Consider the following 43,160-nt stretch of genomic DNA (forward strand, 5'->3'; position numbering starts at 1 on the left):
ACTAGGGTGGTTAGCATCAGTTCTAACTGTGCAATAAAGCTTGGTAAGCGTTGTTTTAGCGCGTCATCATCTAAAGTTTGTAGTGTTTCAAATTCCGTTGTGAGCTCTTCTACATAGGGCAAAAAGCGCTTTGAATTGGCTTTGAAGCCGGAGTCAGCATTAAAAATAGCGTTAAAGTTGCCTTTGTTCTGTTGTTGTAATGCAGTTAAATTTGCATCAGCGTCGATAGCCTTTCTATATATATCTTTCAGAGTAGCCTGAATGTGTTGATGCACTTGTTGCATAAAAAACCTTAAAGTTATTAGAGTTGCTGCCGATAATACTTGTTGCGGGCGATTTTGCCTGTTTTTAACCTAAGCTACAAGTAAATGAGGATTGGATATGGCTATCGAATCAGTAGGCGGTGCAACCGCTTCTCTTGAAATTGCCTCTCTTCGTTTGGCTAAAGGCCAACAAGAACAAGATGGGCAAGCGGCGATTGAGTTATTAGAGTCAGCATCTGACTCAGCAGCTCCCTCATCGGACCCTAGCCGAGGTAACAATATAAACACCTTTGCTTAGTTTGGTGTTTATGGGTGCATAAGTAAGTCAACGGGTGTCTTCCCAGCTTGGCCTCCAATTTCTCTTACGAGTTTTGGGACTAAAAAGCCGGGTTGACGTTCGATGACTTGTTTTATTATGTTCCGCGCTTTCGCGTCGCTCACGAGAAAATGATGGGCACCTTGGACCTTGTCTAGCATATATAAATAATAGGGTTGAATACCTGCTTCAAATACGGCTTCGTTTAATGCAATTTGTGCGTCAGCCGTATCGTTGATACCCGCGAGTAATACCGCCTGATTAAATAACACTACGCCACTGTCTTTCAAGCGTTGACATTTTTGTTTAAGGGCCTCGTCCATTTCATTTGCGTGATTGATGTGCAATATCATTACTTTTTGAATAGGTAATGCACCAAACCAAGCTAAAAATTCACTATCAATACGGTTAGGCAAAACTACGGGTAACCGAGTGTGAATACGCAATCGTTTTATTTGTGGCCGCTGGCAAATAGCGTCAGCTAACCAAGCTAAAAAATCATCTTTAGCCATTAGCGGGTCGCCACCAGAAAAAATTACTTCTTCTACTTCTGGGTGGGTATCTATGTAATTCAGTGTTTCTTGCCATTCTCGTTTGCTTACGGCGTTATCTTGATAAGGAAAGTGGCGGCGAAAACAATAACGGCAATTGACCGCACAACCGCCGCGAACAATCAGTAACACCCGCGATTTGTATTTGTGCAGCAAGCCTTTTCCCGCGGTATCGTGTTCTTCTAAAGGGTCGGTTGAAAAGCCCGATTCAGCAATAAATTCTTGGCGGTTAGGAAGTACTTGCTGTAATAAGGGATCGTCGATATTTCCCATTTCCATTTTTGCAACAAATGCGCGGGGAACACGCATAGGAAAAAGGCGGCGCGCTTGAGCATCTTTTTCTAAATTTGAGCTATCGATTTGCAGGTGTTCAAGTAAAGCAATGGGATCATTGAAGCCCGTGGCTAATTCTTTTTGCCAATGAGGCTCTACTTGTAGCAATTTTTTCGGTATTATTTGTACCAATTTATTCATAACCTTTGTTTGAGATACTATGGCTAACTTTAGCACCAACGAATTTAAAGCCGGTTTAAAAATTATGCTAGACGGCGAACCCTGTAATATTCTAGAAAATGAATATGTTAAACCTGGTAAAGGCCAAGCGTTTAACCGAGTTAAAATTCGCAAACTTATTTCCGGTAAAGTGTTAGAGAAAACGTTTCGTTCTGGCGACTCAGTAGAAGGCGCTGACGTTATGGACACCGAATTAGCGTATCTCTATACAGACGGTGAATTCTATCACTTTATGAATAACGAAACATTCGAACAAATTGCCGCTGATGAAAAAGCAGTAGGTGAGAGCATTAAGTGGTTAGCTGAAAACGACGTGTGCACGCTAACGCTATGGAATGGTTCTCCTATTGTTGTGACGCCTCCTAATTTTGTTGAATTGGAAATCACTGAAACTGACCCTGGCCTAAAAGGCGATACCGCCGGTACTGGTGGTAAACCTGCTACCTTGTCTACAGGCGCTGTAGTGCGTGTGCCTTTGTTTGTACAAACAGGGGAAGTCATTAAAGTTGATACACGTAGCGGCGAATACGCGTCACGTGCACAAAAATAATTGGCGTCCTTCGGCGTCAATTGAACAGTTAAAAAAAAGGGCGCAATTGTTATCTCAATTGCGCCGTTTTTTTGAGTCAAGAGACGTACTAGAAATTAGCGCACCTGTTCTAGCAAGTGCGGGGGTTACCGATCCCTTTATCGATAATTTCTCTACTCAGTTTAGTTTTAGCGCTCAATCCAGTGAGCAAACTCTGTATTTACAATCATCACCTGAATACGCCATGAAGCGCTTGTTGGCGGCTGGGTGTGAGCATATTTACTCTATTGGTCCTGCGTTTCGCCATGAAGGTGCAGGCAGCAATCACAATCCTGAATTTACCATGTTAGAGTGGTATCGCAGCGGCTTCGATATGCAAATGCTGATTGATGAAGTCTCAGATTTACTAAAGACGACGTTAAATATTGAGAACATCAGTCAATACAGTTATCAAGATGTTTTTCTGAAACATATGAATATCGACCCGTTAACCGCGACAACAGACGAGCTAATTGAAGCGGTAAAACTAAAAGGGATTGATTTATATAATGGGTTTGAAACTCTAGATAACGATGACTTACTGCAAATGTTGTTTTCTCATTGCATTGAACCAAGTTTTGCAAACCACTGCCCTGTGATTGTGACTCATTTTCCCGCATCTCAGGCGTCTCTTGCTCGTATTAATAGCCTTGATAACCGTGTAGCTAACCGTTTTGAAGTGTACTTTAAAGGAATTGAGCTTGCTAATGGATTTCACGAATTGTCCGATGCAAATGAACAGGCTGCTCGATTTGAAAGTGACAATAAAAAGCGCAGCGCTTTAAACTTTCCCACAAAACCAATTGATCAGTATTTATTAACGGCATTAGATGCAGGGTTACCGGATTGTTCTGGAGTGGCTTTAGGGGTAGATCGTTTGTTGATGCTTATTGTAGGCGCATCACATATTCGAGACGTGTTGACTTTTGATATAGCGAGAGCGTAATAAAGCCGTCGTTATATTTCATTGTTTTACACTGACAAAACGTAAACATCCTTAGGTGATATATTATAACATGTAGCTATTGTTTTATTTGTAAATAAAACGTTATTGTCATAGGGTTTTTATGGCTTATTACATCCACAACCATACAGGAGCAATGTTTGCCTTATGTTTACTAAAGAAATGGTGCATACGGCACTACAAACGTGGTGCGACAACGTAATTCAGGTTGGAAAAGTTCACGCCGAAGGAGGAGATACACAGGCGTTTTCTCTTCAGGTTTTATCGGAAAATTACGATTACGACAATGGTCATGTATTGTTTAAGCCTACTTTAGCGTTCGGGCCACAAACCTTCCGTCCAACAAAAGAGGGGGCATTGTCATATTTCGTTGGTGGCAATACTGACTTCCCTGACGACAAAGGGTTCAAGTTAAAACCTTGGGTGAAAGTGTGGTTTAGCAAAGAAGATTTCATATTGCATGGCGATTTGGCAATTGTGCAATGTAATGTGCACTTTATTGGCGACGATGACAGCCATATATTTGTTAACAAAAGTTTTGTATTTAAAGCCTGTGAAGATGAGAAAGTACGAATCATCTTGCATCAATCATCTCTTCCTTATCAGCCGTAGTGAAAGGAAAACGCTAGGGTTCAGCCAGAGTCGAAAGTGAATATTGGCTCTGGCTTTTAATCATTCTCGCTTAATTGATACAGTCTCAACTGCTCTTAAACACAGATAGATTAAGATCTACTTGCTTTCCCATCCAAATGGCATGGTTGGTGTGATCTTTATCGTAATAAATATGGGCGTGAAAACCTAAAAAATGCGTCACAATTTTTCGCGAAGGAAATGAAGTAAAGTACTCATTTATCTCGAGTTTAGACGATATGATCTGCTTTAATCCAACAGGACACTTTAATAATGGAATATAATCCAAGTATTGAGGTGTTAAATGACAAAACGAACAAACAGAAGTTACATAGCAGAATTTAAACAAGAAGCTGTGGCATTGGTAACCGAGCAAGGTTACAGCGTACCTAAGGCGGCAGCATCTTTAGGTATTACAGGTAAATTACTTTATAACTGGAAAGCTAAGGTTGAAGCTGAGCAATCAGGCACTAGTTTAAATGCAGATGAACGAGCTGAGTTCCTAAAGCTGCGCAAGGAAAATAAAGAGCTAAGGATGGAGAAAGAGATATTAAAAAAAGCTAATGCCCTCCTGTTAAAGGAAACCAAGTAACGTTTCAAACGATTAAGCAATTATCTTCAGCTTTTCCTATTGTGAAGCTTTGTAAAATGATGAAAATAAGCCGTAGTGCTTATTATGCTTGGCTTAATCGCCCTGCGAAACTCATTAAGGCAGAGCAACTTAATCTCTATCGAAGAGCCAAAGTTATCTTCGGACAAAGCAGAAATAGCTTAGGTTATCGAGAGTTACGTAAACGGTTATGCAAGGAGGGCTTTCAAGTGAGTGATTACGGCGTTCAGAAGCTAATGGCAACACTTGGCCTAGTTGTGACGCAGCGTGTTGCCTACAATGTGATGACTAAGCGCAAACACAGTGATGCTGTTGCGGATAATCTGTTGAATCAATACTTTAACCCTGTTGCGCCAAATCAAGTGTGGGCTGGCGATGTGACTTATTTAAGGACTGGTGAAGGTTGGATGTATCTAGCCATAGTCATGGACTTATATTCACGTCGTATTGTTGGTTGGCATATTGATAAACGTATGACGACTGACTTAGTGAGCAAAGCCATGATGAAAGCCTATAACTTACGTCAGCCATCAAAAGACTTGGTGTTTCACTCTGACAGAGGTTCACAGTATACCAGTAGGCGTTTACTAACAAGTTATGGTATGAGAGCCAGCATGGGCGACGTAGGCGCATGTTGGGACATAGAGGATATAATTTATACTACTGGAGGTAATGACCTGACACGTGCTGGGATTGATGGAGCGTTTATCTTTGTGTTGACCTGTCGGTGATTACTGTCCAGTAATTTAATTATATTCAGCGTCAGTGACCTAATAGGAGCATTGTATTGCATCGTCTGTGTCCAGTCCTGAGCTGACTGCTTAAGGATACTGATATGAATGTTAGAAACAATGCGAAAGAACTTACATTAGGCGTTGATACACACTTAGAAAAGCATGTGGCTGTACTAATTGACAACATCGGTAAGGTGGTTGATACAAAAGAAGTTGCAGTAACGAGTCTTGGCTACCGAACGATGTTTAAGTGGTGTAAGTCATTTGGGAATGTCAAATAAGCTGGCATTGAAGGTACTGGCACATACGGTGCAGGCTTATGCAAATATCTACAAGAACAAGGAGTAGATGTTTATGAAGTCAATAGACCGAATCGTGCACGCCGAAGGCTTCAAGGTAAATCAGACCCGACTGATGCAGAAAATGCAGCGCGTTCGGTATTAGCGAAAGAATCTACAGTCATTCCTAAATCACATGATGGCACTGTGGAAGCATTAAGGTTCTTAGTGGTTGCAAGAAAAAGCTCTGCGAAGTCAAAAACTAAAGCTATTAATCAAATCAGAGCATTACTCGTTACAGCACCAGAAAAATGTTATGTGCCAAGCTCATATCAATGCATAAAAGCGTGTGAGGAATTACAAGCTGATCCTGATAATTTAGTAGAATCATCATTGGTTTCAGTAGTGCAGTTACTTGCAAAAAGATGGCAATTGTTGGCTACCGAGTTAAGAGATATTGATAAGCAATTAAGAATTTTAACGAAAGAAAAAGCACCAACACTCATTGAGCAATATGGTGTCGGGAAATACCTGGCTGCCACTCTGCTAGTGACAGCAGGTGATAATCCAAGCCGATTGAAAAATGAATCCTCATTTGCCGTACTGTGCGGTGTCAGCCCTTTAGAAGCTTCATCAGGTAAAACTCAGAGGCATAGGTTGAACCGAGGTGGGGCTAGAGACGCTAATAATGCACTTTGGACAGTGACATTGATTCGTATGCGAAACGACGCAAGAACTAAAAAATATGTTGATAAACGTGTCACCGAAGGTAAGTCGACAAAAGAAATTCAACGGTGCTTAAAACGATATATTGCTAGAGAATTAGTCCCAATAATGGTGTCAGATCTATCATGTTTAACTTGATGTTGATATAGGAGCGTCAATACTGTAATAGCGTATATGCGTTATTACAACTTAGAAAGGCTTCATACAGCTAATGAGGATCTGTCGCCAGTACAGTATGAACAAAGTTCCTTACGAAAAGTGTCCGGTTGGACTTGACCACAACAACCATTCGAAACATTACTTGATGGAAAAACGGTTTGGGCAGAAAAGAATTTAGCTCAAATCTAAACTGACAGCACCATTTGAAAAATGTGTAACTGTCAGATCAGATACCGACTTCTACAATGTTTACTAAATTGGGAGAAAATCACCCATCTGCCAATTTGCAGATGGGATAATTGGTATTTCAAAAAGTTAGACTGTTAATAGAAATTCAATTACTGTTTTCTTTTTATACTATAAATTTAACAAGCTCTAGCCTATCAAGCTTTCGACTTCCAAAAGGGAAGGGTACTTATCTACATCGGACAATTCTGGAGAAAAACCTGACATGCCATGGGCAAGAAATGCTGAGCAAATTTTTGTCATTGGAAATTCATTTTCGTCTAATTTCTCTAGCCATAGAAAATTACCGGTAACATTAACCTCTAAAAAATAGTAAATACCATTTTTTACAATAAAGTCAAAACACCCATGACTAATTTTCAATATTGACATTAAATTACAACATTTGCTAAATATATCATCAGGGAGTTTGATCCTTTCCGCATCCAAATTAAGCTGCCCCATTCTCCAATCAAGTTTAGTTGATTTTTTTTCCTGAGAATGAAGTTTAGCAGCAATGTAGTATCTATCAAAAAAAGTGACTCTTACCTCGTAGTCTTTCTCTAAATACCTTTGATATATTCCAGGAGACGTTCCTAGTATAACTTGATTTTCCTTGAGTTTAGGTTTTTCTATTTTGGAAGTTAGTGTTGCTTTCTGAGAGCCGTTCCAAAATTCAACCCGATAGGGTTTATATATATACTCTTGCTCACTCGAGTTGAGAAATTCAAGTATTTTTTTGGGCGAATTACTAATTATAGTTTCTGGAATTTTTAGACCAACACTTTTTGCTATTTGTAACTGAACAGCTTTATCTGATGCATGATATAGGTCAGAAAAGCGCACATTCCACTTGCCTGAATTTTGTAGCATTCTAAGGGTTGAGAAATAGTAATTTCTAAATTCAGATGTTACAAACTTATTTTCCTGATCAGAATAGCAATCTACTGACGGTGGATCTAACCTCCGAAGCCATGTTGAAAAAAAAACACTTCGAGTTGTATCTTTTTCGTTCAAACACACTTTAGACGAATTAAAATTTATAGACAAATTATTAGTCTGTAAAAAGTCGTTAGCCGTAATGATATTGACTTCTATACCATCTGTCACCTCAATTGATTTAGCAATAACGTTGGCGTGTATATCCGTGGAGTTACTTATAATTAAAATTGACATACTAGCTATTCCCTATTAACCATAAAATTAAATCATTTATTTTCTCCGGAGTTGCTCCTTTGAAAGGTAAAATCTTGTATTTTCCCGATACTATAAAAGTAGGAACAGCCTTCACGTCTTTTAAGTATTGTTTCATTAGGCGATCATTTTGGTTGAATTTACGATTAGTTGTAAAACTACTCCAAGCCTTATTCACCAAGTCCTTGTCATTTACTATTACATTCAATAGTTCCAATGCATCTTTTTCTGATAAATTTCTTTTGCGTTGAACATGAAATCGCTCAAAAAGACTATTGATGGCATCCTCTTCTATACTCAAAACCTCGGCAGTTGCCATTGTTTGGGTAGCATATTCTTGCTGATTCTTGGGAGAAAACCCCATGAAATTCACATGAACTTTAGTGATTTTATATTCAGTCTTTTTGAGTCGTTCATCCAAGTTTTTTAAAAAAGGTTCGAAATTATAACAGTGGGGGCACCAGAATGAAAAAAACTCATATACCTCATTTGTCTCTTCCAAATTTTCACTTAAAACTTTGTAGTGAACCCCCTCCTTCCACTCTTGAGATACACAAACACTTGAACAAACTAATAGAAGAAATGAAAAGCTTCCTGTAACCAACTTATTGAACATCTAGTTTCGTTCCTTATTCCCTTAAAAAGAAAAGGACACTTTAAATGCCCTTTTTATTAATAATAAATATTATGGACTAGTCTAACTAGAAGGCCTGGAGTGACGGATCTTCGGGGCATGTTTCATGGATAGTACCAACACTACCTTCTGCTCCAGCAACTTGACTCATTTCCTCTTGACTTAATTCTCTAGCAAAAAATGTCCCTAGCCCAACAGTTGCATCAGCTTTCTCATCGTGACCTACGATAGAATCTTTAACTTCTTTTTTCATAATTAATCCTTTTAAAAATTTTGAGAAAAATTTCGAACGTATTCCGTTCATTTAAAAGATTCACAAATGGAAAAATAAAAGTCAAGACATTTTCATATAAAAAGATAACTCATTTGTCATACGCCTATAACAAACACTTTCTTTCATCGCGCAATGCCAAAGTATTAAATTCAATCATTTCAAGCTGTCCAGTTAATATCGTCGATATACGTATTTTGCTTAGGATTCCCCAGTTGAGTAAACATAAACAATAGCCTTACTCTTTTTTCGTTTCATTCAATCTGCTTATTTATATTTCAGGCACTGAGATCTATATTACCGGTATTGATTTCATTGATCTTCCCCCAATTTACTCCACATTAATGTTTCGATTTTGACAAGTATTTAATTGTTAGTATCTCTACATAAGATTGTGTATGCTCTTCAGTTCTAAATTCGAAAATTATTAGCCAGAATAAAGAATGCATGAGTGCTTTGAAGATATTTTCTTTACATCACTTGCCTATAAACCATAAAGTTAGTGTGTGAAGTAGATTGAAAGTGGCCAATTGAGGTCAGCAATCTGCGGTTGTTCTGTCAAACTTGTGTATTCACATAAAAATCTAATTAAGCAGATGAAAAATATGAATTATTTTGTTGCTTATTGAGGTTTGACATTACCATAAAATATAAACATGATGGTACAGTTTATAAAAACACTTTGCTGCACCATGAATAGTAGTAAATGATTATGGATCGATTTAATTTCACTATTAAGGAATAAAACGTGACGATTAATGAATTTTTTAAATACTGTTTCAGCGTAATATGTAATGAGCACCTAAAAAATCTGGATACACTACGTCATGTAGAGCCGCCTTTTTCCCCTTCTATTAAAAATCAATACAAGTCGATACGTAAGCAACTTCAGGCGAATACCGAACTTGTAGCTCAGCAAGATAGTTTTCTTGTTGTTAGAAACAGTATTTTGTTTCGAAGTGTGAAAGGCCGACAAGCAAAAAAATCGCACAGAAAATTTACATATTTTGTCGAAAAAAAAACAGAAGAGGGATTCAAGGTTTATTCGGCTATCGGCCTCTATGATTTTAAGATGTTAAACTTCCATGTCTAATTTATTTAGGAAAGAAGCTCTTGAACATCAAAGCCATAAACTTAATGGTGAAGTGATTATTGCAGCACATATGTCGTTCAATATTATTGTAATTATTATTTTAGCGATTGCCATTACTGGATTTACTTATTTGTTTTTGAGTGAGTATCAACGAAAAGAAGTTGTTTCAGGTTACCTCAGGCCAACAACTGGACTAAATAAAGTTTATTCTATTACACCCGGTTTAATTGATGAAGTTTATGTTGAAGAGGGAGATGCTGTTTCGAAGGGGCAGCCCCTTGCTCGTATTCGATTAGATAGGCAGTTAAGTGCTGGCGTAAGCGCAAATGACATCATCATTCAAGAACTCATTGTTCAAAAAAATTTACTTTCGACTAACATTCTGAATCAAAAACAATTATTCACTGTTAATACTGAGCAGCTTGCTTTGCAAATAAGAAATTCCGAAGCTCAAATGCAACAGGCTAGTAATCAAAACGCTATACTAAAGGAAAGGTTAGTGTTAAATGAAAAGAAACTTCAGCACATAGAGTCACTAACAAACAAAGGGTTTGCCTCTTTACGAGAATATGCTGACCAGCAAGATAATTTGCTGTCTCTCAAACATCAACTTGAAGATACTCAAACCAATATACTTTCAACACAGAACCAATTAAGTCAACTGCGGTATCAATACAAGCAACTTCCCATTCAAAATGAAGAACAAATCGCTGAGTTGGAATCGCAATTAGCAGGAATAAATCAACAAATTACTCAGGCTGATTCACAACGCAGTTTTGATGTATTTAGTAGTAGAAATGGTGTGGTAACGAGCCTTTTGGTAAGAAACGGTATGGTGGCTAATACTAATCAACCATTGATGACTATTTTGCCCGTCGAGGCATCATTAGAAGCGGTGTTATTCGTCCCAACTCGCGCTTATGGATTTATAAAAGAAAATCAACAAACACGCATTCGCTATCAAGCATTTCCTTATCAGCGATTTGGTATTTACACCGGAGAAATTGTCGAAGTGGCGAAGTCAGTAATTTTGCCCAATGAGACCCTATTGCCTATTTCTTTTCAAGAACCTGTCTATCGCGTTGTCGTTAAACTCGATGAACAAGGTGTTATAGCTTATGGCGTATCTGTGCCATTACAAGCAGGAATGCTCCTAGAAGCAGACATAGTAATTGATAGTCGTTCATTATTCGAGTGGTTATTTGAATCAATCTATAGCATTAGGGGGACTGTTTAGTGGAAAATCCAAGGCATTTATTAAAATTTAGTAACGCAAAATATTTGCCCATGATTATGCAATCCGAAGCTATTGAATGTGGTCTAGCGTGTTTGGCTATGGTAGCGGGATATTATGGGTATAAGACGGACTTAACTCATTTGCGTCAAACGTATTCTATTTCTCTTAAGGGTGCCAATCTTGAAGAGCTGATGGAAATTTCCGACAAAATGCACATGAGTACTCGTGCTCTCAGATTAGAATTAGAGCAACTTTCTCAGTTGAAAACACCATGTATTCTACATTGGAATATGAACCATTTCGTGGTTCTAAAGAAAGTTAGTAAAACGATTGTCGATATCCATGATCCTGGTTTAGGGGAACGTCGCTATACATTAGAAGAACTCTCAAAACACTTTACTGGTATTGCACTTGAGTTAACACCAACAAAAGAGTTTAAATCGGAAGATACTCGAGTAAATTTGAAACTTTCTGATTTTTGGGGGGCGATTTTAGGATTAAAGTCAACCTTGTCAAAAGTTTTCATATTGTCTTTACTACTGCAGGTCTTTACTTTGACTAGCCCTTACTATATGCAACTTGTTATTGACGAAGTTGTCTTGAGTTATGATGAAAATTTACTGGTCGTACTCGCTATCGGGTTCGGATTACTAATGTTTATTGAAATGGCGACAGGCGCTGTTAGAAGCACATTATTATTGCATTTCGGTAATCTGATGAGTATTCAATTGGGAGCAAATCTGTTTCATCATCTAATTCGCTTACCCTTGCAGTATTTTGAAAAGCGACACATAGGCGATGTAGTGTCTCGTTTTGGTTCATTACTACAAGTAAAAGATCTATTAACTAAAGGGTTAATTGAGGCCGTTATCGATGGGATAATGGCTATCGCTACTCTTATAATGATCTTTTTGTATAGCCCGAAACTTAGTTTCATCATACTCATTGCGCTCACTATTTATGTTATTTTTCGTGTCATTATGTATCGTCCTTTGAGACAAATGTCTGAAGAAGAAGTAATTACTCAGGCAAAGGAACAAACAAATTTTATGGAGACAGTCAGAGGGATTCAAACGATAAAGCTATTTGGCAGAGAGGTACAAAGACAAGGTATTTGGCATAACAAATTTGCTGATAGCTTAAACGCAGGAATAAAAATAGGGCATTTAAACATTGGCTATGAAGCTTTAAATAAGTTTATTTTCGGTGTTGAAAATGTGTTGGTTGTGTATTTTGCTGCGTTACTTGTTATGGAAGGTGATTTAACCGTAGGTATGTTATTCGCTTATATGTCTTATAAGCTTCAATTTACAGAAAAAACGACAAATCTAATTGAAAAATTCATTGAATTTAAAATGCTCAACCTGCACTTCAATCGATTAGCTGATATTACTTTAACAAATAAAGAATCCGATTTACAAGGGATTGGCTCTTCTAATGAGGTGACCGGCAGTATCGAAGTCAAAAATGTTAAGTATCGATACAGTGAGAAAGAGGAGCCAGTGTTCTCTGAATTAAACCTAAAAATTGAAACAGGTGAGTCTGTCGCTTTAATCGGCCCATCAGGCTGCGGCAAAACAACGCTTATTAAAATCATGTTGGGGTTATTTGAGCCTGAGGTCGGCCAAGTAGAAATTGATGGTACAGATATCAAAAAATTCGGCTTAGGGAGCTATAGAAAACTGGTTGCCGCTGTTATGCAAGATGATCAGCTCCTTTCTGGCTCAGTCGCTGATAATATTGCATTTTTCGATCCTAACCAAAATCTACAAAGAGTTGAATGGGCAGCCAAAGTCGCAGCTATACACACCGATATTGTGAAAATGGCTATGGGGTACAATACGTTAGTGGGAGACATGGGAACAGCTTTTTCTGGAGGGCAAATTCAGCGATTATTACTTGCTAGAGCTCTTTATCGAAAACCTAAGATTCTATTTATGGATGAAGCGACTAGTAATCTGGATACCCGATTAGAAGCATCTGTAAATAATGCTGTTAGAGGCTTAGACATTACTCGAATTATAATTGCTCATAGGCCTGAAACGATAGCTAGTGCTGATAGAGTGCTTGAGCTAAGGTATGGCAAAGTGATTGAAGTTGAAAAACCTGATATTGGTGAGGCTAGAAGAAAATCCATTTCGATAAGCTTAGATGTATCTAACTAAATATCGACAGGCATGGGTGTAGTAGCTCAGACCTGATCTGACAGTTACCCATTTTTCAAATGGTGCTGTCAGTTTAGATTTGAGCTAAATTCTTTTCCGTCCAAACCGTTTTTTCATTAAGTAATGTTTCAAACGGTGTTCGTCCGCAACACACTTTACCCTGATGAGTTCGATGATTGTTATAGGAATCCATCCAATCGTCCAGATCTTTTTGCAATTCCTCCATCGTCGAATACAGCTTTTTCCTAAACATGATTTGGTAGAACTCGTTCAGGATCGTCTTGTGAAACCGCTCACAAATGCTATTTGTCTGGGGTGACATGGCTTTCGTTTTAGTGTGGTCAATATCGTTGATAGCGAGATATAACTGATAATCGTGGTGGTCTACTCGGCCACAATATTCTGTGCCTCTATCAGTCAATATACGCAGTATAGGCAAGTCATGCTGCTCGAAGTAAGGCAACACCTTGTCATTCAACATGTCAGCAGCGGTAATCGGTGTTTTGGTCGTGTAAAGCTTCGCTAAAGCTATTTTGCTATAGGTATCAACGAAGGTTTGTTGGTAGATACGCCCTACGCCTTTGAGGTTGCCAACATAGAATGTGTCCTGAGAGCCTAGATAACCTGGATGCTCGGTGCTTATTTCACCGCAAGCCTCATCATCATTTTTCTTCTTTTCTAACGCCGCTACCTGAGCATCACTGAGGATAATGCCATCATTAGCGACCTTATCGTTTAGTGCTTTGAGCCTTTTCTTAAAGTTTTCTAGATTGTGACGTAACCACACTGAACGTACACCACTGCCTGAAACAAACACGCCTTTCTTGCGTAATTCATTACTAGTGCGGTATTGCCCATAAGCAGGAAACTCAATGGCCGATTCAATAACAGATTGTTCTGTCGCTTCATCTACTCGGTTCTTCAAATTAGGCGCTCGACGACTTTGGCTGATTAACGCATCAATGCCGCCGTCTTCTACAAGCTCCTGATAACGATAAAATGTATCTCGCGATACACCCATTACTTTGCAGGCTTTAGATACGTTTCCCAGTTCAGCTGCCAAATTGATTAAGCCAGCTTTGTGTTTAATAATTGGATTGTTAGTATGCAACATGAGAGTTACCTTGTTGTTTTAATTTAAAGATTCGACACCTTTATCAAAACGGGTAACTCTCTCTTTTTCAAGAGGATTGTCAGATTAAGTCGGGACTAATACACTTTACGCAAAGAATATTTTTCATTTTTATTTTAATTGCAACTGAATTTAATTGCTATCCTAATTGTGTTCATGAAAATAAACATGCATATGTATTCTATATATTAGGCGAATGACTTATTACCCAACCAATAGGTTTTTGTGCAAACAGATCAATAACAACGACTAAGTAAGCCCATCTATTGCCCGTCGAAACAAACGTTACATCACCGCTCCACACTTGATTTGTTTCGGTTACTGCAAACTGTCGTTTTAGTGAATTAGAGATGACAATATGCTCCCTGTTTGCTTTTTTGTAAGCATGCTTAGGTAGCTTATAGTTCACCAATTCAAGTTTTTTCATCAGCCGCACTGTATGGTAACGAGACAAACTAATATCATTAGTGTCGTCGTTTGTAACAATATCAGCGACCGTTCTTGCGCCTGCTGAGCCGTTACTTATACGATGCGCTTCCCTCACCAAACTTTGGAGTTTAGCCGCTTCAGGCGATAAACGCCTATCTCGCTTAACTCAGTATTTATAAGTGCTTCGGTTGACTTCAAGAACCTCACACACAGTTTTCACACAATGAGAGTTTTTACCGCTCTGACTAAGTCTCTTGATTAAAGCGAGTTCTTCATGGAGAACGACATCAGCAGAGCGGAAGCTTTTTTTACTCCCTGATTTCTATTTGTTCAGGTGTCATCGGCATCTGTTTAACTTGCTTGCCACTTCGCTCCAGTTTTAACTGCGTCACCCATCTCCCAATCGTTGAAAATCCAACTCTCATTGCCTTAGCGGCTTCGTCATGTGTATAACCTTGATCGATAACGAGTTTTGCTGTTTCCTAGCGAAATTCAGGACTGAAGGTTCTTCTTGTCTTTTTTCTCATTTTTGTCACCTAATCCTGATGTGCTTTAAAGCATACCATCTTGTTAGGTGGCCAAATTAACTATGCCACTACATGAAGTTCCCGTTGGTTGTATATTGGCTATCCTGCAATGTCTTACTGTGAATTTGAGAGTGGCTTATATTATTGGAGAGGTGCTTGAATTTACCCATAAAGAAGCGGCTTATATATTAAATTTATCGCCGGTAACTTACCGGAAGCAAATTTCAAGAGCAAAGCAACTGGTTACCCATTTCATGACATCAAATTGCGGTCTAATTGCCGCTTCGAATGACTGCCGGTGCCATAAGCGGGTATCACAGGCGAGCAAACTGGGGAGAGTAAATAAAGAGCGTTTACTCTTTACAACATCGCATACAGAAGCGAATGAGTTTCCAGAAGTCTTAGAGCAAATTCGAAAATTAGAGTACGCACAACGAACAGCGGCGCTTTTTCGTGCTCAAAATCTCGTCGTACAGAATGGTGATTTTAGCGGGTGGTTACAAAAATTACTCAGTCAACATTATAAAACTGATATAGCTGAATAGCTTGCTGTTTGTTATTAAATTACCAGTGAACAATACTGCTCACTGGTAATTTTTTTCATCACAGTTTATAAGCTGATACTTTAGCGCCCATTAAGTAAGGAACGATCAGCAAGTTCTGCTCTTTTATGTAAAAAAAGTCTGCTGAAGATGGAGACGCAAGTTTATGGGTTTCTTTGACTTTTCCTTTTGTATTAATAACTAATAGTTCGCCTTTTATAAAGTCAGTTACAAAGAAGTCCTTTTTATTAACCTTATGAATACCGTCTAGATTCATCCAAGGAGTACCGCTGTTGAGTACTTCGATTTTTTTACTCTTTAACGATACTTTTAAAAATGTACCTGAGGTATCTGTAGTAAAGTCGGCTTTTGGGTTGGTTCCCCATGTACTGACATACAAATAACCATTGGATACAAATAATCCGTTGGGGAAATTAAGCTCTTTATCATCTAGCCAAAGTTCTAATTTGTGATCTTTCAGTTTATAAATTTTACTTCCCAACCAATCAGACACGAAAACCGTGCCGTCGTCGGTGACATCTAAACCATTTAAAACCTTAGATGATGGCGCTGGATATCGAGCCGTTATTTCTCCGCTATCAACATCAATAACCACCAGATCGCCCACATCTGCAACGTAGAGTTTATTGCCATGTAAATCCATTCCTTTTGGTGAACTCAAGCCCTTAACCCACTCAATTTTGGGGTTAGAGCCGTCAGCATTCATTACGCCTACTGACCCATTGTTATCTCGTTCAATAGGCCCGCCATTGATATTCGACACATAAATTTTTTGCCGTCTTTCGTCGTATACAACGGACTCTGGCATTTTAAACCCTTCGGTTTCCCAAATAGGAGTTAGTGTCTTTGCATAAATACTGGTGCCAGTAGCAAGTAGTGATAGAAACGTTAATGATTTTAAAAGTGAACCCATGATTATTCCTCGATATGTAGATGAGTAGTAAAAAACAGAGGGGTAGGTTATATTTAGTCCCTAAGTTATCAATTGAATATTCAAAGGGGACTTTAGTTGTCACCTTTTTCTTGGTTTTGGTGACATAGGCTGACGTTTTGAGTCGTGGTTTTATTCAATCGCGTGTTTTCAGGTAAAAATTTTGAAGGTGAACTATGCAAACTATCGGTGTAGAAATTGTTGATGCGTTAAAAATAGCAATGAAATCGAGAGGCGTAACATATAAGCACGTGGCAGAAAAATTAGGGGTATCTGAAAAAACAATAAAACGCTTGTTTAAAGATAAAGACTGCCACCTTTCACGATTAAATGAGATATGCGAAATCATAGGCTTATCTATTTATGATTTATTAGATTTTGCCAGACGCCATACTGAGCCTAGGGTTAAATTAGAAGAATACCAAGAGCTATTTTTGAAGAATAACCGGCTGCATTTTTATTTTCTGTTCTTTTTATCGGTGGGTTATACGCCAGCTCAAATTCAAAAAGAGTATAAGTTGTCAGATTTGAGTCTATTCAAATACTTAAGAGATCTAGACCGTCAGCAGTTTATTGAGTTGGGGGAGTACAATCGTTATCGCTTGTTGATTGAAGGTAAATTACTTATGCGGCTTCACGGCCCATTACACGACACATTAAAAGACGTTAACGAAATGTTCTTACGGCATGTTTTAGATCATAATAAAAGTTCACGGTCGGCTTTCGACAGCAGCTTTCGGTATATGACGGTAGAAAACATGCAAGAAATGATGCGTGATTATGACTCGATTACGCAGAAATACCGCAAAATCGCCCATCAAGACGAAGCTGTGATGCCCAGAGAGCAATTGATACCGGTTAAATGGAGTACTCTAATTGCGCATTTCGATATTTGTGGTGTGTGGCCTTTGAAAGAACACCCTGAAGAGCAATTATCGAATAACGTTGTTGATCATTTAGGAAGGTTAAAAGGAAGTCGAATGTGAACTTCACCTCAACCAATAGCTAATATTGATTGAGGTTCTTTAGTCTTTTCGATTTCCAGCTATTATTCTGTTGAATAATTAACTAATGAAATGAGTATAAGTATCTTAAAACTGAGTGATTTAAAAAGCGATAGGGCCGCCAGTGACTTGTAGGGGCTCTAGTTCGCCTTTGCGCGTAACCCAAGCCGCAATGGCTAAGTTTTCATCTGTAGAAGGCGGCTGTATTTCAGTTTCCCAATTTCCATCTGTGGAGTCGATGGAATGATGTGCAAGTACAATGAAGTTTTCATCCAGCGTTCTATTTCTATTTTCGCCTGAGTGTACGTGTGTGGACAAATCCATGCCCAAATACGCAATATTGAGCGACAAGGTTTCGTAATTTTTAGCCAGTTCATCACCAAAGAATGCACTTACTTTATTTTCTTCAATTGTGACTTTTAGTTGGGGAGCAGTATCTTGAATCAGTGGTATTTGTCTGCGTTTAAAAAAGCCCGTCCACTCTTGTCCTTGAACGAAAAAACCTGGGGTATACACTGACGATGCTAAACCTTGGCGTTTGAATTGGCGCTGCCTTGAAGAATATTCAGCTGAGGAATAGGGGTCTTTCCAACCTAGGTAATCCCAATAATCTACATGAAAAACAACAGGAACCACTTTGTCCCAAAGTAAAGGCGAATCACTGAGCTTGTTTAAATAACGCTGTGCAGGTGGACAACTGCTGCAGCCTTGAGATGAATACAGCTCAACTAATTGTACTTTTTCAGTACCACTGGTGAAGGTGTGAGTGTTGTTTTCCTCCAACGCAGACGCCATATTCACTGTTACTGCACATAGAAGTAGCGTTATTTTGGACAATGCTTTCATAGACATCACACCTAAATTAATTTGCTTAGTTTAGATATCTTGATGCAGGAGGCCGAAAAAAGCCTCGCAAATTTGTCACAGTTTTGTTCTAAACTGTAATCGTCTTACTAGCACCGCCCCAAATAACAATAATATCCCGTAGCTAATCGTACCGCCTCCGCCTGATGAGTCACCTGTGTTTGGAGTAGGAGCAGGCGCTGCTGGTGTTTGATCAGGATCTGCATTCACTACAAGAGTTAAACTTGACTGCAAAGGGTCTACTGGGGTTGATGTAATTTGAATCGGCACACTCACATCGTTAGGCAAATTGATGTCGTTGATAATAAAGGAAACGTTGCGTGTTACGCGGTCGCCATCATCAAATGAAAACGTCAGCCCTTGGGCGGGAATAAGAACTTGGTTATTTACAACGACTTCATTTACAAAAAGGTTTACTTCAAGCTCGTTGTCACCGTCTGGATTTCTTTCAACACTGATAAAGAAGTTCCCTACGTCATCTGAAATCGTTGGACTATCTGTCGTCAAAAAGGGTTCGCCAGGTACGTCGGTTAGTAAGGTAAAAGAGAGTGTTGGAGCCTCTACATCTAGCCCTTCTGATGATAATGTTAGGGTTATGTCGGTATCTTGCTCAATAACTGTTTCAGTTAGTGGAATTTCTACAATGGCGATGGACTGATCGACATCAAAAGCGATGATGAAATTTTCATCTTGCACTGCAACGCCATCCCCATCAACGTTTACCACGGCTATTGCTTCAGTATCTAGATTTGTGTCGCGAATTAAGGTGACATTGACGAAGTTTCGATTGTTTTTAAACTCTGTTTCATCAAGTGGAACAAAGCTCAATTGGCCTGATGTGGTTAACGAGTCGTTGTCGACGACTAACACACCTTCCTCATCGACTGAATTAAACCCTTCATACAATACCGCTTGCATCATTTCTGTGGATTCTTCCAATTCATCATCTACCGGAGTAATGAAAAATGTTTTTTCAGTTTCCCCATCAGCAAATAAGACAAACTGAAGTGTTCTGTTCATTTCTTCAGGCAACATGGGACGGATAAAGTCACCGTTCGAATCAAGATCGTTAGGCACGAACTCTAGCTTATACAAGAGTTCGCCGTCTGTACCAGAAGTGCGTTCTAACACCACAGGCACACCTTGGGCTTCAGTGGTTATGGCATTATCTACTCGCAGACTTACGCTACCCGCTTGGCCATCAATGCCGTTTAAAATGGCTACGTTTGCACTACTTTGGATAACATTCCCTGCAACGGGAAAACGCAAATCTACTCGAGCTGTTTCTGTGCTTTCTGGAATAGCATCTCTGACAATAGGAAAACCCACCGACGCTAAGCTTTCATTTGGGGCAAACGTCAGGGTTTGATAGTTATCAAAAAAATCCATATCGGCTTGTGCAGTGATGCCTGTTAGCAATACTTGTACACTCGTGCTTGAGGCTAAATTTCCCGAGCGGGAAAGGGTAACAACCAGTTCTCCGTCGTTTTCGTTGACAGTGTATTGTGTCTCTGTAAGGCTAACACTGGACGCGCTTTCTGGCGCCACTCCGAAATTTTCTACATTCGAAGAAAATGCATTAATATTTCTGGTGTTATCGGCAACACCTAACTCTCCGCAAAATTCATTGCCTTGTTGAATTTCAGGGTTAGAGTAGGTTTCAGTATTCGCTAAGCTTACTGTGGAATACAAAAGTGTACGCTGGCCACTGCACTCTGTTGCATGGTTGTCTCGAGTTGACGTTGGGTCGTCAGCCCGTTCATGGCCACCACTGAAGTTATGACCAATTTCATGAGCAAAAGTGATGCGTCTAACGTCTTGGCCTAAATCAAATGATACCGATAGCGGACCTTGTAAAAAGGCGATTCCGGCAAAGCTGGGGGTTTCAGTATCAAAACCTACATCGATAAGTGCATACAAGTCTGTACCAGAGTTTTCAATAATTTCGCTTTCCGGGGTTGAAGAACCATTGAATAACGCACTAAAGGTCACGTCTTGAAAAGCCGTTTGAATATTGGTGTCAGGAAAAAATTCGCTGTCGCCTCTGTTTTGAGTGTCAGGAATGGAGGTGGCAGGGTGTACGCCGATTAAATTGAGTTCAACACTGATATCTGAATCTAAAAATGCTTGGTTAGTGAAGGAAACCATATCTTCAATGCGCTCTATAACTTCATCAGCGCCCAAGTAAAAGCCATATTGGTTGCGGTAAAATACAACAATATCTACCGTTTCTAAGGTGGTTGCTTGAGCAACAATAGGAGTGGGTGTTTGAGTTTTATTTCTGTTTTTTAACCAAGCTTGTGCTTCAGCGCTCATTTTTATGGTGTCATCGCCATAATAAACAGTGTCGTCGGTTTGCCCTAATGTTTGGAATGCAGAAACCGTAGCGGCAATGCTATAAAAAATATTTTTCATATTAGTGAACGCCCTGAATATTCAGACTAGCCAGTATTGAATTTAAATTAACTGTTAAATAGACCTATACCTAACCATAAATATTTCAGCAAGGTCGACAGGGGCCATTGTCTACTTAGTCTAAAAACTAAGTGTAATTAATTTCTTCATTTAAACGTTTATAGCGGTGGTAATAACACGACTTTTTCAAGTACTAAAGGTTCAACTGGCGCATTGGGTAAACGCAATAACGGCAGATAGTGTGTTTCAACCGCACCCATAGCATCAAGTACTTCCGAGCCTGATGTTACCGTTCCGAAAACCGTGTAGCCCCAGTTTCTGCCAGGATTAAGGCTGTCGTTGTCGGCTAGGTTGAAATAAAACTGGCGATTGGCAGAGTGAGGATCAGCTTGCCTAGCCATGGCAATGGTGTAGGCGTCATTTTTTAAGCCATTACCAGATTCGTTAAAAATCTCTCCAAAATCGGGTTTCGATTGGTATTCCAATCCATAGCCACCACCTTGAACAACAAAATTAGCTACGATGCGGTGGAACACCGTATTGTCGAAAAGACGCTTATCGATGTAACGCAAAAAATTGTTTACTGTAATTGGCGCTTTGTATCTGTCGAGTTCTACTGTGATCACGCCCATGTTCGTGTGCATTTCAATACGTGGAAACAAAACGTCGGGTTGAATTTCAGAGCCATCTTCTTTTTTTGCAGCATAACAAGATACTGAAATAGTAAGTGCTAACAAACTCACTAGAATTCTGTTGATAATATTTTTCATTGGTATTCCTATCTTTTTACTACTTCTAAAATGACAAATTTAGCGTTACTCGCGACTATTTTTGTACCACCAAATACCCGTTTTAGTTTCTCGTGATAATCAAGGTGTCGATTACCTACAACCAAAAATTTCCCGCCTTTTTTTAAGCACGCTTTAGCATCGTTAAACATTTGCCATGCGATGTGATCAGTCAATGTATTTTGCTGATGAAAGGGCGGATTACATAGTATTCGATCAAAATTGTGGGTGTAAATGGATTTGGTCGCAGATTCCAAGCAATTATCCACAAGATAATGTGTTTGCTCTAGTTTGTCGGGTATATTCTCTATTACTGCTCGTTTTGCCGATTCAACGGCCATATAAGATTCGTCAGCGAAAGTAACCTGAGAGTTATGAGATTGCACTAAAGTTACTAGCCCTAACACGCCATTTCCACAGCCTAAATCAAGGATGTTTTCGTCGTTAAACGGCGGTAAATTATCCAACATAAAACGAGCGCCAATATCTAAACTTTTGGCAGCGAATACGTTTGCTAAATTACATAAAGTTAAAGAGTTACCGGTATAGCTTTTGTCAATGCTCCAACGTCTATCAGTATGGTTAAAAGATGCTGCGTTTAGTTTAGATAATGCTGGCGTGCAAAAAATCAATCGGGATTTCTTAACGGCTAGTGATGTGGTTGTTTTACCCAGCACAGTGTCGAATTGAGTGAGAATAGACGAGGTGACAGCTTTGGTTTTCCCAAAAGCAATGACTTGAGACTTGTCAGTCACATGGTGTGTCAACTGAGTCAGTATGTGTTGTAAGTAGTGATTACTTTTGGGCAACTTTAAAAGTACAGTATCGAAGTTGCCTTCTAGAGGCGTAATACTATTCACAATAGAAAAAGTCGCGTTTAATTCATTTCGTTTAAGGTTATCTTGCAGCGCTAAATGCCCGATATGAGAATCAGATTGCCATACGGAGTTGTCATCTATAACGTCAGATAACCCACAGCCCAATGCGCCAAATTCGTCATTTAAAATGAGTACGCGGCCTAGAGCTTGAGACTCAAGCTTGTTTTGCTCCGCTAGGTAATTGAGTACCAGTTCATCTTCAGAGCCCCACGCTTGTAAGCTAGGGTGTTGAGCCTTTGATGGGTAGCGCATTAATTCTAGTGTTCGGTTTGCCGCCGAAAATGTAGTATTCATAAATCTATTTAATCAGTATTGCGTATCTAGTTTATGTTGAGCAGAAAAATTCCAATGGCGGATGCCGATGTTCGTTACTATCCAGCTTGGTTTTCACGTAACACAGCAGACGCTTATTATTCTACGTTGAAGTCTGAGCTTTGTTGGCGACAGGATAGCATTAAACTGTTCGGTAAGCGCATGCAAATTCCTCGTTTACAAGCTTGGTATGGAGACCCCCATTGCCACTACGCTTATTCTGGCCTTGCTTTAACCCCATTGCCGTTTCACCCTGTGTTATCCAGCATCCGTAAAAAGCTAGAAGAAGAACTTGGCGTTCAATTTAATTGTGTCTTGTGCAACTGGTATCGGGATGGACAGGACAGCATGAGCCCTCATTCTGATGACGAACCCGAATTGGGGGATAAGCCCACTATCGCTTCGATTACATTTGGGGAAAAACGGAATTTCGATTTTAAACACAAATTAACAGGTGAAAAATGTAGACTTGGTTTGGAACATGGTAGTCTATTAATTATGGCGGGTGATACGCAAAAGCACTATGTGCATGGTATTAATAAATCTAAGCGTATCTCAGAACCTCGAATTAATTTAACCTATAGATATATTCATTTTGATTAATTAAGTGCACATTCTAGAGTGATTTTTTTGGAAAAGAGTTGTTGTGTAAATGACTAAAAAAACTATTTTTGCTTTATTGGTTATAACTGTATTTGCGATATTAGTAGGGGGGATATTTTTCTCATATGGAAGAGTGAACCCAGCTTTTATCAACGCTGAATTAAATACTAATTGTGGCATCGGTGAGTCGCAAATGATCTATATAAAAGGTGGCGATTTCTTACTCGGAGCGAAAGGTGTCTACGGCGATGAGTTCCCTGAAATACCCACTAAAGTTCAAGATTTTTTTATGAGTAAATACGAGGTAACAAATAAAGAGTTTTCAGACTTTGTTTCCGATACAGGTTATGTGACAGTCGCAGAAAAAATACCTGAAGAAGGGCTTTATCCAGGTATTGATCCTGCTTTTTTAGTACCTGGGTCATCTGTTTTTAAAGGAATGAGCGAAGCTTTTCGCTCAGGCGAGATAGATAACTGGTGGCAATTTGTTCCCGGCGCAAATTGGAAGCACCCAAACGGTCCAGAAAGTAACATTGAAGGTTTAGATTTTTACCCTGTAGTGCATATTGCGTTAGCAGATGCGCAAGCATTTGCTAAATGGAAAGGGCATCGATTACCTACAGAAGCTGAACATGAATTTGCTTCTCGTGGGGGACTGATTAATAAAAAATATGCGGCGGGTGACAAGCTTGTACTGGAAAAGTCTCACAAAGCTAATACCTGGCAAGGGGTATTTCCATTCAGTAACAGTGCTGATGATGGGCATGTGGGTGTTGCTCCCGTAGGTTGCTACGATGCGAACCAATATGGTATTAATGACCTTATTGGTAATGTGTGGGAATGGACAAGTAATGCCTACTATCCCAATCATAATATCAACAGTTCGATAGTAGGCAATGCGCTTAAAAACGGGTATGATCCTAAACAGCCGAATGTACCTGTTGGTGTTATTAAAGGTGGCTCATACTTGTGCTCGGATGATTTTTGCGCGCGATTTCGTCCTGCAGGGCGCCACCCTCAAGATGTGAATTTAGGGGCAAGTCATTTAGGGTTTAGAACTGTTATGGATGCACCTAACCAGTCTATATAGCCATGGAGTGGGGGTGATGAAAACGATACAAAAAGTCATATTTGTACTAATAAGGAAATTTGAATAATCATGATGGCGTTAAAAAAACTTATTAAACAGCAGTGTTTTGTTGTTTTCATTGCTTGGATTTTTTCTCCTGCAATGGCGATGTCGGCTACTTTCGCGAGCTTCTCTCAGCCAATTTCTGGTGACTTAGATAACTTGTCTTTATCTGGCTGGGCTTGTGAGGTGGGTAACTCTTCCCCTTTATCTATTTCTCTTTATGCTGGCAATACGCGTTCTAATGCAGCGTTGATTGCGACGGCCATTGCCGATAAAACATCGGGAGACGGTGTCGAAGCTCGTTGCTTATCTGGTGGTTCTCATAGATTCACACTTGAAATACCTCAGCAGGCTGTATTTGATAATTCAGGAGCACAAGTATTTGTAGAAACTACAGTAAACAATCAAACCAGAACCTTAAATAGCAGTGCAACACAATTTCTTCCAGAGCACCCAGATACAGCTCTTATTGGCTATTTAGATGCAGTGGCCGACGTCAACGGTCGGCAGTTTGCCATTGGATGGGCGTGTCAAACAAGTGTTGCAGAACCCATTGATGTTGCTTTAAGTACAGTAGATAGTAATGGCAACAAAGTTATACTGACTGAGTATTTTAAAACCGAAGTGATTGGCGAAAGTGCAATAAATGCCTTGTGTTCTACACCAAGCGGGAAACATAGATTTCGATTACCTATTCCTGAAAATGCACATATTGATTTTGCCAATAACCCGCTTTTTGTTGAAGCTGTTGCTGCGTTTGGTGAACAGTCGCGTACAGTTGCAAAATACAGAGCAGTTAATGTTCCTAGTGAGCCTGCGAGAGAGGTTGATGCTGCAAGAAAGCCTAACATCGTTGTGTTTTTTACCGATGACCAAGGCTATGCAGATGTTGGGGTTCATGACGTGTTGGCTGATGTTCATACGCCTAATATTGATGCTTTAGCAGAAAGTGGAGCTTTGTTTAAACAAGGTTACATTACGGCCCCTCAATGTTCACCTTCTCGAGCTGCAATGATAACAGGTATTCATCAAAGTGAATTCAGAATGGATGAAAACCAGCATATCCCGATGACGCTAGAAGTTGAAACATTGGCTAATCGTCTAAAGGAACAAGACTATGCGACAGGATTGTTTGGCAAGTGGCATTTGGAAATTACGAATAGCTCACAAGAGTGGGGAGCTGAAAATTATCCGGATGTAGAACCTTTTGTTAGCAGTGTCGTGCCAGAGGAAGAGCGTTTACAATACTTCCCTCATGAGCGAGGTTTCGACGATGTATTAGCTGGGTATACGGGCTCATATGTAAGAACGATGGATCTGAGCGGTCAAACGATACCGGTCGAAACCTATAGAGACTCAAAATTTCGAGTTGATTTGGTGAGTGATATGTCTCTATCGTTTATCGATAAACATTGGAATTCTCCTTTTTACATGCATGTTGCTCATTATGCGCCTCATGTTCCTCTTGAATCGCCTCAAAAGTATTTAGATTTAATTCCTGAAGATATGCCAGTAAGGCGACGTTATGCACTTGCAATGATGGCTGCAGTCGATGACGGTATAGGGCGAGTTGTTGCTAAATTGGAACAGTACAACTTATTAGAGAATACTATCATTTTGTTTATTAGTGACAATGGTGCACCTTTAGGTGACGATATGACCGATGCTCCGATAAGTGCTCGAGAAACATGGAATGGTTCGCGGAACGACCCATTTACCGGCGAGAAGGGCATGCTAACCGAAGGTGCAGTACGCGTTCCTTACATTATGCATTGGCCAAAGCGAATTCAAAGTAATATGTTAATTGACGAACCAGTGTCTGCATTAGATGCAGCTTATACGGCGGTAAAAGCTGCGGGCCTGGGTGAAGAAGAGTTGGCCGAATTAGGAGGAATGGATTTACTTCCACTCATTGATGGTGAAGAACATACATTCATGGAACGCCCCTTGTTTTGGCGATTCTTTTTTCAAAGAGCTGTTAGGCTTGGCGATTGGAAGTATATGCAAGCAGGGGTAAGACGAGAGTATTTATTTGATATGACCGCGGTTGAGCCTGAAAGTGTGAACTACATTAATGATTTTCCAGAAATTGCTGAAGATTTGAGGCAGCGTTATTGGAATTGGGCTCAGCAGCAACCAAGACCTGAGCCTTTAGTTGAAATACCCATTCCTTTTTCTCGTCGAGTTGACAGATATTTACCATTGCCACCACCGTAAAAAAGGCTGAGAATGTTAATAAAAAGGGAATATGGTAATCTATTGCTACCTGAAGATGACTCTCTTACATTATGAACGTTAAAGAATTTATTGCCGATACACTCACCCCTGCGCTTTCACCAAGTGTGTTGCAGATAGAAGATGAAAGCCATCAGCATAATGTTGCTGATGGTGCACAAAGCCACTTTAAGGTCACTATTGTATCTGATTCATTTGATGGCAAACGTTTGATACAGCGCCATCGAATTATAAACACACTCTTAGCTGAAGCATTGCAAGGCCCTGTGCATGCTTTAGCACTGCATACGTTTACACTAGCTGAGTGGCAAAAACGCTCTGGACAAGTGGCGCAATCACCAAATTGTTTGGGTGGCTCGACGCTGGATAAGTAATCGGAACTTGGATTACGTTTTTTCCAGCGCCTAATTAAGGCTATAGGTAGTAAATCACCAACATGTAAATTGGCAATGACAGAATTGTTGTTATAGCCACAGCATCTGCCGCTAGTGCCGTGTCTCCGCCTAACTGTTGTGCAGCTGAAAAGCTCGCGGCGGCTGTAGGTGCCATAGACATAATAATAACTACCGCTAACGCATCACCTTCTACGCCTAGAAACCAAGCTATTGCGGTCGTTGCTGCAGGAAAGAGGAACATCTTGCCTATTACTATGAGTAAAATTGGCTTCCAGCGAGTTGAAAACTCATTAATAACTAAAGATGCGCCAATACATATTAGCGCTAGAGGTAAAGTGACTTGTCCCAGCAATCCAGTTGTCTTTGTTAACACTTCGGGTAATGGAATAGACCAAATTGAAAAGGGAATTGCCAGAGCAATAGCGATGACTAAGGGGCTTTTGATGACCTGTAATGCGACATCAGAAGCGCGTTTTGATGCTCCTGAATACAATACCAATACCCAAACCGATAAAATATTAAATATGGGTACCATAATGCCCAGTAATACACTGGCTAAAGCTAAGCCATCATCGCCAAGTAAATTTGCACACAACGCAAGTCCTATAATACCGATATTTGCACGAAAGCTGCCTTGAACAATCACGCCTCTTTGTAATTTGGGAAACCCTATCCATTTTGATAGTAGTAAAGTCATAATTAACACAATACCAGTGCCTAATAGTCCTGCCAGCATTGTTCGTCCGTCAAATAAGGCTGACATATCGGCGCGGCTAACAGAAGAAAACAATAGTGCAGGTAAAAAGAAGCTATACGCGAGCTTATTTGCAGATTGAATAAAAAGTTTGTCGATAAGGCCTGTATGAATGAGTATTTTGCCAATGGCTAACAAAATAATAATTGGGCTTACAACGAGAATTGCTTGAGAAAGTGAATTCATAAAAAAATCCCCAGCGATGCTGGGGATGGACTCTTGTTAGTTTAAGGTTGTGTGCTTAACCACACGATAAGGTTAACGATATCGTCAGGTGTCATGTCTCGGGTGAATTTAACTTGGTATTTACCATTCACAATAAAGTTAGGTACACCAGTTAAAAATTGGCGATAATCGCTAATGCTTTTATTATTTCTTTTTACAAAGTTATTCACGCCGAAGCTAGAGGCAAGTTTGTCAAATTCCGCAGCGTCCACACCATTTTCCACAAAAATAGCTTTTAAGTCATCAAGGTTAGCGACAACACCTCGTCCAACGTGGATGTGCTTGAAAATTGCGTTGCTTAATTCGTCTTCTCGCTTTAAAGCACGAGCAACCATCATGGCACGAGTGGCTTGTTCTTGAATTTCAGGAGAGGTAAATCCCATAAAATTCACATGTACTTTTTCCAACTTTACGTTGTCTGCTTTTTTTTCTTTGATTTGTGCAACAAGAGGTTCAAAATTAAAGCAATGAGGGCACCAGAAAGAAAAATATTCGCGAATTACGGGTTTCTCCGCCGCAGGTTTATCTAATACGACGTAATGCTCGCCTTCCTTCCAAAGCTCTTGAGCGAACCCTTGAAACGAAATTGCGACCGATAATACAAATAATAAAGCCAGTTTTTTCATTTTTTATTCCAACAAAGTTTGTTTATACGTCTAACTCTTTGTAGATTAACACAGTTGTTAGATTTGCGCATTGCGCAATATCGCATGCTATATGTGATTAAACTATGGCTAACTTACTTGCAGTCAACTGAACCCTCGCTGACTGCATTGAGTGATTTAAAATAGACTAAGTACGGGTTCATCAAGGGCTGCTAGTTGTTCTTTTAGTGCTAATATTTGATTTTCCCAGTATTTATCTTGTCCGAACCAAGGAAAGGCTTTTGGGAAAGCGGGATCTTCCCACCGTTGCGCTAACCAACCCATGTGATGCACCATACGCATGGCGCGAAGAGGTTCAATGAGAGCGAGTTCTTTGTTATCCATATCGTTAAACTCACTATAAGCTTCCAGCAGCACATCCAGTTGAAGTAGCTTTTGATTGCGGTCGCCACTTAACATCATCCATATATCTTGGATCGCAGGGCCATTTTTAGCATCGTCTAAATCTACAAACGTCGGGCCATCTCGCCATAAAATATTACCCGGATGGCAATCGCCATGTAGCCGAATAGATTGGGTGCTAATATCGGAGAAACGTTCTTCCGTAAGCTGAATCACTGGATTCAATATTGCCCAAAAAGCCCTTTCTAGCGTTATGGGAACAAGCTCACTATTTTTTAAAATAGTTAACGCATAATCTAACGTGTTCTCACAGTTTACAGTTTGCCTATGCTGAAATTGTTTAGCACTACCAACCTTGTGAATTCGGCCAATAAATCTTCCCATCCACTCTAAGTGATCTAGATTATCTAATTCAAATTGTCTGCCGCCCACAGAATCAAACAAGGTAAACCGATAGCCTTGCCATACATGTAACGTTTTGCCGTTTATAGCGAGTGGTGCGGCAATGGGAATGTCTTCATCGGTAAGGTCTTTGGAAAAATCGTGCTCTTCTTGAATAGCTTCGTTTGTCCATCGAGCTGGGCGATAAAACTTCACCACGTAACGCTTAGTATCGTCAGCTACAAACTGGTAAACACGGTTTTCATAACTATTGAGTGCCAGCAATCCAGATGATGCATATACGTCTATACTTTCTAGTGCATCTAAAATGGTGTCAGGAGTCAGTCCCGAAAAAGAAAAGTCAGTGTCCAAATGTTGAGTGCCTGTGTTAAAAAAATCAATACAAATGTGTGAGGTTATCGAAATAGTTAATTGTCGATATTGCGACAGATACTATTAGAATGTAGGCTAATAGTGTAATATTTTATCATGATAGCGTGGTAATAACGCACAATTACAATTTTTTATAAAATGAGTCGAACTAGTCTGGTTTAGTCTGTCAATTTCGGTCTTCTTTCGATTTTGTTATTAGTACATTCACGACTATGAAGTGTAACTGAGTGTTTTGCTCAATTAATTAGCGTACAAGAGTTCGAGATTTTCTGAGTCTTGCAATGAGAAGTTTTTTTTATTTTGTCGTTTTTGCAGCAGTATTGGTTGCATTTTTCCGTTCGGAACTAGCCGAAGATATACTCATATCTAAAAATTATTCAATTACCCAATGGTTTAATCAACTTTCTGAAAATGCAGAATTAAAGGCTATTGCATCATTTAAAGAAGAGGTGTTGGCTTCAATTCCAAATTTTTCAGAACAGCAAACTAGCTATGTAGAACGCATAATGGAAGATAAAGAAACATTAAGTGTATTTCACCAGCGCTATTGTATGCAAAAAGATATAAACCCTTATGTATTTGGGGAAAATTTAGAAAAATTCTGCAACTTGATTGAAGGCTCGGAAATCCTAAAGCGCTAGTTAGAAAACAATGAACTTTTTTCTGTATTTTTACTCAACATATTACTAACAACATATTGTGAATAGGAGAAATGAGAATGCGAGTAACTGGGTTAGTCTTTCTAATGGCGTATAGTACCTTGCTGAGTTTCGCATTATGTGCCAAAGAAAAATCCGACACGAATGTAATTGAAGACACAGGTCGAGTGCATATTATCTGGGAGTCACCTAAAAAATACCGCGATGTTAGACCATCGAATCAATCGCCATCACGTTTCAGAGAATATGTATTTAATGAGTTTGACGAGAAGTTTGAAGCGCTCGCTACCGATTTACCTGAAGGCTTTACTTTAATGTTAAACATCACCAATGTGGACTTGGCGGGAGACGTCTCGTTTGGTGGAGCAAGTTCCTCTTTGGGCAGAAACTTTGGTAGTACTGTTGGAGATATCCGAGTGATAGAAAGGGTATTTATTCCAAGTATGGCATTTAGCTATCAAGTGTTTGATGAAAAAGGAAACGAAGTTTTAGCCGCAGATGAGAAAATTAAAGATACTGGCTTTTTGCAAAGCTCTTTAAGAAGAGGACGCGACGGGCCTTTTGTTTATGAAAAACGAATGTTGGAACGTTGGTACAAAAACGAAATCACGCCTCATTTTTCAGGCGAGGTAACGAAAAGTTAATTGTTAACAGAGCTGTTGCTTAACAGAGCATATGCAACAGCTCTCAATTCATTGAATCCCCATTCTGAGGGGCATGTAAACGCTGAAGTCACGAAATTTAATGACGAATCAAAACTTATTCTGCTTTTATTCAGTAAACTAGCCTACTATTAAAATCACACTGAAATACCGCTGATTCATGAGAAATTGAGTCGGCAAATATTAGTATATTTCGAATAAACAAGGTTATTTATGGCTAAGGGTCGTCTTTTTTCACCATTGATTGTCGCCGTTTTAATATTGGCAAGCTTTCTGGTTTATATTAATTTGCCTAATGATGAGGAGAAGAAAAAGTCGAAGCCCAAGCCAACGCCGGTGAAAGTCGCTAAGGTACTTAGCCAACCTTTACCAATAGTGATTGAAGCATTAGGTACAGCTATCGCTAATGAATCAGTCACTATAACAGCGCAAGAAACGAAGATAGTTACAGAGCTTGCGTTTAATGACGGTGATTCGGTCTCGAAGGGACAATTATTGGTTCAGTTCGACGATAGAGAAGAAATGGCAAGAGTGAATGAACTCGATGTGAGCTTATCTGAGGCTGTTAGACAATATGAACGCATTAAAAACCTGAGAAAAGAAAGTGCCGCTTCAGAACAGCTACTCGATGAACAAGACGCGAGAGTTAAGGGCTTACAAGCGCAAATAGACGTTGCTCACTCTCAAGTTAGTGAGCTGAGAGTTAACGCGCCTTTTGGTGGGCAACTTGGTGTTCGTTCCGTGAGCGTAGGTTCTTTGGTTCAACCTGGTGATGTCATTACAACATTGGATGACGTATCGTTAATTAAAGTCGACTTTAGTGTTTCAGAAACCCATCTAGCGAGCTTACAGCTGGGACAAAGAGTGAGCGCAACTTCAGTTGCATATTCTAGTGAAGTATTCGAAGGCTCCATTGCATCTATTGGTTCTCGTGTAGATCCCGTCACACGATCTGTGCAAGTAAGAGCGGTAATCGATAATGCAGATAGGAAGTTAAGACCCGGAATGTTACTTCAAGTGCTACTTGAAAAGCGAGTATTACAAGCACTTCTTATTCCTGAAAAAGCTTTAGTTCCTCAAGAAGATAAGCAATTTGTCTACGTTTTGAATGGCGACAAGGTCAGTAAAACTCAAATTCAAATAGGTGCGCGAAAACCGGGTTCAGTGCAAATACTCGATGGATTGTCTGAAGGGCAAACAGTGGTTGTTGAAGGTACTCTCAGAGTACGTGATGAATCCACTGTTCGCGTGTTAAATACTGACGGAGAATAAACTATGTGGTTAAGTGATGTGTCGGTAAAACGCCCTGTTTTTGCAACCGTTATTAATTTAGTACTTATTATTTTTGGGCTTGTAGCGATCAGCTTGTTATCTCTTCGAGAATACCCCGATATTGATCCTCCCATTGTTTCAATTACTACAAACTATACTGGCGCGTCGGCAAGTATTATTGAAAGCCGAGTCACACAACTTATCGAAGATAGAATTAGTGGTATCGAAGGGATTAAGAACATAACCTCGTCGAGTAGAAATGGCCGCTCTTCAGTGACCATAGAGTTCAAATTGTCTCGTGATATTGACGCCGCTGCAAATGATGTTAGAGAACGTGTAAGCCGTGTTCTGAATAATCTACCAGAACAAGCGGATCCTCCTGAAGTTTCAAAAGCAACGTCAGATGATGACGTTATAGTTTGGTATAACTTACGAAGTACCAATCTAAATATTATGGAGTTAACCGATTACGCTGAACGTTTTGTCGTTGACCGGCTTTCCATTGCAGAAGGTGTAGCACGTGTGCGTATCGGTGGCGGAAAAAGCTATGCAATGAAAGTGTCATTAGACCGCAATGCGTTAGCGGCGAGGGGCATTACCGTAAGTGATATTGAAGACGTTATTCAATCTGAAAACGTAGAGCTTCCTGCTGGACAGGTTGAATCTAGTGATAGGGATTTTGAAGTACGTGTGGCTAGATCGTTTTTAAGCCCTGAGGACTTTTCACGTATCGCTGTTGCTACCGGTGACGATGGATATTTAGTGCGCTTGGGCGAAGTCGCTACCGTTGAACTTGCCGCTGCAGACGATCAAACAGAGTTTCGTGGTGACGGTGTCAACATGATTGGCTTGGGCATCATTAAGCAATCAAAAGCCAATACATTAGAAGTTGGTCGAGCAGCTAAAAAGCAAATTGAGCTAATTGAAGAAACGTTACCGGACAACATCTTTGTTGTACCCAGCTACGATTCATCCGTGTTTATAGAAGCTTCGATTAATGAGGTGTACAACACACTTGGCATTGCTATGCTGATGGTTGTTATTGTGATTTATGTTTTTCTAGGCAATATTAGAGCAACACTTATTCCTGCTGTTACCGTTCCTGTTTCCCTTATTGGGGCATTCGTTGTGATGTATGCAATGAACTTTTCAATTAACCTACTAACCTTACTCGCACTGGTATTAGCAATTGGTTTAGTGGTAGACGATGCAATCGTAGTATTGGAAAATATTTACCGCCGGATTGAAATGGGTGAACCTCCAATTCTGGCTGCATATCGCGGTGCCAGAGAAGTAGGCTTTGCTGTTATAGCTACTACATTGGTACTTATTTCGGTATTTCTTCCTTTGTTATTCTTAGAAGGGAACGTTGGGCGATTGTTTAAAGAGTTTGCAATTGCGATAGCTGCTGCCGTGGCATTTTCGAGTTTTACTGCGCTATCTTTGTCTCCTATGATGGCATCTAAACTATTGAAGAAAAGAGAGCGATCGAATGGATTTGGAAAATGGATAGACGCTACTTTCAAAAAGGTAGAATCTGGTTATTTTAATATTCTAGGTAAGACTCTTCATCAGCCTATTGCAATGGGCATTCTACTCATTTTATCTGTAGTCGCTGTAATGCAATTGTATAAGTTAATTCCTGAAGAATTTGTGCCAAGAGAAGACAGAGGAAATTTCTTTGTCGTGATGCAAGTACAAGAAGGCGCAAGTTATGAAAGTAATTCAGCTAACTTGGCTAAATTGGAACAGATTTTACTGCCTTACTACGAAAGAGGTGAAATTTCACGAGTTATTGTTAGAACACCTGGTTTTGGTGGGCAAGGAGGCGTTGCTGTTATCGCTGGGCCTGACTGGGAAGAAAAAACGCAGTCCAGTTTTGAGTTGATGGAAAAGATCAGTGCTGAAGTAACTAACATACCCGATATTAGAGCGTTTACCATTATGCGCAGCGGTATTGCCGGCCGAGGCTTTGGCCGACCAGTACAATTTGTGCTGCAAGGCGACACGTATGAAAACTTGGTTGATTGGCGTAACACTCTTATAGCTAAAGCTGGGGAAAACCCAAATTTACTGAGGTTAGATTCTGATTACAAAGAGACATTCCCGCAATTGCTTATTGATATCGATAAAGACAGAGCGGCAGACTTGGGCGTTTCAGTGACTGAAATCGGACGTACGTTAGAGACCATGTTAGGTCAAAGAACCGTTTCTACTTTTCTCGATAGAGGAGAAGAGTATGACGTTATTTTGGAAGGCATAGACGACGATTATCGCAGTCCAGACAGCATTGACAATATTTATGTTCGCTCGGGCAGAACGGAAGAGCTAATTCCTTTGGATAACTTAATTACATTCAAGGAACAAGCAACGTCATCCCAACTTAATCGCTACAACCGTATGAGAGCCATTACAATAGAAGCTAACCTTGCAGATGGCTACACCGTTGGAGAGGCATTGGCTTATTTAGAGGATATTGTTGCAACTGAATTGCCCGCAGAGGTTTCTATTGATTACAAAGGAGAATCTCAGCTTTATCAAGAATCAGGGAGTTCATTTGTATTTATCTTTGCTCTGGCTTTGGCAATAACGTATTTAGTATTGGCGGCGCAATTTGAAAGCTGGGTTCACCCTTGGGTGATCATGCTAACTGTACCTCTCGCGTTATTGGGAGCCTTTGTTGGGCTATATCTTGCGGGAATGAGTATAAATATATACAGCCAAATCGGATTAGTCATGTTAATTGGGCTAGCGGCTAAAAATGGTATTTTAATCGTTGAATTCGCTAACCAGTTACGAGATGCTGGACATGAATTTGAAGAAGCGTTAAAGCGAGCAGCAGCGCTTCGTCTCCGACCTATTGTCATGACAGGGTTTACTACCGTATTCAGTTCTTTGCCTTTAATTTTAGCTGTCGGGCCTGGTTCTGAAAGCCGATCTGTCATTGGTATGGTCATCTTTGCTGGGGTACTGATATCAACATTCATGACGTTATTTGTTGTGCCTACCGCGTATGCTTGGATGGCTAGAGGGACAGGCTCACCTGAAATTCGTGCACAAGAAGTTGAAAAGCTTCAATCAGATATTCCTTATACTAAAGGTGAAAGTAACTGATCTTTTGCTCCTCAAATAGAGCGGTGTTGTACGTTTCACATACACCGCTCATTATCTTTGATATATTTATTCAAAAATTAAAGCTTTTTATTCATTGAAGTGTTAGGTTGTTGTTACATGTTTTATAAGCAAAATCCATTTTCCATGCAGTCACACTCTTTCCTTAAAGCACTATACTTCCTTTGTTTTAACTGTTTTATATTCCATAGCACGGCTTATGGAAATGTGGATGTCGATGGATTTATAACCGAAAATAGAACCGATACGTACAGTTGTCCTGATGCAAATACGTTAGCAACGCTTGATGAATATTTAAGTAGAGATGACTTAACAGAAAATCAGTTATTTAATTTGTCTGTAGAAAAAACACACCTATTTATGTGTGAAGGGCGAGTTATCGAAGCGATTGATATTTTAAAAAGCCAAATTGAGAAGCCTGAAATTGACAAGACATCGTATTTTTATGCGTCGGCAATTTATCAAATAGGTTTTGGCTATGACACCCAAGAATCCCCTGAGCGCTGTGGTTTCTATGAAAAAGCCATAGAATTATCATCTCCAACTCTACATAGTGATGTTTTTTTAAGTGCGTCTTTAGGGCGTATTACTAACTGCCTCAAATCAAGTAGTGTTACGGATCGTCTAGAGGCGTTATTTAGGATCCTTCAGAAATATTCTAAATCAGAAAATAACGATATTCTTGCCCAAATCCACAACAATATCGGTTTAGTTTACGGTAAAGAATTGGAACAATACGCCCTTGCTGCTGAGCAGTATATGAAAGCACACGAGTTTGCCAAAGAGGAAGCTGAAGGAACTGAAAAAATTAGTTTCTTAATTAGCGCTGTAACGGCACAGTTGGCTAGTGGAAAAATTCAACAAGCACATGATTCAATTCAAGAATTTGAAAGAATTAATAAAACAATCAATACGCCGTTAAGTAACTTTTATTACTTTCACGCGTTGAGTAGTTATTACTATCGAACTGGTAATTTCAACGAAATGAAGTTGATACTCCCAGAATTGGTTAAATACGCAGAACCGTTATCTAACTCTTATATCAATGCGGTGGTCGCTTGGTATGGCGTTGCTATTTGTGTAGACGAGCTAGACATTCCGTGTATCGATGATTATATAAAAAATAATCAATACTTACCTTTTGAAAACAGTCAATTCTTTTGGAGCTTGAAAGTGCAAATGCATATTCTTCTGGACCAAAAAGAAGAGGCTCTTTCAGCCTTAGATATTTTCGAAAAAGCAGTATTTAAACGCTATTATACGTCTCAAGATTCTGCTGGAATACTTGGCGTTGCGAAATTGTATAGCCAAATAGAAGCATTAGAAAAAGAAATAGAATTAGAGCGAAAAATTAGACAGTACTGGATTGCTGGTGGCTTTGTTGGCCTTGCTTTTGGAATTATTGTTTTGGTGTATATTTTACGCAAAAAACAACTGGCAAGAATGGCAATTGATCCTGTCACTGAGTTATTAAACTCTAGAACTGCAGTAAATCGAATAGGTAAGGTAGACGTACCTGAGTGGGGAAGAACCAACGCCATTGCTATCTTTGATTTGGGGAATTTTAGAGAGTTAAATCGAGTACTTGGAGCAACTAGCAGTGATAGGGTTATCAGGCAAATTGCACGGTCTTTACAAAAGGTAACCAGAGCTAACGATATTTTAGGCCGGTTTGGTCCAGAGCAGTTCGTGTTGTGCTTGCATAATATTGAAGAGCAAAGTGCAAAACAGTTTTTTGACCGTGTTCAAACAGAGCTCGACAATACGGTATTTCATGAGGGACAACATAATGTTCCCAGCGTGGATTCAAGCATGAGTGTGTTTACTACTACAGAAAAATTCATCGATTTAGACGCGGTTTTTGATGAAATGTTGATGTCGATAAATATCACTAAATCAAAAGCTTAGAATATTATAGTTTTCTATTTCTGCTTAAATCTGTGATTAGCTTTTTGTGCTTGGGGAATTCGTTGATGAGTTCTTGAGTATCGCCTAGCGCCATGTCTTCATATTCAAAGCCAGGAGCGACCGCTTCGCCAATCAACCCATATCCATGATTAGCCTTAGTTCCAATTGTTGATGCTTTCCATACACCTCCAGGAACAATCAGTTGAAATTTCTGGCCTAAGGTGAAATCTGAGCCTAAAACATGTTCTTCAAGTCGACCGCAAGGGTAGATTAAATAATAAGTAATCGGGTCTCCGGCATGGAAATAATGCATGATATCGGATTTGTTTTTATGAAAATGACCTATTGGCTCGGCGCGGGTGAGCAAGTAGTAAATTGATGTCATGGTCACTCGCTGGCCTTCAGGAGTGCTGATTTCTCTTGAATCCGAGGCTTTAAATGTTTGTTTGTAATAGCCACCTTCTATATGAGCTTCTAGTTCTAAAGCGTCGACTATTTTCTGAATAGAAAGTGTGTCCGAATTTTTTTGTTTCATAGACATGGTTGAAAACCTATTAGTTGAAAATATACATTCTGTTTTATCAGCATAGCTTTTTAGCAGAATTCCTTTAGCGTCTTTTCAATAACGCCAATGGCGGTACTCAATTGCTCAGGGTTACAGTAACTAAAATTCAACCTAAGCGCTGGTTTCGATTCACAGCCCTGCGGATAGAAAACACTTCCTGGTACAACACAAACACCTTGCTCTAATAACTTTTTGGCAACAAGGTTATCGTCGAGGTCGGTTAATGCCAACCAAATGAACATACCTCCTTCCACTGTGTTAAATGTACATCCATATTGTTTTAGCGCTTCAAGTTTTTTTGCAATAAATTGGTATCTGGACTCATATTTAGCGCAAACATTCTTTAAGTGGGATGGGTAGTCAGCGTGCTGAAGTACGTGCAACAAGGCTGCTTGTAGTGGCAGAGCACTGTGTAAGTCAGCGGCTTGTTTTAACTTTATAAGTTCGTCAATGACCCACTCAGACGCACTGACGCTAGCTAACCGAATGCCAGGCGTAACCGATTTAGAAAATGACTGTAACAACACGCTTTTTTCGGGACAAAATGACGACACCAATGGCGCCATATTATCGCCAAATTGAAGCTCTCTATAGGGAGCATCTTCAATAAAGAATACGTTGTGTTTTTTACATAGGGCCGCTACGCCTTCGCGTTTTTGTGTAGACCAGCTAACCCCTGTTGGGTTGTGGAAATCCGGTACGCCATAAAAGAATTGAACATCTTTGGTGGTGAACAACTGCTCTAATGCATTTAAATCGGGGCCGTCAGCCTGCTGTGTTACCGCTTCGATATTAGCTTGGGTGAGTTCAAACACTTGCAACGCACCCAAGTAGCTTGGTGCTTCTAGCACTATGGTATCGTCTTTATTCAAAAATGCTCTGGCAATCAAATCTAGCCCTTGCTGAGAGCCGCTGCAAATCATGGTTTTATGGTTTGCTACCGATGAATTTTCTTGCAAGTAATCGATTAACGGGCGATGACCCAATGTTTCACCGTATTGATAGAGCTCAGGCTCGTCAGCAATTGATTTAAGTGCGGATTCAAATAAATCTACAGGAAGAAATTCTGTGGCGGGAAGCCCTCCCGCCAAAGAAATTACACCGGGCTTTTTAGCTTCGGTTAAGATTTCTCGTATATAAGATGGACGAATATTTTTTAATGAATGGCTAACGCGCATAGTATCAACAGCAATGATATAAAATTCTGGGTGTAGACTAACGGTATAGTGTATTAAATTGTTGTTGATATATGCTAATCTATTTGTTGATTTATGCTGTATTTGATTGAATTATGAATAGTAAACAAAACCCTAGAATTAATGACGTGCTCTATCATATTCATCGCGATATCGCGTCGCCACTGACTGCGAAAAAGCTGGCTCACATCGCTGCCTATTCTGAGCAACACTTTCATCGAGTGTTTAAGCAAAGTGTAGGAGAGTCTGTTAACCGCTATATTCGACGCACTCGATTAGAGCATGCGGCAAATCAGCTTATGTTTGATACTGAAAACAGCATACTAACCGTTGCAGAAAAGTGTGGTTTTGTGTCTTTGTCCTCTTTTAATCACGTATTTAAGGCTCAGTTTGGTATGACGCCGGGACAATGGCGGCGAAAAGAGGTGCAACCGGAACATTCACCTTACTTAACCGAACCCGAAATCATATGGGGGGCAGAACAGGTGAAAAAAGCTTCGTTACCAACACCGACCGTAGTAGAACTGCCGAACCAATATACGGTTTATATTCGGCATCAGGGATATGGACGATCAATTACTAAGGCATGGTCATTATTGAAAGCATGGGCCATTCAACAAGGTATTTATGACAATGCATTGCAAATCGGTTTACATCACTCTAATCCAGCCTGGGTTAACTTAGAACAATGCCGTTATGTTGCTTGTTTGGCTATTGATAAACCTATGCCTAAGCAAAGTAAGGTTGATCAAATGATCATTCCTGGAGGACTTCATGTGGCTTTTCGATTACAAGGCCAATACGGTGAGCTGGTTCCTTGGCTAACCCGTATTCTTGAGGATTGGCTACCTAAATCAGGGTATAAATTGCAAACAACCCCAATAATTGCACAATACGTAAAAAATCATTTTTTATCTGAAGATGAGCAATTCGACGTCAAACTTTATTTACCTGTGTCCTTAGCATAAAAAACGCCGATAGAGAGCTATCGGCGTTTTATTCATTTAGGCGAGTCTAAGCTTATAGAGATTCAATACCCATATTGTATAAGATGAAGCCGTATATATCGGTGAACTGCTCGATAACTTTGCTCGTGGGCGTACCTGCACCATGACCTGCGTCACTTTCAATTCTGATCATCGTTGGGTTTGGCCCTGTTTGCTTACTTTGCAATTCTGCTGCAAATTTAAATGAATGAGCAGGGACTACTCTATCATCGTGATCGGCAGTAGTAATAAGCGTCGCAGGATACTGAACACCTTCTTTTACATTGTGCACAGGAGAATAGGCTTTTAGGTATTCATACATCTCTTTGCTTTGCTCTGATGTACCATAGTCATATGCCCAACCTGCACCGGCAGTAAAGGTGTGGTAGCGAAGCATGTCTAATACTCCTACTTGAGGAATGGCTACTTTAAACATGTCAGGACGCTGAGTCATAACCGCACCGACGAGTAAACCGCCATTCGATCCGCCATTAAGCGCCAAGTAGTCTGAGCTGGTATATTTGGTGTCTATTAGGTATTCGGCAGCGGCAATGAAGTCATCAAAAACGTTTTGCTTTTTCATTTGTGTGCCGGCATCGTGCCATTCTTTACCGTATTCGCCACCACCGCGAATATTGGCAACAGCATAAACACCACCAAGTTCTAGCCAAGCAGCGACTGTAGCTCTAAAACTTGGCGTAAGGCTAATATTAAAGCCGCCATACCCATACAGTATGGTTGGGTTACTACCATCTAGCTTTGTATCTTTGTGATGAGTGATCATCATAGGCACTTTAGTGCCATCTTTAGATGTATAGAACACTTGGCTAGACACAAAGTTATCCGGTTTAAAGGCCGTTTTAGGTTGATTGAATACCTCAGTTTTGCCTGTAGCAATATCAAAAGAATAACTCGTTGACGGGGTTTTATAATTTGTAAAACGGAAAAACGTAGTTTCGTCGTTGGTTTTACCATTAAACCCGCCAGCAGAACCTATTCCTGGAAGTTCGATGTTACGGATTAACTTTCCTTCAAGGGAGTACTGCTTCACTTGAGTTGTTGCGTCTACGATATAAAGGGCAAAAATGGAGTTTCCGGCAAAAGAAGGTTCTAACACATTCTCTGTTTCTGGGATCAAATCTTCCCATTTATCTGGCGTAGGAGCATTCGCATTCACTTTTACGATTTTACTATTCGGCGCATTTAGGTTGGTGATGAAAAACAGTGTGTCGTCGGTATTATGCAGTAAATAAGTGTCCGAATCCGTATGGTCAAGAACCGTCACAAGTGGCGCATCGGGCTTTGATAAATCTTGTAAATAAAGTTTGTTACCCGACGTCGATACGCTGGCTGAAATTAATAAGTAGCGATTGTCTTCACTTACTGTGGCACCTACGTAGCGGTGCTTTTGCGCATCGGTATGACCAAAAACAGCAATATCGTCAGCTTGAGGCGTACCTATTTTGTGGTAATAAAGCTTATGCTGATCGGTTTTGGCACTCAGTTCGCTACCGTCGGGCTTATCATAACTGGAATAATAAAAGCCGTCGTTACCCACCCAGCTTATGCCACTGAACTTTACATCGATGAGCGGTTCGCTCACAGGCAGTTTAGTCTCGGTATCGACAATGACAATTTCGCGCCAATCACTACCGCCGTCAGACGTTTGATATGCGGCTAAACCGCCGTCTTCAGAAAAAGACACGTTAGACATAGATTTAGTGCCGTCTTCACTGAATGTGTTGGGGTCGAGAAAGACTTCCAGTTCATTATCCGTAACGCTATCACTTTTACTGCGGTATAGGACATATTGGTTCTGGAGGCCGTCGTTTTTATAAATATAGATATAGTTGCCTTCTTTAAAAGGCGTACCTACTTTTTCATAGTTAATTAGATCGCTTAGGGTTTGACTAATTTTTTGCTTGTAAGGTATGCCTTCGAGGAAACTTTGAGTAAGGGCATTTTGCGTTTTAACCCACTGTGCGGTTTTTTCACTGCGATCATCTTCTAACCAACGATAAGGATCAGCAACCTTCTCGTCGAAATACACATCAACTACGTCTTGTTTTTTCGTAGTGGGGTAGGTAAATGCAGCTTCTGGTTCAGGCTGGGAGGCTTTTTCATTACATGCGGTAATCGACACAAATACACCTAGTACACTGGCAAGGGTTAATTTCTTCACAATCTATGTTCCTTTTTGAGCAAAGTAAACTTAGATTAAAGGGTTTTTATTTAAAGTCTAGGCTGGTTGACCTCTTTTCGGTGCGCTTTGGCCTATATAAAAAGCATCCGCAATAGCGTAAGTAGTATTTACGCCACAGAAAACTATAGTTACGACAGCTTGCACCGCTTAACTCATTCATCAATAAGCAAGGGCGCAACCTCCATAGGAATTGATTATGGCTATGATGCTGTGGGTAACTTGCTTAAGAAAACCGATTACTCAACAAATTCCAATAGTGCCTATAAGTATGTTGCTAACAGTCATAAACTCAATTCTGTTGCGTTAAAACAAGGCGGCACAGCCACCTTTGATTATGACAGTAAAGGTAACCTCACGCATAGAAATAATACCCGAGAAGTCACCTACAACGTCTTTAACAAACCCACCAACATTACCCGTTTAGGCAGTGAAGTTGATTTAACCTATGGTGCTGACATCATGCGGGTAAAACAACAGC

Annotated in this window: 39 protein-coding genes and 2 pseudogenes; 23 read left to right on the forward strand and 18 right to left on the reverse strand. The window is 39.9% G+C overall.

Features of this window, described 5'->3' with window-relative positions; translation table 11 throughout:
- On the reverse strand, nucleotides 1-284 hold a 284-nt coding region (locus tag J3L16_RS14935), incomplete at its 3' end, for a hypothetical protein (protein ID WP_207613808.1).
- 97 nt (nucleotides 285-381) lie between these two features.
- Here J3L16_RS14935 and J3L16_RS14940 point away from each other — a divergent pair.
- Nucleotides 382-561, forward strand: coding sequence for a hypothetical protein (locus J3L16_RS14940; protein WP_207613809.1), 180 nt, complete (start codon nucleotides 382-384; stop codon nucleotides 559-561).
- Nucleotides 562-569: 8 nt separating this feature from the next.
- Here J3L16_RS14940 and epmB read toward each other — a convergent pair whose 3' ends face one another.
- Complete coding sequence (gene epmB / locus J3L16_RS14945; protein ID WP_207613845.1) at nucleotides 570-1,595, reverse strand: EF-P beta-lysylation protein EpmB; 1,026 nt, start codon at nucleotides 1,593-1,595, stop codon at nucleotides 570-572.
- Between the two features lie 28 nt (nucleotides 1,596-1,623).
- Here epmB and efp point away from each other — a divergent pair, with 28 nt between their 5' ends.
- From efp to J3L16_RS16540, 6 genes and pseudogenes are all read left to right on the forward strand, one after another.
- Entirely contained in the window at nucleotides 1,624-2,193 is a 570-nt protein-coding gene (gene efp, locus J3L16_RS14950) for an elongation factor P (protein WP_207613810.1), read from the forward strand.
- A complete protein-coding gene (gene epmA / locus J3L16_RS14955; RefSeq protein ID WP_207613811.1) occupies nucleotides 2,180-3,157 on the forward strand; it encodes an elongation factor P--(R)-beta-lysine ligase in 978 nt (325 codons plus the stop codon). Before efp ends, epmA begins: the two co-directional genes overlap by 14 nt.
- A 165-nt stretch (nucleotides 3,158-3,322) precedes the next feature.
- Nucleotides 3,323-3,787 carry a hypothetical protein gene (locus J3L16_RS14960; protein WP_207613812.1) on the forward strand — a complete coding sequence of 155 codons (465 nt, stop codon included), beginning with the start codon at nucleotides 3,323-3,325 and terminating at the stop codon, nucleotides 3,785-3,787.
- A 322-nt stretch (nucleotides 3,788-4,109) separates the two neighbouring features.
- Nucleotides 4,110-5,056 (forward strand): annotated as a pseudogene (locus tag J3L16_RS14965) (IS3 family transposase); the annotation flags it as partial.
- A gap of 194 nt (nucleotides 5,057-5,250) precedes the next feature.
- Nucleotides 5,251-5,430, forward strand: a complete 180-nt coding sequence (locus J3L16_RS14970; protein WP_207613813.1) for a hypothetical protein — start codon at nucleotides 5,251-5,253, stop codon at nucleotides 5,428-5,430.
- A 6-nt stretch (nucleotides 5,431-5,436) separates the two neighbouring features.
- Nucleotides 5,437-6,291 (forward strand): transposase, encoded by an 855-nt coding sequence (locus tag J3L16_RS16540; protein ID WP_347564690.1) that lies wholly within the window; start codon nucleotides 5,437-5,439, stop codon nucleotides 6,289-6,291.
- Between the two features lie 396 nt (nucleotides 6,292-6,687).
- Here J3L16_RS16540 and J3L16_RS14985 read toward each other — a convergent pair whose 3' ends face one another.
- From J3L16_RS14985 to J3L16_RS14995, 3 genes are all read right to left on the reverse strand, one after another.
- A complete protein-coding gene (locus J3L16_RS14985) occupies nucleotides 6,688-7,713 on the reverse strand; it encodes a hypothetical protein (RefSeq protein ID WP_207613816.1) in 1,026 nt (341 codons plus the stop codon).
- A gap of 1 nt (nucleotide 7,714) precedes the next feature.
- Entirely contained in the window at nucleotides 7,715-8,347 is a 633-nt protein-coding gene (locus tag J3L16_RS14990; RefSeq protein WP_207613817.1) for a thiol:disulfide interchange protein DsbA/DsbL, read from the reverse strand.
- 85 nt (nucleotides 8,348-8,432) lie between these two features.
- The gene (locus J3L16_RS14995; protein ID WP_207613818.1) at nucleotides 8,433-8,618 is read right to left on the reverse strand and encodes a hypothetical protein; all 186 of its coding nucleotides are present in this window, start codon (nucleotides 8,616-8,618) and stop codon (nucleotides 8,433-8,435) included.
- A 766-nt stretch (nucleotides 8,619-9,384) separates the two neighbouring features.
- Here J3L16_RS14995 and J3L16_RS15000 point away from each other — a divergent pair.
- From J3L16_RS15000 to J3L16_RS15010, 3 genes are read left to right on the forward strand one after another with little or no spacing between them, the layout of a single operon-like run.
- Nucleotides 9,385-9,729 (forward strand): hypothetical protein, encoded by a 345-nt coding sequence (locus J3L16_RS15000; protein WP_207613819.1) that lies wholly within the window; start codon nucleotides 9,385-9,387, stop codon nucleotides 9,727-9,729.
- Nucleotides 9,722-10,966, forward strand: coding sequence for an HlyD family efflux transporter periplasmic adaptor subunit (locus tag J3L16_RS15005; RefSeq protein ID WP_207613820.1), 1,245 nt, complete (start codon nucleotides 9,722-9,724; stop codon nucleotides 10,964-10,966). The genes J3L16_RS15000 and J3L16_RS15005 overlap by 8 nt, the downstream gene beginning before the upstream one ends.
- 50 nt (nucleotides 10,967-11,016) lie before the next feature.
- A complete protein-coding gene (locus J3L16_RS15010; protein WP_207613821.1) occupies nucleotides 11,017-13,131 on the forward strand; it encodes a peptidase domain-containing ABC transporter in 2,115 nt (704 codons plus the stop codon).
- Nucleotides 13,132-13,204: 73 nt separating this feature from the next.
- On the opposite strand, the gene J3L16_RS15015 is transcribed toward J3L16_RS15010, so the two are convergent.
- A complete protein-coding gene (locus J3L16_RS15015; protein WP_207613822.1) occupies nucleotides 13,205-14,245 on the reverse strand; it encodes an IS481 family transposase in 1,041 nt (346 codons plus the stop codon).
- 199 nt (nucleotides 14,246-14,444) lie between these two features.
- On the reverse strand, nucleotides 14,445-14,807 hold the full coding sequence (locus J3L16_RS15020; RefSeq protein ID WP_207613823.1) for a DDE-type integrase/transposase/recombinase: 363 nt from the start codon (nucleotides 14,805-14,807) through the stop codon (nucleotides 14,445-14,447).
- 474 nt (nucleotides 14,808-15,281) lie between these two features.
- Here J3L16_RS15020 and J3L16_RS15025 point away from each other — a divergent pair, with 474 nt between their 5' ends.
- Nucleotides 15,282-15,764, forward strand: coding sequence for a sigma-70 region 4 domain-containing protein (locus J3L16_RS15025; RefSeq protein ID WP_207613824.1), 483 nt, complete (start codon nucleotides 15,282-15,284; stop codon nucleotides 15,762-15,764).
- A 58-nt stretch (nucleotides 15,765-15,822) separates the two neighbouring features.
- On the opposite strand, the gene J3L16_RS15030 is transcribed toward J3L16_RS15025, so the two are convergent.
- Nucleotides 15,823-16,695, reverse strand: coding sequence for a hypothetical protein (locus J3L16_RS15030; RefSeq protein ID WP_207613825.1), 873 nt, complete (start codon nucleotides 16,693-16,695; stop codon nucleotides 15,823-15,825).
- 194 nt (nucleotides 16,696-16,889) lie between these two features.
- Here J3L16_RS15030 and J3L16_RS15035 point away from each other — a divergent pair, with 194 nt between their 5' ends.
- A complete protein-coding gene (locus J3L16_RS15035) occupies nucleotides 16,890-17,699 on the forward strand; it encodes a helix-turn-helix transcriptional regulator (protein ID WP_207613826.1) in 810 nt (269 codons plus the stop codon).
- A gap of 120 nt (nucleotides 17,700-17,819) precedes the next feature.
- On the opposite strand, the gene J3L16_RS15040 is transcribed toward J3L16_RS15035, so the two are convergent.
- The 4 genes from J3L16_RS15040 to J3L16_RS15055 all read right to left on the reverse strand — a co-directional run bounded on the left by J3L16_RS15040 (nucleotide 17,820) and on the right by J3L16_RS15055 (nucleotide 22,956).
- On the reverse strand, nucleotides 17,820-18,563 hold the full coding sequence (locus J3L16_RS15040) for a DUF1223 domain-containing protein (RefSeq protein WP_207613827.1): 744 nt from the start codon (nucleotides 18,561-18,563) through the stop codon (nucleotides 17,820-17,822).
- Nucleotides 18,564-18,638: 75 nt separating this feature from the next.
- A complete protein-coding gene (locus J3L16_RS15045; RefSeq protein WP_207613828.1) occupies nucleotides 18,639-20,996 on the reverse strand; it encodes a Calx-beta domain-containing protein in 2,358 nt (785 codons plus the stop codon).
- Between the two features lie 158 nt (nucleotides 20,997-21,154).
- The gene (locus J3L16_RS15050; RefSeq protein ID WP_207613829.1) at nucleotides 21,155-21,766 is read right to left on the reverse strand and encodes a peptidylprolyl isomerase; all 612 of its coding nucleotides are present in this window, start codon (nucleotides 21,764-21,766) and stop codon (nucleotides 21,155-21,157) included.
- 8 nt (nucleotides 21,767-21,774) lie between these two features.
- Entirely contained in the window at nucleotides 21,775-22,956 is a 1,182-nt protein-coding gene (locus tag J3L16_RS15055) for a methyltransferase (protein ID WP_207613830.1), read from the reverse strand.
- A gap of 33 nt (nucleotides 22,957-22,989) precedes the next feature.
- Between J3L16_RS15055 and J3L16_RS15060 the strand changes: the two genes are divergently transcribed.
- The 4 genes from J3L16_RS15060 (at nucleotide 22,990) to J3L16_RS15075 (ending at nucleotide 27,318) form a co-directional block, all read left to right on the forward strand.
- Nucleotides 22,990-23,577 carry an alpha-ketoglutarate-dependent dioxygenase AlkB gene (locus J3L16_RS15060; protein WP_242698866.1) on the forward strand — a complete coding sequence of 196 codons (588 nt, stop codon included), beginning with the start codon at nucleotides 22,990-22,992 and terminating at the stop codon, nucleotides 23,575-23,577.
- 49 nt (nucleotides 23,578-23,626) lie between these two features.
- A complete protein-coding gene (locus J3L16_RS15065; protein ID WP_207613831.1) occupies nucleotides 23,627-24,667 on the forward strand; it encodes a formylglycine-generating enzyme family protein in 1,041 nt (346 codons plus the stop codon).
- A 72-nt stretch (nucleotides 24,668-24,739) separates the two neighbouring features.
- Nucleotides 24,740-26,926, forward strand: a complete 2,187-nt coding sequence (locus J3L16_RS15070; RefSeq protein ID WP_207613832.1) for a sulfatase-like hydrolase/transferase — start codon at nucleotides 24,740-24,742, stop codon at nucleotides 26,924-26,926.
- Nucleotides 26,927-26,997: 71 nt separating this feature from the next.
- The gene (locus J3L16_RS15075) at nucleotides 26,998-27,318 is read left to right on the forward strand and encodes a BolA/IbaG family iron-sulfur metabolism protein (protein WP_207613833.1); all 321 of its coding nucleotides are present in this window, start codon (nucleotides 26,998-27,000) and stop codon (nucleotides 27,316-27,318) included.
- 40 nt (nucleotides 27,319-27,358) lie between these two features.
- Here the strand turns inward: J3L16_RS15075 and J3L16_RS15080 are convergent, their stop codons facing one another.
- The 3 genes from J3L16_RS15080 to J3L16_RS15090 form a co-directional block, all read right to left on the reverse strand.
- Nucleotides 27,359-28,279, reverse strand: a complete 921-nt coding sequence (locus tag J3L16_RS15080; protein ID WP_207613834.1) for an AEC family transporter — start codon at nucleotides 28,277-28,279, stop codon at nucleotides 27,359-27,361.
- Nucleotides 28,280-28,320: 41 nt separating this feature from the next.
- On the reverse strand, nucleotides 28,321-28,944 hold the full coding sequence (locus tag J3L16_RS15085; RefSeq protein ID WP_207613835.1) for a thiol:disulfide interchange protein DsbA/DsbL: 624 nt from the start codon (nucleotides 28,942-28,944) through the stop codon (nucleotides 28,321-28,323).
- A gap of 156 nt (nucleotides 28,945-29,100) precedes the next feature.
- Entirely contained in the window at nucleotides 29,101-30,078 is a 978-nt protein-coding gene (locus J3L16_RS15090) for a serine/threonine protein kinase (RefSeq protein WP_207613836.1), read from the reverse strand.
- Between the two features lie 302 nt (nucleotides 30,079-30,380).
- Here J3L16_RS15090 and J3L16_RS15095 point away from each other — a divergent pair, with 302 nt between their 5' ends.
- From J3L16_RS15095 to J3L16_RS15115, 5 genes are all read left to right on the forward strand, one after another.
- Nucleotides 30,381-30,740, forward strand: a complete 360-nt coding sequence (locus J3L16_RS15095; RefSeq protein ID WP_207613837.1) for a hypothetical protein — start codon at nucleotides 30,381-30,383, stop codon at nucleotides 30,738-30,740.
- 77 nt (nucleotides 30,741-30,817) lie between these two features.
- Nucleotides 30,818-31,402 carry a DUF3016 domain-containing protein gene (locus tag J3L16_RS15100; protein ID WP_207613838.1) on the forward strand — a complete coding sequence of 195 codons (585 nt, stop codon included), beginning with the start codon at nucleotides 30,818-30,820 and terminating at the stop codon, nucleotides 31,400-31,402.
- Between the two features lie 231 nt (nucleotides 31,403-31,633).
- Nucleotides 31,634-32,692: an efflux RND transporter periplasmic adaptor subunit gene (locus J3L16_RS15105; RefSeq protein ID WP_207613839.1), complete on the forward strand. Its 1,059-nt coding sequence runs from the start codon at nucleotides 31,634-31,636 to the stop codon at nucleotides 32,690-32,692.
- Between the two features lie 3 nt (nucleotides 32,693-32,695).
- Complete coding sequence (locus J3L16_RS15110; RefSeq protein ID WP_207613840.1) at nucleotides 32,696-35,806, forward strand: efflux RND transporter permease subunit; 3,111 nt, start codon at nucleotides 32,696-32,698, stop codon at nucleotides 35,804-35,806.
- 117 nt (nucleotides 35,807-35,923) lie between these two features.
- Nucleotides 35,924-37,732 carry a GGDEF domain-containing protein gene (locus J3L16_RS15115; RefSeq protein WP_207613841.1) on the forward strand — a complete coding sequence of 603 codons (1,809 nt, stop codon included), beginning with the start codon at nucleotides 35,924-35,926 and terminating at the stop codon, nucleotides 37,730-37,732.
- A gap of 4 nt (nucleotides 37,733-37,736) precedes the next feature.
- On the opposite strand, the gene J3L16_RS15120 is transcribed toward J3L16_RS15115, so the two are convergent.
- Entirely contained in the window at nucleotides 37,737-38,273 is a 537-nt protein-coding gene (locus J3L16_RS15120) for a cupin domain-containing protein (RefSeq protein ID WP_207613842.1), read from the reverse strand.
- 53 nt (nucleotides 38,274-38,326) lie between these two features.
- Nucleotides 38,327-39,475 carry a PLP-dependent aminotransferase family protein gene (locus J3L16_RS15125; protein ID WP_207613843.1) on the reverse strand — a complete coding sequence of 383 codons (1,149 nt, stop codon included), beginning with the start codon at nucleotides 39,473-39,475 and terminating at the stop codon, nucleotides 38,327-38,329.
- Nucleotides 39,476-39,588: 113 nt separating this feature from the next.
- On the opposite strand from J3L16_RS15125, the gene J3L16_RS15130 reads away from it, so the two are divergent.
- On the forward strand, nucleotides 39,589-40,461 hold the full coding sequence (locus J3L16_RS15130; RefSeq protein ID WP_207613844.1) for an AraC family transcriptional regulator: 873 nt from the start codon (nucleotides 39,589-39,591) through the stop codon (nucleotides 40,459-40,461).
- Between the two features lie 52 nt (nucleotides 40,462-40,513).
- Here J3L16_RS15130 and J3L16_RS15135 read toward each other — a convergent pair whose 3' ends face one another.
- Nucleotides 40,514-42,622 (reverse strand): prolyl oligopeptidase family serine peptidase, encoded by a 2,109-nt coding sequence (locus tag J3L16_RS15135; protein ID WP_347564691.1) that lies wholly within the window; start codon nucleotides 42,620-42,622, stop codon nucleotides 40,514-40,516.
- 126 nt (nucleotides 42,623-42,748) lie between these two features.
- On the opposite strand from J3L16_RS15135, the pseudogene J3L16_RS15140 reads away from it, so the two are divergent.
- A pseudogene (locus J3L16_RS15140) lies at nucleotides 42,749-43,160 on the forward strand (hypothetical protein); the annotation flags it as partial.

This window comes from Alteromonas sp. 5E99-2 (assembly GCF_017368475.1).
Lineage (GTDB): Bacteria > Pseudomonadota > Gammaproteobacteria > Enterobacterales > Alteromonadaceae > Alteromonas_F.

Excerpts from the sequence above, each read along its gene's own strand:
- J3L16_RS14940 (WP_207613809.1), top strand. The coding sequence starts at position 382 with ATGGCTATCGAATCAGTAGGCGGTGCAACCGCTTCTCTTGAAATTGCC.
- efp (WP_207613810.1), top strand. The coding sequence starts at position 1,624 with ATGGCTAACTTTAGCACCAACGAATTTAAAGCCGGTTTAAAAATTATG.
- J3L16_RS14960 (WP_207613812.1), top strand. The coding sequence starts at position 3,323 with ATGTTTACTAAAGAAATGGTGCATACGGCACTACAAACGTGGTGCGAC.
- J3L16_RS14970 (WP_207613813.1), top strand. The coding sequence starts at position 5,251 with ATGAATGTTAGAAACAATGCGAAAGAACTTACATTAGGCGTTGATACA.
- J3L16_RS14985 (WP_207613816.1), bottom strand. The coding sequence starts at position 7,713 with ATGTCAATTTTAATTATAAGTAACTCCACGGATATACACGCCAACGTT.
- J3L16_RS14990 (WP_207613817.1), bottom strand. The coding sequence starts at position 8,347 with ATGTTCAATAAGTTGGTTACAGGAAGCTTTTCATTTCTTCTATTAGTT.
- J3L16_RS14995 (WP_207613818.1), bottom strand. The coding sequence starts at position 8,618 with ATGAAAAAAGAAGTTAAAGATTCTATCGTAGGTCACGATGAGAAAGCT.
- J3L16_RS15005 (WP_207613820.1), top strand. The coding sequence starts at position 9,722 with ATGTCTAATTTATTTAGGAAAGAAGCTCTTGAACATCAAAGCCATAAA.
- J3L16_RS15010 (WP_207613821.1), top strand. The coding sequence starts at position 11,017 with ATGATTATGCAATCCGAAGCTATTGAATGTGGTCTAGCGTGTTTGGCT.
- J3L16_RS15015 (WP_207613822.1), bottom strand. The coding sequence starts at position 14,245 with ATGTTGCATACTAACAATCCAATTATTAAACACAAAGCTGGCTTAATC.
- J3L16_RS15025 (WP_207613824.1), top strand. The coding sequence starts at position 15,282 with ATGCCACTACATGAAGTTCCCGTTGGTTGTATATTGGCTATCCTGCAA.
- J3L16_RS15030 (WP_207613825.1), bottom strand. The coding sequence starts at position 16,695 with ATGGGTTCACTTTTAAAATCATTAACGTTTCTATCACTACTTGCTACT.
- J3L16_RS15035 (WP_207613826.1), top strand. The coding sequence starts at position 16,890 with ATGCAAACTATCGGTGTAGAAATTGTTGATGCGTTAAAAATAGCAATG.
- J3L16_RS15040 (WP_207613827.1), bottom strand. The coding sequence starts at position 18,563 with ATGAAAGCATTGTCCAAAATAACGCTACTTCTATGTGCAGTAACAGTG.
- J3L16_RS15045 (WP_207613828.1), bottom strand. The coding sequence starts at position 20,996 with ATGAAAAATATTTTTTATAGCATTGCCGCTACGGTTTCTGCATTCCAA.
- J3L16_RS15050 (WP_207613829.1), bottom strand. The coding sequence starts at position 21,766 with ATGAAAAATATTATCAACAGAATTCTAGTGAGTTTGTTAGCACTTACT.
- J3L16_RS15055 (WP_207613830.1), bottom strand. The coding sequence starts at position 22,956 with ATGAATACTACATTTTCGGCGGCAAACCGAACACTAGAATTAATGCGC.
- J3L16_RS15060 (WP_242698866.1), top strand. The coding sequence starts at position 22,990 with ATGTTGAGCAGAAAAATTCCAATGGCGGATGCCGATGTTCGTTACTAT.
- J3L16_RS15065 (WP_207613831.1), top strand. The coding sequence starts at position 23,627 with ATGACTAAAAAAACTATTTTTGCTTTATTGGTTATAACTGTATTTGCG.
- J3L16_RS15070 (WP_207613832.1), top strand. The coding sequence starts at position 24,740 with ATGGCGTTAAAAAAACTTATTAAACAGCAGTGTTTTGTTGTTTTCATT.
- J3L16_RS15075 (WP_207613833.1), top strand. The coding sequence starts at position 26,998 with ATGAACGTTAAAGAATTTATTGCCGATACACTCACCCCTGCGCTTTCA.
- J3L16_RS15080 (WP_207613834.1), bottom strand. The coding sequence starts at position 28,279 with ATGAATTCACTTTCTCAAGCAATTCTCGTTGTAAGCCCAATTATTATT.
- J3L16_RS15085 (WP_207613835.1), bottom strand. The coding sequence starts at position 28,944 with ATGAAAAAACTGGCTTTATTATTTGTATTATCGGTCGCAATTTCGTTT.
- J3L16_RS15095 (WP_207613837.1), top strand. The coding sequence starts at position 30,381 with ATGAGAAGTTTTTTTTATTTTGTCGTTTTTGCAGCAGTATTGGTTGCA.
- J3L16_RS15100 (WP_207613838.1), top strand. The coding sequence starts at position 30,818 with ATGCGAGTAACTGGGTTAGTCTTTCTAATGGCGTATAGTACCTTGCTG.
- J3L16_RS15105 (WP_207613839.1), top strand. The coding sequence starts at position 31,634 with ATGGCTAAGGGTCGTCTTTTTTCACCATTGATTGTCGCCGTTTTAATA.
- J3L16_RS15110 (WP_207613840.1), top strand. The coding sequence starts at position 32,696 with ATGTGGTTAAGTGATGTGTCGGTAAAACGCCCTGTTTTTGCAACCGTT.
- J3L16_RS15115 (WP_207613841.1), top strand. The coding sequence starts at position 35,924 with ATGTTTTATAAGCAAAATCCATTTTCCATGCAGTCACACTCTTTCCTT.
- J3L16_RS15120 (WP_207613842.1), bottom strand. The coding sequence starts at position 38,273 with ATGTCTATGAAACAAAAAAATTCGGACACACTTTCTATTCAGAAAATA.
- J3L16_RS15125 (WP_207613843.1), bottom strand. The coding sequence starts at position 39,475 with ATGCGCGTTAGCCATTCATTAAAAAATATTCGTCCATCTTATATACGA.
- J3L16_RS15130 (WP_207613844.1), top strand. The coding sequence starts at position 39,589 with ATGAATAGTAAACAAAACCCTAGAATTAATGACGTGCTCTATCATATT.